Below are 57,671 nucleotides of genomic sequence, written 5' to 3' on the forward strand. Positions count from 1 at the left end.
CAGATGGCACGCGCGCAGGATTATATTATGTGAACCTGTATCAACCTCATACTCGACCAAAATATGAAATGGAAGTACTCAGTGTCCATGAAGCGGTACCAGGCCATCATTTACAAATAGCACTACAAATGGAGTTAGGCGAACTACCTAATTTTCGTCGCTATATGGATTTCACCGTATTTACCGAAGGCTGGGGATTATACAGTGAGCGCTTAGGTTACGACATGGGTTTATATACGGATCCTTACTCTCGATTTGGTCAACTCACCTATGATATGTGGCGAGCAATTCGTTTAGTAGTTGATACTGGCATACATCATAAGGGTTGGACTCGCCAACAAGCAATCGACTACTTCATAGCAAATGCCGCTAAATCAAAAGAAGATATCGTCAATGAGATTGATCGCTATATTTCATGGCCAGGTCAAGCATTAGCGTACAAGGTTGGCCAACTAAAAATATTGGAATTACGTGAACAAGCTGAATCAACCTTAGGTGGTAAGTTTGATATAAGAAGCTTTCATGACATGATTTTAGGTAGTGGTTCAATTCCACTAAACGTACTGGAAGCCAATAGCGATCAATGGCTATTGGAGCAACAAGCGAAATAAGCACACGGCGAATAGTTAATTAGTGGTTTTGTGATGATTTTTTCATAACTCAATAAATAGCCGCACACAAAGTTTGCGGCTATTTATGCGATGAAAGCCGCTTGAACATTAGCTTTTCGCTGCTGCTAATAACTTTGGTAAGAAATTTTCACTTTCTTGGGCTAACTGGCATTGTTCAGCTAAGATATCGTGTAAGTTTTCTTTGCTGGTTAAAGGGTTTGCTAATACCACCCTAAATACAATCACTTTCTCATTATTGTAACGAGCAACACGAATTCTAGTACGTGAAACAAAAGAGCGACCATCTTCACGTTGACGCTTTTGAATAAACTTAGTCAACTTACCTAACAAAATATTCACTTCTGCTTGCTGCTCTTTGGTTGCTCTAGCTAATAATGCTTGCACTGATTTTGGTGCATAGCGATAAGTTAGTAAACAAAGCTCTGGCTTAGTGATTAATTCAAAATCTTCATGTTGCCTGATTATGTCTGCAAAGTACTCAGCTTTTTCAATCGCTTGGTTAATCAACATTTCATAACCTGGACGGCTGATAATATGCAAGCTTGCATAAACCAACATCGCCATCCCCGGACGTGAGCCTTCGAGGGTATGACTACCTAAATCTTTTGAGCCTTTACGTAGTATGTATTCTGCATGATGTTCTATATCAGCTACAGAAGAAGGGTCTTTAAATAAAACCACGCCGGCGCCCATTGGCACATACATTTGCTTATGCGCATCAATAGTTACCGAATCCGCACGTTCAATACCACGGAGTAAGTTTCGGTGCTTATTTGATAGTAAAGTAGCCCCACCCCATGCCGCATCAACATGGAAAAAACACTGATACTGCTGGGCAATATCAGCCATTTTATCAAGCGGATCAACGTTACCTGTTTCGGTTGTACCTGCCACGCCAACAATAGCCAACACTTTAATATTTTCTTTAGCTAACGCTTGGCACTTTTCAGCTAACTTTTGGCAATCAATTTTGTTATCTTCATCCGTTTCAATGGCAATAACACTGTCTTGTCCAATACCTAATACGTCTGCTGATTTCTTTAATGAATAATGACCACGTTCAGAAACAAGGATCGCTAAACCTTGATAACCGTAATGCTGCAAAGCTGCAAACAGGCCAGATCGAGAAATACCTTTAAAGTTACCATCAGCCTTTAATAACTTATTACGCGCAACCCATAGCGCGGTAATATTGGCCACAGTGCCACCAGAGCAAAATGCCCCGAGAGAATGGTTAGCGCTATGCATCCACGACTGATAGAAGTCTTCATTTTGCTGGTACACTAAGTTGTGCATCATACCCAACACTTGTCGCTCTAATGGTGTAAACGCTTTTGAGGTTTCAACTTTAACTAAGTTTTGATTTAAGCCCACCATCAACTTAGATAAAGGTAAAATAAAAGAAGGTAAGGCTGAGGTCATATGACCAATAAAACTTGGGCTAGCGGTATGAACCGATTGGGCGACGAGCTTGTCTAACAAATGACGCATATGCTCAGAAACAAACTCAGGTTGCTCTGGTATGCTTGGCGAAATAAAGTCCTGCTCTATATCCGTTAAAGCATTTTTACTGGCAACAATATGGTTATTAAGAAAGCCGGCAAGGTTTTGCGACATTTCTTGTTCTATTAACCCTAAAGTTGAATCTGGCGCTTCAGCAACAGTGAAAATTCGATGTAAAGATTCATTGGATGCTTGTGCCGTACGTTTACTTTGCTTCATCGTTAGTATAAAAAGCCACTAAGGTAATCATCTAAATGTGGCACTTTAATAAAAAAACACATAAATGTCTTCTACTTTCAAAATAAAGCAGGCTGATAATGATCATAGCCTAAGTAATTAACACTGGGATAGTTAATTAACCAGTGTGCTTGCATACATTAAACCCGCTTGAATAAAGCTAACAAACATAACCATTAACATCAGCATTTTAGTTTTCATTGCTTTCATTATGACTTCCTCAACACAGAATAATGTTAAAGAATAATCAATAGTCATGCCAAACACGTAAGCCGCTGATTTTTAATTAAAAGTACAATTCTTGTTAGCATTCAAAATGGCGAGCATTAGTAAAAATAGCCACATAATGGCTATTTTCAGTAACTCATCGTTCAAGTATGAGTTGCCAACACACTTGGCCACTCGCTTGGTATTTGGCTTCAAATGGCGTTAATGGCTGCTCACTAATCGGCAATGTATTTAATTCACCTGATAAGTGAACTTGCTTAGCCGCTTGTTGAAACTCTTGTAAATACAAGGGCCAATTACTGCGTAAAATGAGCTTATCACCAATACTAGTCATTTGCGGAAATACGGCACTACCATGCCAACGACGCTGCAAATGCTTAGATTTTGGCCAAGGATTGGGATATAAAATAAAATGCTTAGATACAGGCCACGCTGCTATTTTCACTAAGCGATAAAAATCATTCAAGTCAGCACGTACTAAAACAAAGTTTTGTGCTTCATAGCCTTCTTCTTTCGAAAAACCTTCTACATTGCGATTAATACGGTGTGCCGATTTATCAACACCAATCACTAAAGCTTTCGGGTTTTGCGCTGCCAGTATGCGTGTACTTTGCCCTACGCCGCAGCAGGCATCTAAAATAATTTCACCTTGCGGGTTTTTAGCTAAAAATGCTTGTACTTGTGCATTTACCTCATCAAACGCTTGTTTAGTATGCGCTTGATAAGGTTTTTGAAAAGTATGTGATAAATGCTTTTTCACCACTTCATCAAGCTTTTCATGTATACCATCTTGATTAGAAATAATGGCTTTTGAATCGCCAGTTATCGGGTTTTTCATTCATGCCTCTGCATTGAAAAATGATTTATACCTGTATGCGAACAATCTCATCTAATTAATGATAATCGCCATACCATTAACTTCTAAGGCCGATGCCCTTATTAATTAGCGTCATTGCTATCGTAAACAAAGCAAGGATAAACACGCCAATCACGCTAAAAGCTAGGGTAATATTTACATCTGATATGCCTAAAAATCCATACCTAAAGGCATTAACCATATAAACAATCGGATTGACTTGCGAGACGCCTTGCCAAAAATCCGGTAATAAAGTGATGGAATAAAAGACCCCACCAAGGTATGTAAGAGGCGTTAACACAAAAGTAGGTATAATTGAAATATCATCAAAACTACCGGCAAAAATAGCATTAATTAAACCGCCCAAAGCAAAAGTCGCTGACGTTAATGATACCGTTGCAATGATAATCCAAAAATTATGAATTTGAATATCGACAAAGAGTAAAGAAACCAAAGTCACAATCAGGCCTACTAAAATTCCACGTGCCATGCCACCACCGACATAACCCGCAACAATAACCCAGTTAGGCACTGGCGCCACTAACATTTCTTCAATATTGCGTTGCCACTTCGCACTAAAAAAAGAGGAGGCAACATTAGAATAAGAGTTAGTAATCACACTCATCATAATGAGGCCAGGGACAATAAATGACATGTAATCAAAGCCACCCATTTCACCAATACGAGAACCAATAAGCGAGCCAAAGATAATAAAATATAAGCTAATAGTAATAGCAGGTGGCACAAGTGTTTGTACCCAAATACGTAAAAAACGCTGAACTTCTTTCGTTAAAATACTTTTTAGGGCGATAGAGTTATTCATCAGACTCTCCCTGAGCTACAGTTGAATTCGTTGATTTTTTATTAGCAATAAGATTGACGAACAAGGCTTCTAATCGATTACTTTTATTTCGCATACTGAGTACACCGACACCTTGAGTTGAAAGCTGCTCAAAGACTTGGTTAAGGGTTTGTTTTTGATGTAAGTCTACTTCTAAGGTGTGATCATCAATCACTCGGTAGTCTATACCATCAAGAGTAACGGGCTGGTTTTGACAGTCTAAATCAAATACAAAAGTTTCAATGTCTAATTTCGACAATAACGCTTTCATACTGGTATCTTCAACAATTTCGCCACCATCTATAATGGCAATATTTCGACAAAGCATTTCTGCTTCTTCTAAATAATGCGTTGTTAATATGATAGTAATACCTTGGTCATTTAATTCACGTAAGAAATCCCACATGCCGCGACGAACTTCAATATCTACACCAGCGGTAGGTTCATCTAAAATCAGCATTTTAGGCTCATGCATTAATGCTCTAGCAATCATTAAACGGCGTTTCATACCACCTGACAAAGTACGGGCAGCAACATTGCGCTTATCCCATAATTCTAATTGTTTTAAATATTTTTCCGCACGTTCAAAAGCAATTTTGCGAGTAACGCCGTAATAACCCGCTTGATTAACCAAAATATTCATTAATGGTTCAAATTGATTAAAGTTGAACTCTTGTGGCACTAAACCGATAAAAGATTTCGCTTTTTCTAGCTCGGTATCAATATCATGGCCAAACACTTTTACCTGACCTTGAGTTTTATTAACTAAAGAAGTAATCACGCCAATGGTGGTTGATTTACCCGCACCATTAGCACCAAGCAAAGCAAAAAAATCACCTTGTTTGACCGTTAAATTAATGCTTTTAAGCGCTTGAAAGCCACCTTTATAGATTTTAGCTAAATCAGAAATTTCTAATGCATAGGTCATTTGTTTACCTTTACCGGCTAATAAAACAATTTTACTCTTCTGTGCAAGCTACTATTTTTACAGAATAGTATTGTGCTGGGAGGATCGATATGGTGCTGATATTCCAAATTTCAACCCCGAATCCTTCCCTTATTCACTTGAACCTTATTAACTTAAGCCTTATTAACTTGACCTCACTACTATAGTCTGCAGCTGAGTATGTTATAATTTTCCCTATGGTTTACGTTTCCTCTGTTTTAAGACCACCATGGCAAAAAAATCACTCTCTATCCGAGAAAAAACAATCTTTGACGGCTTCTTTACCAAGTACGTTTTAAAATCCTGTTTCACTTTTTGGTTTAAAGTATCAGGATGGAAAGTATGTCAATCTGCACCTGAAGGAGCTGGCGTTACTATTGCAGCGCCACACACATCAAACTGGGATTTTATCTACGCACTGGGTGCGGCTATTTTACAGGACGTAAAAATTTACTTTTCCATTAAAGATAGTCTCTGTAAAACGCCTATATTAGGAAGGCTTTTAATGTGGTTAGGTGCTATGCCCATAGATCGCTCTCCTAATGGTCAAGGTCAGGTAGAGCAAATGAAAGCTTTTATTGAATCGCAAAAAAATAACCGTGTATTTTTCCTATTTACACCAGAAGGTACTCGTGGCGCAGTAAAAAAATGGAAAACAGGCTTTTATCATGTCGCTCAAGGTTGCAATTTACCTATTTTCCTCGCCAAGGTTGATTACTTAAAAAAAGAGTCGGGTGTCTTTCACACCTTTTCCTTAACAGGCGACAAAGAAGAAGATATTCAGGCAATACAAGCCTCGTATAAAAGTATTCATGGTAAGTATCCTAATGACCAATTTCCTCCTTACAGTGGCCAATTACCAGCAATAACCGAGTCTGAAGCCGCCATAATTAGTGCCCTTTATTCTTTAAAAGGGGTTGCCACTAAAATGGAAATAAATGCCAAAGCCAAGTTGAGTGAATTATCAAGCAACATGTTATCCATTTTAATTGACAAGGGCCTAATTGAAAAAGGCGAAAAAGATTTAGTTGAAGAAGGCTCTTTAGAACAGAGCGTTAATTCAGAGCATAACGATATAGCCACTTACCAGCTAACCTTTGCTGGTAAGGGTTACGTACTCCATTTATTACCTACACGTTAATGCTGCGAGTTGAGTTAACACTAAGCTTTAATGTTAGTGTTATGCTCTTTTTTCTTAGCTCATATTTCTTAACTCTTATTTCTTAGCTCTTATTTCTTAGCTCTTATTTCTTAATAAACACCGCACTTGATAATGCTGGTACAGTAAAGCCTTTTGCAGAGGTTTTACTGTGCTTAATACGCTCATCAATACTTTGCTGTTGAATCGGATGTAACTGATATTCACTTGCCTGCTCATCAGCAAAAATTTGCTTTTGATTACTGGTATTAAAAATAACCATAATACTGTTTACATTGTCGTCAATAACTTTACTAGTTACGCTAGCACTGTCATCAATTTTCATGACTAATAACCCTAACGGCTCATTATCTGTATTTAAAAACTGTACCTTATTAATGATATCTTCTGCGGTGGTTAACCTAAACAATGGCGAGCTGCTACGTATTGCCAACATTTCTTCAAATACTTGCGCACTAAAAGCTATATGCTTGGCTTGTACATGATCTCTTCCTTGATGGCCTGATAATACGGTGTTGATTACTGGCCAGTTGTCTTGATCCTTGTCGGCAGGCGGTAAACCAACATTGTAGTAATTATTTTGTTTTGAAAAATCAACGCGGTTAAACCAGTCACCATAATCATAACTGTCTCTAAGGAAAGATTTAGAGCGTAAAAACTCACTGCCCATGTGTAAAAAAGGAATACCTTGAGCAAATAAGGTAAAAGACAAACTTTGCGTGTGCATTCTAACTCTATCTTCGGTCGATAGTTCAAACGGTAAACGGTATTGACTATTATCCCAAAGGGTCTGATTGTCATGCTTAGAGACATAATTTATGGTATCGGCAGGATCTAACGCATAGCCAGTTGGCTGATCACCATACGGGATATCTTTCCCATAAACGGCCTGGCCGTTAGCTTGTTTTAGTGGATAGCTTGATAAATTACCCGCTAAGCCAACACGTAATTGATCCATACGCAGCGCAAACTCGTCTTTTACTGTTTCTTCATTCTGCTTTTCATTGGGAAAAAGCAGTAAGCCATTACCTACCCCTTGCGAGTCTCTGGTATTATTTCCACCACCGCGAACTGCATCACGCAATCTATCACTAAACGTGCCTATTTCACTGCCACCTAAGTTCAACTGGCTAGCTTGTTCAAAGCGACTATTGTTCGCCACTTCGCCAAAATTCCAACCTTCACCATAAAAGTAAGTATCATTATCAACCTGACGCACTGCTTCACGCGCGGTTAGCATAGCGGCTTTAGTTTGATGCCCCATTAAGTCAAATCGAAAGCCATCAATTTTATAATCGCGCGCCCATACTACCAGTGAATCCGTCATGAGTTTAGCCATCATCACCCGCTCAGTTGCCGTGTTACCACAGGTATAGCAAGTTGATTGCTCTACCTCACCTGTCATCACATTTAAGCGGTGATAATAGTTCGGGACAATTTTATCGAGTACTGACTTTTCAGCTAAACCAAATTGATAAGTGTGGTTATAAACAACATCCATAATCACTCGAAAGCCTAAATCATGAATGCTTTGTATCATTTCTCTAAATTCAACAATACGACTTTTACCTTTTGGGTTTAGCGCATAGCTCCCTTCTGGCACAGTGTAATGGAAAGGATCGTAGCCCCAGTTGAAATTATCAAACTGGCGTAATTCACTGACAATCTGTTGGGCTTGTGTGGAGCTAACATCAAAGCTCGCCAGTAATGATTTTAAGCTTTGTTGATTATTATACTCACCTGTACATAAGGTAATAGTTGGCGCATCAGTACACACTTTAACTTTTACTGCGCCAATGGTGTCGTTGATATCAACCGCTTGAGTTACCTCTTCGTTAATGCTGGCTAAATCATAAGTAGGTAATAAATGGATATTATTTAAACCTGCTTTTTTTAAGTTTTTTAAGTGCTGAATACCATGCGAATTCTTTTCACTAAATGCTTGGTATTTACCGCGCACTTCATCACGTGAAATCGCGGTGTCATCAGAGCTAAAATCTCGGATATGTACTTCGTAGAAAATATTATCTTCAACATTTTCAATCGTAGGTACTTGATGCGTTAGCCACTGTGATGGTTGCGTTGAGACATCATTTAAGTCCACCACTTGTGAGTGCTTACTATTAATAGATAAGCTCAATGAATATGGATCAGTGGTTACTAAAGTTTCAACTTGCTTTGACTGTGGGTGATAAACAGTAACTTGATATTGATAAAAGGCATCTTTTAATGACTCATCACCACTGACAGACCAAACACCTGTTGTAGGGTCTTCTTGCATGGCTACACGCGGCGTTTTAGCAGATGTTAAATCATCATTAAAAAGCAATAATTCAACGTTTTGTGCCGTAGGTGCCCATAACTTAAAGTTAACGCCACTGGCTGTGATAGTTGCACCCAAGTCAGTCACGTCATCCGCATCATTCGCGCCTTGTGTATAAAGCGCATCAATCACTTCCCCGGTTTGTACAAAGCTAGTACTTTTCACTTGTCGGTTAGTATCATACGCAACCACTAATAACGGTTGCTTCAACCACGCTTTTACCTGAGACGGTTTTAAAGCTACCTGATATGCTTGAAAATGCGCAAGGTGGGGATATTTTTTGATCAATGCTTGTGGAAAGTCTCGCAAAGATAATTCAATAGAATCAACCTTCCCTGTTGAAGTGCTGTCTGTTGCAGCATTCACTAACTGATACTCTAGGTTTTCTGCTGATTTTGGTAATACTAAAACTTCAGCGGTTAACCAATGAGCTGAACTTAAATTCGTCTGCTGCATTAAATCACTGACAATACTGCCATGAACATTTAGGCTGTTAACGGAAGCTGTTTGTTGACTATCGCCACCACATGCTGTCAAAAATAAAGACAATAAAGCGACGTTAAAACATTGTGATTTTTCAGACTTCTTCATAATATCAATTCTAGTTTATTTTTCTTGCTAATAACTTACTTGTTACCAGTAAATAAAAAAACTAGTTTTACCGCTCTGCATACGTATTCAGCGCATAACAAATAAAAACAAATTAAAAAGAGCGTACTAGTCGCAAAATTTAGTACCTTTATCGTGATGCTATTGCGTATCATTGGTTTAATAGTACACACTGAGCTATCCACACAATTTAGGAGAAATTATGCCTTTTAAAAAATCATTACTATTCGTTGCACTGACAAGTGTTTTAATCACTGCCTGCTCAAACCCCACCTCTACTTCTGTGACAGAAAATAAAACACCCAAAGCGGTAACTACACCTGAGCAAAGTGCTTCTCAACAAGCTAATCAGCTTTTTGATGATATTTTTGATGCTGGCGTTGATCGTAGCCCAATGATGCAAACCTATTTAGGGATTAAAAAGGATTACGATAAGTGGAATGATATTTCTGAGGAAAACAGTGCCAAAGAACTTGCCATCGCTAAAAAAGATTTAGAACGTGTTCAAGCGATAGATCCTGAGCCTTTAGATGCTCAAACTAAGTTAAGTCGTCAGTTATTGATCCAAAAATTAGAGAATGAAATAGCAGATTATCAATGGCGCTATCATACATACCCTGTAAACCAAATGCGTGGGTTACATTCTTCTATTCCTGCCTTTTTAATTAACCAGCATTCTATTGATGATGTTAAACAAGCCCAAGATTATATTTCTCGCTTACAAGGTGTAGACGTTATTATTGGTCAGTTAATTGAGCAATTAAAAATAAGACAAGACAAAGGAATTATTGCTCCTAAATTTGTCTTTGCTCATGTTATTCGTGACTCTGAAAACATATTAAAAGGCGCACCGTTTGATAGTGCTAAAGACAGCACTTTATTAGCTGACTTCAGTAAAAAGGTAAATAAGCTTGCAATAACAGATCAAGAAAAACAAACGCTAATCAAGCAAGCAAAAGAAGCACTACTGAGCAGTGTTAAACCTGCCTACAGCTCATTAATCACCTATATAAAAGAACTTGAGCAAGTGGCTGATACACGTGATGGTGTATGGAAGTTTCCTAACGGAGAAGCCTTTTACAACAATGCCTTAGCACGTACTACCACAACAGACTTAACCGCCGAAGAAATTCATAACATTGGTTTAGCTGAAGTAAAACGCATTCATAATGAAATGCGCGAAATCATGAAGAAGGTAAACTTTGACGGTGACTTAGCGGCATTCTTTGAATTTATGCGCCATGATCAACAGTTTTATTACGGTGATAATGAAGAAGGCAGATCACGCTATTTAACAGAAGCCACCCAGTACATTGATATAATGAAGGAACGCTTAGACGAGCTTTTTATTACCAAACCAAAAGCTGATCTTATTGTTAAACGCGTTGAAGCTTTTAGAGAGCGTTCAGCAGGTAAAGCCTTTTATCAGCAACCAGCACCTGATGGCTCTCGCCCAGGTACCTACTACGCTAACTTATACAAAATGGAAGCCATGCCGACCTATCAAATGGAAGCACTAGCTTACCATGAAGGTGTACCGGGTCATCACATGCAAATTGCGATAAAACAAGAATTAACGGGTATTCCTAAATTCAGACGTTTTGGTAGTTACACGGCGTATGTTGAAGGTTGGGGTTTATATTCTGAATTTATTCCAAAAGAAATCGGCTTTTACCAAGATCCTTATTCTGATTTTGGCCGCTTAGCGATGGAGTTATGGCGAGCTTGTCGCTTAGTGGTTGATACAGGTATCCATGTTAAACAGTGGAGTGTTGAAGACGGTATCAATTTCTACGTTAACAATACACCTAATGCGAAGTCTGATGCGGTTAAAATGGCTGAGCGTCATGTTGTTATGCCTTCTCAAGCAACCGCTTATAAAATTGGTATGATAAAAATTATTGAACTAAGAACAAAGGCGAAACAGGCTCTTGGTGATAAGTTTGATATTCGCCAATTCCATGAAGTAGTGTTAAGCAGTGGTCCTGTACCGCTGAATGTCCTTGAAGACTTAGTGGATGAGTATATCGCAAAACAATAATCAGCGATTAAAAAGAAGCTGTAGACAACAGTAAAGACATTAAAAAAGGCTCAGCGTAAATGTACGCTGAGCCTTTTTATTTTTTAAAACACATTAAGACCTTTATTTGTTGCCTGTTTGTCTATGAAGCTATGTGCCTTTATTCCTGTGCCTAAACTCCTATGTGCCTTTATTCCTATGTGCTAGGGCTGACACTGTTGAATAACTAGCGTCCCTACATTTGCCCCTTGCGCAGGATTAGCTTCATTTAGAGTAAGTAAGAAGCTATAGCTGCCTGCAGCTAATGTTGTTTGGTTATTGTCTGTACCGGCATTGTTATAAGCAACTGGGTAACTCACACCCAACACTAAGTCATCGCCCTTAATACTAGTACTACCATCCGCTTGCGCCCACAATTGCGTAGACCAACTTCCATCACTTGACGCTAATTTAAACTGCATAGCACCATCAAAATCAGCGACTGTTTGATAAACATTATCGCCTTTATAATGCATGCGATAAGCTTCTTCAGCATTCCAGCCTGAATGATCTCCTTTCACATAAAGTTCACCATCGCCAGCAATATCAAACGGTATAGTGTCCACTGAATCAGTTAAAGCAGCACAATCAACAATAGGAGATACACTACTAATAGTCAGTACTGGGGTAACGCCTGAAGCATCAAGTTTAAAATTAAAACTACCGTCTGCAGCAACAGTAAACTCCATACTGTCAGCGGTATCAACAACTGTTATAGAGCCTGAGCCAATAGCGACATCACTAAAACCAAGGTCTACGGCAACTGAATCATCAGAGGTAATGGTAAATGTCTGCACACCAGATGTTAACGAAGTCTCTAGACTATAGATATCATTACCATCATAAACAAACGTATCTTCAGCGCTAAAACCTGAGCTGCCGTTATCATTCATAGAGCCACGAAGATAAATAGTATTATTACCAAAAGGGGCAATATCTGGTGCATCTCGAGTAACACCTGCAGATAAACCAGCTCCCTGACTGCCACCTTGTGGTTTCACAAAAACAGCCGCCGTTAGTGCCGGTACTGTAAATGTGCCTTCACTGGCTGATGCGCTAAAACTTGCCGTTTGCACTGTACTATCTACAGAAGTTTGTTGAACGCTGTGTAATTCAAAACCTGTGGCTGTAGGTACACTATGAGACTGTTCACTGTCTGTGCCATTAATCACCACAACAATAGCATCATTATTTGGATCTATATCCGCTAAACCTGTGCCGTCATCAAGACTCATAACAATCAAGCCTTTCGTTTGATTGGTGCCGGTATTATGAAAACCAACACGATCATAAATAGCTTGAGCGCTAGTTAATCTAAAGAGTTTACTACTGCTACGGATACTAACAAATTCTTGAAAGACATCACCAGCAAACTCAATATCACTGGCTGCAACTTGGGTTTCAACATTGGCAATAATCGCGCTGATATCATCTACCGTTTGTCCGTCATCCACTTCTAATGGTAAACCAACATTCCAGTTGTTAGTTGTTTTAGTGAAGTCGACTAAATTGTACCAATCACCATTGTTATAGCTGTTTTTATCCATAGATTTTGAGCGCAGTAAATCTCCACCAATTTGCAAAAATGGAATACCTTGACTCAAGATAGGCATACTTAAAGCGATATTATGCGCGCGAACTCTGTCATCGGTCGCCATACTTTGGGCTAATCCATATTGCAATTTATCCCACAAGGTAGAGCCATCATGTTTAGACACATAGTTAATAATGTCAGCTGGATCTTTTGCATAGGATGGTTTTGATGAAAAATCTTTGCCTGATTTGATATTACCGCTGGTATCTTGCAGTTGATAATCTTGTAATGTACCTGCTAAACCAAGGCGCATAATATCTTGTTCATTGATACTGGCACCATCATTAAATAGTGACGCGGCGCGAATAATATCACGTGGTCTATCGTTAAAGGTACCTACTTCACTGCTCGCCATTTGATTTTGCGCTGCTTGCTCATAACCTTGATCAGAGCGGCCCCAACCTTCGCCATAAAAGTAAGTGTCGGCATCAACAGCTGCTACCGCAGTACGTGCATTTAAAATAGAGTCTTTTGAGTGGCTACCCATAATATCGAAACGGAAGGCATCAAATTTATACGCTTGCGCCCACAACACTAATGAATCAACCATAAGTTTATCCATCATCTTATGCTCAGTTTCTGTATCTTGACAGCAAGTTTCGTTAAAGACATTCCCTGTGGTTAAGTCACGACGATAATAATAACCCGGTACAACTTTATCTAGTACTGAGTTGTCCCATAAGCCCGCTGAATTAGTATGGTTATAAACAACATCTAACGATGCTCTTAACCCTAAATTATGCAGGGCTTTAATCATTTCTCGCATTTCTAAAATACGGCTGACACCATCAGCATCCGAGGCAAAAGCACCGTCAGGCGCGTTAAAGTGTTTAGGATCGTAACCAAAGTTATAACCATCAATATCACGAATCGATTCTGTTAGCGTTTTCGCTTGCTCGGTACTTGCATCATAACTGGCAAATACTGATTCCAGTGTGTCACTACTGCTTTCCACGCCGCACACAGGTGCATCGGCTTTCAAAGCACAAAGCTCGCCAACGGTATTGGTTAAATTAATTTGTTTACTAAAATCTTCTTCAACACTGGCAATGTCATTAGCGGGCAAAATTTGGAAATGCGTTAAACCCGCAGATACAAGTGCTTTTAAATGATTTACCGGAGCAGAGTTTTCTTCCGTAAAGGCGAGGTATTTACCACGATTTGCAGCACTGGTACTGTCATCTCGGATACTAAAATCACGAATATTACCTTCATAAATAATCGCATCTTCAACATCAGCAATCGTTGGAATGGTATGGGCATCCCAGTCAGTAGGTTTTAAATCATCATCAGCTAAATTCACAAACTGCGAGTACATGCCGTTCGTAGATAGAGATAGTGAATAAGGATCTGTTGACCAAATGGTTTCAAATTGCAAATTTTGATGATGATAAACGGTCAGCTCATAACGATAAAAGAGTCTATCATTAGCTATTGGTGTGCTAAACGACCAAATACCCGTTGCATTGTCTACAACCATGGTTTCAGTACTTTGTAACTCTTTAGCAGCGTTATATATTTTCAATGACACTTGCTGGGCGGTAGGTGCCCACAAACTTGCGGTAATGTCGCTGGCAGAATAACTTAACCCCAGTTCAGCTTCATTGGCATCATCATTACCCGCAGTGTATAAGGCATCGAGTACGCGAGGTGTTTGCACATAAGTGGCTGCAAGCACAGCATCATCACTATCATAAGCAATGGCTAATAATTTCCCTGTTAGCATTTGCTTAGCTTTACTTGCCTCTGCCGCTGACGCTTCGAAGGCTTCAAGGGCATTATATCTAGGCATTCCTAGCGCATTAGCAGTATTGCTTGTTGGTAAAAATTCAATGTAATTGTCACCACTAATACCAGTTTCACCATTGTACTCAAGATCATTAGTTGATGAGCTATAAACACGCACTTTAGCTACACCCGTGACAGCTGTATCCCAAAATACTGTATCTAATGCTGTCCAATGAGCTGCCGTATTTTTTATCAAAGTACCAGCTGGAAATAATGTTGCTTCACTATATATTTCATTAATACCATCAAGTATCCACAGCATTCTATCGCCAGCTAAACTTGCCTGCTGGTCAGCATCATTTGGCGCTTTCTCATTTCCTTTATGTAAAATGTAGTTAACACAATCTGTGTCTAGGTGGTTAGCGTCTAAATTAACTATCCAATAAGCACCATAATTAGGATCATCTCCAGTTTTTGTTTGTGGAGATGTCCACTCAACTGCCGGACCATCATAAGCGCTACAGTTTGTATCAGCCCATAAATGTAAGCCCCAATCAGTATAATTGTTATCAGCGCGGTTATAAAAAATCACTAATTCATTGTCGCCTGCACTAACAATAGGATCAGGTAATGAAGTGTCTTCCTCAATAGTGACAGACAAGTCTTGATTACTGCTTGCCTCAGAATCACTGACTTGCAAATTAGCGGTATAATTACCTGCATCAGTATAAGTGACTGTCATGGAAGTCGTGGTTGAACAGTCGGCAATATCAATATTAGTAACACCATCACCAGGGTTCAATATACATGACAAGTCATCGCCATCAGCATCTGAAACAGTCCAAGCGTAAGCAGCTGAAAGCTCACTGATTTCAACAGTAAATGAGCTAATACTTGGAGCACTATTAGTGTCTGTAACTGGCGGAGTTACTGGTGGTGTTCCGCCGCCATCACCTGAACCACCGCCACCACAAGCAACGACAGAAGTCGATAATGCCGTGCATATTAATAATTTTTTTACGCTGACTGGTAATATCAAAATTTGTTCCTATTTATTATATTTTTTGTAGCATTACCTGATGCTAAAGCTTTGCCTAACTATTGAACAGTGACTACATACGTATTCAATAGCTTGTTTTTTACTGCATACGTATTCAACGCAAAAAATAATCTTTTGTTTTTGTGTTACTGTTTTTCTATAATCTTTGAAAATTCACACTTCAAATGTCATCTCTTTTCTTGGCATAAGCGGTAGTTATATGCCTGATTTAACCTTGCTCACACTATTTATTCCGACATTCTTCTTTGTGAGTATCACGCCTGGAATGTAAACGACTCTTTACATTGCTACATTCTCAACCGTTCTCAAACCATCTAAAATGACTAGTAAACCTCAGTTAGAATAGGCTCTTCAGTAAAAATAAATCCTATTGACATCCTCTAGAGCATTCTTGTATGTTCTTCCTTGTGGTCGGATATTTACTCACCTAGTTATCACTATTATTGAAAATATCACTAGGTGATTATTAAATGTCAGACATAAAAAAGCCCCCGTTCAGCTGTAACTGTTCGGAGGCCACCATCAATAAATAGGACTCTACCAATGGCTAAAACTATTATAAAGACAGATCTGCATTTGCAAAAGGTAAACTTTGAAACACTTACCCGATCATACGGTAAATGACGTCAATAACTAAATGGCTATATGAGTTACTAGTTAAAATTGACCGGCTCACGGTGTCACGTCTTTTTCTTCGATTTCTCCGATTAGATCTTCCTCTGCAAATTTTAGTATCAACCGTTCTAGTTCATCAGTACTTAACTTGCTAACATCGATATCTTTATCGTTACCTTTATCAATTTGATCAATCACAACTTGATTGACTGGTGCACCTAGCCCCCTGTTTAAGATTTCTACAGCACACTCTTTCCTGAGCTTAGGGTGAGCTTCTTCATCATTAAGGGTATCAACCAAGTAATTAAAGGCCTGAAGACTTTGCTCCCTAAGCAATTCAGCTAGGTTTTTCCTGAACTCCCATACTCCAGTATTTGTTGGTACATGTCTGCGAGCATCAAACCCGGCTTTAAATCTAGTCATATTGTCAGAACCTCTCACAAGTGGCCTAGTAAGTATGATTATATAATAACCACAAGTTAAGTAAGGATGATATCTTGATTTTATTATCTGGTGGATAAATGGCGGCCTGATTTACATAATCAATTTTACTTAGACATAATGTTTATTTTCTAGTTTTCTCCATTGAAGTGGTGTAACCCCTTCATGCTTTCTATAAAAGCGAACAAAGGCTTCTGGTGAGTTAAATGCTAAATGACAAGCAATTTCATGAACCTTATATGATGTAGATTGGAGTTGTTGCTTAGCAATACTAATGCGGGTATTAGTAAGTATTTCAGAAAAACAGGTATTTAGTTTTTTAAGTTTAAGCTGAAGGAGTCTGGGGTGGATACCAATTATGGAAGAAACATGGCTAATTGATATGTCTCCTGAATGAATGGTCATCTTTATTACACTTTCTGCTAATGATTTTGTACTCACATTACTTAATATTTCACTGTAGTTCTTAACCATTTCTTGGTTCTTATTTACAGGCATTGATAGTTTTTGAAAAAGGAGTGAAGAGTCAAATTCAATAGCATTGTGGTTTTGGTCGAAAAGTACAGAAAAACCACTGATGGTAAAGTCTTTAGATAACTTATAACTTGCAGAACCTGAAACTAAGAACTTTTTGGGCTTCCAGCTGTCACCAGTCAACTTCGACATAACAGCATCCCACATAATTAATACTACTAACCTATATACAGCATTATCAATATTATTCAGCGTTGGTAATTTTATGTGATATGAGGCTCTTTCACCTTGTTGTACTAGTGCTAACTCTGGACCAGAGCCTTGCTCTTTGAGTAACGTATTAAAAACTAACGTTAGTGTATATAAGTTATCCTGATGGACTAGAGCTAAAACTTTAGAGTCAAATTTATCCCATTCATATAGTTCTACAAACGTTATAAGGAATGAATATGAGCCCACTTCATTACAAGCACTATTGAGTAAAACTATTAAATCAGTTAACGGAAAGTCACGCTCATTAATTTGTGCCTTTTTGGGTTCTACACCATATTTCGCAAGGTGTTCATACGGATTCAGCCCATGCGTTTTAGCTGCCGAAATAAAGGCTGATAGCGTTGGCGTAAGGGTTAAATAAGTCGGCTCCATCACAATACTCTATTTAATATCTCTAGAAGATAATTAATACCATATCTATTCGTGATATATCAATTTTTGTTTGTCTTCAGGTGTATTCTTGTGAATAAGATCAAGTTAAAAATATCAATAGAAGAGAGTAGATTATGAAAAAGTTACTAATTGTACTTATAGCAACCCTGTCATTAACCGCCTGTAACCTCAATGGGGCTACTGCAAATGACCTAAAGCTCGATAAGGAAAGGGTCTTTATTGTCGAGGGGAAAACTAAGCAAGAAATTTTTGATAATGCCGCTGACTATTTCGCCACAAACTGGAATGATTCGAAAGAAGTTTTACAACGTACTGATGAAAAACGCGGTCGTATTATCGCTCGCGGTCACTTTGGATACTACAACGATATGACAGCACGAATTACCGTTAAAGGCACAATCCAAGTTGATGTAAAAGACGGCAAGGCGAGAATACTATTAACGGCGGTAGAAAATACAAACCAACATGGTACGCAATGGGGAATGTATAGTGCGGAGAGTATGCAAGCTAAAAATGACAAGGTTATCAATAAGCTTTTCGATGAGTTCGAATCTGCTTTAAATAAACAAACGTCTAATAACGAAAACTGGTAATAGGAATTTAGATTATGAAGAAATTATTAACAGCTATTTTAATTACAGCAGCATCAATTACTGCTTACGCTAGTAGTGCAACTTGCCCTGCTGATGATAGCGCAGGAGTTTATATTGGTAGCGAGTTCATAGGGACTAAAATGATGAATAAATATGAGTGTGTTTTTAGTGGGCATATTTTCTATGTCCCTCAATAGGTGAAGTTTAATCTTACGGAAATAACATAAACTACACGCAGGAGAACATATTATGAAAAGTATATTCTTATTTATCGCAGTTCTTACTAGTTTTAATGCACTAGCTAATAACGTTATCTATACTTGCGAATTTGATAGAGCGGTATCTATTAAGGGGGTGATTGAGGATCGAGTAACAGTCGTTATCTCCCACGACTATGAAACAAAGAAGAGTTATTTCTTTAGTGCCAGTGGCGCGTCTCCAGCGATATATGTCAATAATACCGAAGGAATATCTTTTATCGAAAAAACTATTTCAGGTAATTTAATTATTACCACAATACAGGCTGGAACGCTTAAAGCTGTACATAGTCGTAATGTTTTGTTTAATGGCAAAACACTACATAAACAACTGTATGGACATTGCGAAACTGAAGTAATTGAGGACTGAATATTGATATAAACTCATCGTAATGAGCGATAATCACAAGGTGAGGATTTACATGTTTCTACCTAAAATTAAAATTGCTAGATACGAGATATTAGAAAGCCTAAACAACTATTTAAGGTAAGTTATTTACCGTAAGTAGTAACTATAAATAGAGGTATTTAAGGTGAACCAGTCTACATTAGATGAACTTAAAATTATGTTAGTAGTTATCGCGGTTACATTATTTATTGTTTGGTGGCCAATTACTGAACTTAATAAATATGACTTACACGGTGAAAAGCTATCAACAGTTGTTACGTTTTATAAAAGCGGAGTGAAAAGCAACCAAACGAGCAATCATTATCGTTTTAAGAGGTGTTTAGTTGAGCTCTCTATTCAGGAGAGAATAGCCAAAAATAATGGTTATACACAAGCTAAGTTTAAATGCGACACGTCATATAATTTTATGAATATTGTTGTTAATTGGGTAACCGAAAAACTATCGAGGGCATGATGAAGAAGTATTTTATTTACACTATTTATGCTGTGATATTTTATATTTTTTATAATTATTTAGGTAATAGCTTTATTTATTATTGTATAGGTGCCTGGTTGTTGTGGGCATATGTTAATCACTTACATGATTACACATCAAAAATCACCGAGCTTGAGAGAAGAGTTATTGAGTTAGAAAAGGAACGTCAGTCATGAAAAAGATCATTAGCTTGTTAGCATTACTAATCAGTTTTAATTCTTTAGCAAACCAAAACATATACATCAATTTTCATGCTAATGACTATAGCCTAAAGGTGTGCGCAAAAGGTGGCGAAGAAACCTGGGAGCAATCATCCCTCAAGATTAATGGAGTAAATGTTAAAACATTTCTTTTTTGTCGACTGGATGAGTCGGGGATATTTTACACTGTCGAAGTAGCAGAAACAGAAAAAGGGAGAGCTTATTTATTAAAGCAATTCCAAAAATCTAGCCCTGTAATTATTGATGGCTTCGCTATATCTACAAAAGGATTCAGTAAAATATGGGATTCATTTGGTGGTGATGCAATTTAAAAGGTTTAACCTTAATTGATTCAATTAATTTTGGGTCATGTACTGAAAAGTAGCGACTATCTAGCCCTGACCTTTCGACTTGTGTAATACGATGCAATACATTAAAATCCACATTATCAAATACTTACTAATTTTTTTGCTTTTGTTTTTCCGCGGACTAAGTTAGTCTATTCTTTCATTTAACCAATGGGTGTCGTCATGAGTTTGTCTGAATATTGTAAAAGTGAAGGGTTTAAAAATATTGTAGAGTTTGGAAAAGCCTGTAATTCGGCAACCAGTACATTACAAGGTTGGTATAAAAGCGATAAGGAAAGAGTAAAGCAATTGGTCTTAGCCCCTAAGCTTATGGAGTCATTAAAAAAGAGAAAATAAACTTCACTGAAGGTTCTTCAAGTAAAAATCGTGAATTAACCAACTAAAAGACTTTTTTATAAAATTAATTAAATTTATTTTCATGGCTTATTTAGGCTAAAATAAGCCCTTAAATCACCTAGTACCATCTAGCTATTTACTCTTATTTTTTTCTCACCGAGATAGTCACTAGTTGCTAAAATACACCTGTTTTCACCGAGACACCCTCCATAAAAACAAAGGCTAATCAGTTGATAGATATAACATTATTATCCATATTCATCCCTACTTTCTTCTTCGTTAGCATTACGCCTGGAATGTGCATGACCTTAGCGATGACCTTAGGTATGTCCGTTGGGATCAGGCGCACCATGTGGATGATGATTGGAGAGCTATTAGGAGTCGCCATAGTCGCAATTGCTGCTGTGGTAGGTGTAGCCTCTATTATGCTTAATTACCCCAATGTTTTTACCTTAGTTAAATATATTGGTGGCGGCTATCTTATTTATATTGGCTATCAACTGTGGATGTCTAAGGGAAAAATGTCGGCTACAACTAACACAGACGTAGATGTTAATAGAGCAACATTATTTAACCAAGGGCTGATAACAGCCGTTTCAAACCCAAAGGGCTGGGGCTTTATGGTGGCGATACTTCCACCTTTTATTGATAGTAGCCAAGCGGTTATGCCTCAGTTATTAGTACTGTTAGTGATTATTCTTGTGACAGAATTCATTTGTATGATGGTATATGCAACGGGCGGAAAAACCCTGAAAGTGTTCTTATCACAAGGCAATAATGTTCGATTCATGAACCGAATATCTGGCTCATTAATGATTGGTGTTGGTATTTGGTTAGCACTGAGTTAAGTGTTAAGCCAAGTGAAATAAATGATTGAGCTATTAAATACAATGTCAGATAACTAAAAACGGGAGCTATAAATAGCTCCCGTTTTATTTAATAAGCCACCACCAAATAGTGGCTTACTTTATTTTACTTAGCCGATTCACTTAACCAGCTGACAAGGTTATTTAAGTGTTACTGTCATGGTTTTATTAACATCATCAAAGGTGAAAATGTAAGTTCCAGCGGCTTCATCAATTTCCAGGTTAGCACCGCCAAAGCTTAATGGCATTGCAACACCTAAAACAATATCAACGTTACCAGGGTCTGCAGCACCAAAGTCATAACCAAAAGTACCACCCCAGCCTTCATCAGCCACTTTAAATTCGTTCGGGCCACCAGCATAATTCACTTCAATTGAATAGCTATGTGAAGCTTCTGCTGGATTTCCATCATCTGATGGCATAAACATTAATTGATTACCATCATCCGCGCCCCAACCTGAGCCTGTCACACCACCACGTAAATATATTGGTGCTTCAGAAACTTTAAGAACTTCATCGCCATTATCATCAAAAGAGACTTCAAATAGGTATGACGTTGCCTTAGCAACATTTATTCCCATATTGCCACCGACATTGGTGATAGTTTCTGCATCATCATCAGTTGAAAGTATGACTTGATCAAAACCAAAGTTGAAATCTGACCAATTTGCATCAGCAAATTTAAACTGATGTTCACCACCCGCTTCTAAGCCATAAATCACACTGTATGAGCGACTATCTGCATCCCAGCTCATTTGGTCTTCAGCAGGAGTACCCCAACCATTAATTGAACCACGAATAAAGACTGGTGTAGTTCCCCAAGGTAATGCTGGTTTCACTTCAATAGTAGGCGCTTCTGGGTCAGATAAGTCTAGAATGAAGTCATATTCTGCAGCCTCAGAAGTAAAGCTTAAGGCACCACCATCTGCTTCGAGTGCAAGTGGAGTGTTAACTTCAACAACATTATCCATATCAATAGCCCCTAAAGCAAAATCAGAGCTTGAATCTTCAATAGTGAAAGTATGTGTTTCCGCCGCTAATGTAAGCCTTGCAGTGTATTGCCCGCTACTTGCATAACCAAGAGCAACAGATTCACCACCAATCACTAACTCTGGGAAAGCATCTACAGGAACCTCATTAATCGTTAATTCAACGGCCGCAGGGTCGGCAGCGTTCACCAAGAATTGATAAATGGTATCTTTTGCCAATTCAACTTTCATGTTTTGACCAACACCAGCACCTACTGTCATTAAGATAGTCGCGTCTACTGCAGATTGATCGCCACCTTTAATGCTGCCAAATGTTGCTGGTTCAGACCAACCTTCATCCGCCACTTTAAAGTCGTGATTATCAATACAATCTTCTTCTTCAGTAATTTCACATTCGCTGGTATAGGTATAGTTAAGTCTAAACTGTCCATCAGCAACATAAGCAAATTTAGCATCTTCAGTGGCGCCCCAACCGTTAAAACCACCTTTTATATAAAGGTCAGTGGTTTCTGGTTCAAATATTGTCACACATTTTGAAGCAACATCAATGGCACCAACGCCAACAGCAACAGAGCCATCAGGACACATTAACGCCTGACCAATACACTGTTCACCTGACTCATCCGCTTCTAAACTCCAGCCACAAGACTTCAAACCAGATGAAGCTTCAGCACCAAAGAATGGATGTTGGTTAATAATAAGTAAACCGTCTAACGCATTCGCAGGGAAGTTATCGTCGGCATAAGAGTTTTTATCAACATTGTGCAACGTCACATCACCTGATGGGCCGATAGGCATAATTAAATCGGTATCAGAAATCTTTTTACCTGTGGCGGTATCGTTAAAAATGATATTGGCACAAGTACTTGGCGATTCAACTAAGTTCAATATCCAGAACACACCATAGTTATCATCAATACCGGCTTGATCAGCACCACTTATTCCCCACTGTGGCGCAATGCTGTCTTCAGCATAAGCAGTACAGTCATCATTGTTCCAAGTGTGAACCACTACATTTTCATATAATGCCGCATTATCTGCACCTTCAACATGATCTTCATGGCGATAATAAGCCACCGCTTCACCAGCTGCCGCTACATAATCAGGAGCTGGCGCATCTTCAATTGGATTTTGCTCAGGAATAATACAATCATAAGTCCCTGATTCATCAATCGCTTTATAATTAGGACATGATAGTGGCGGTGTATAACAAATTTCATCGCCATCCATTTCAGGTGTTGTAGCATTTACAGCACGATTTAGGCGTTGAGATGGACCTAAATAGTTTGCCGGAGGAATTTCATCAAACCAAGCATCAAACCAAGCATCAAAATCATCACCACGGATTACGTCTTGACCTTGTTCTATTTGAAAAGCACGGGCTTCTTCTTTAGCAATAACTTGGCGTTCTTGCTCTTCAAGTGTTAATCCAAGAATGCTATAAAGATCTAGATCTTCATATTTGAAACTCGCTTCCCATTCTGCTTCATCCCAATCGTCACCGGCTTCAACTTCGGCTTGCGCTTTAGCTTCGGCTTTACCCGCATCAAGGGCGGCTTGCTCTTCATCTGAAATAGGGTAGAAATCAGCACTGGCTATTTGCACAACATCAGGGCTTTTACACCAAAGACCTACTTCTTTAAAAACATCGGTTATTTCTGGTTGTGGTTGATCACTTCCACAGCCACTTATGGCTGTAGTTATAGCAATCGCACTACCAAGCATAATAGGCTTGAATTTGTATTTCATGAGTTTATAACTCCATTAACTATATTGTTGTAGTTTATGTGTATATTTTTATTGTTATGCTCATACTTTGCTGAATAAGTAGTGCGTAACTATGATTACTTTAATTCCGACGTTAAAGTTTTTTGAGTAACCTCTTAAAACTACACAAACATGCTTATCTTGTACATAACCCAAATCTGTTCAGAGGCTATGAATACGTATGCATTGCAAGATATTCAGATGCATACGTATGCATAGAACAATTGCTTGTTTTTTGACTAACTTATTTTTACACTCGAAGAGCTGAAGAAAATCGATATATTAAAAATTCAATTAAAACAATAGTGTATATAAAGCTATATTCCGAAAAAAACCAAGGTAACAAAAAATTGCTGAAATGCCGAATACAACAACAAGGCACTAAAGCATAAACATAAAGCATAATTACAACTTGCCTTAAGGAATACACATGAAAACATTTAAGCCCAGTGCACTGTCTGTTGCACTCATGTTAGGGGGACTGCAACTAGCAGCTATACCTAATTATGTACTAGCAGCTGAAGAAGCAACTGAAACCGAAACACAACAAGCAGCCGATGACGTTGAAGTCATTGAGGTAACAGGTTTTAGAGGGAGTGTCATAAAATCACTCAACACCAAACGTTTTTCAGATACCGTTGTTGACGCTATCTCAGCAGACGATATTGGTGGTTTACCCGATGTATCTATTGCTGACTCATTAACACGCTTACCGGGTGTAACTTCTGTACGTATTGACGGCCAATCAAGTGAGCTAAACGTTCGTGGTTTATCTGGTGGCTTTGTATTTTCGACCTTAAATGGTCGTGAAATGGTTTCAACCAGTGGTGGTCGTTCAATCCAATTTGATATCTTCCCTTCTGAGTTGATTTCTCAAGCCCAAGTTTACAAATCACAAAAAGCCTCATTAATTGAAGGTGGTGTTGCGGCAACCATTAACTTAGAAACAGCCAATGCATTAGACAATGAAGATGAACATTCTGTGCGCGCTTCATTGCATGGCAACTACAACGAAGCTGCTGCAGATAATAAAGACTCAGAAACCTTTGGCCGTCGTTTAACGTTAGCCTATCAAGGTAAATTTTTAGATGAAACGCTAGGTTTCTCAATTGGCTGGGCTAATATGTTCCAACCAACGGTTTCAAGCCGTTTTGTTAATTATCAATTTGACGAACAAGACTTATCAGCCACCTATGATGGTGCGCCTGAAAGTATTTTAGTCTCTTCTGGTTTTGAAATTAACGAACGTGGCGGTGAAGATGAGCGTAACGCTTATACCATGGCAATTAATTATGAGCCAAGGGATGATCTTCGTTTCCAATTTGATGCTTTTCACTCTAAATTTGATTCAAATAAATGGGATCGTGGTTTACGTATTTCAGGCTTAAACAACCTTGCTACTGTAGGTTCAACCTTATTAATCGATAACCCTTTATATGCTGATGGCGCTTTAGTGGGTGGTACAATTTATCGAGATCCAACCGGAACGGCAATTGCACCACCGTATAAAGGCTCTTCGCGCGATGTGAATATTCAAACACAAGCCGATGATAATACCACTAACAGTAAATCTTCTGCTTTTGGTTTAAAAGGTGAATGGGATATTAATGATGACTTAAGCATGACGGTTGATATTTCCCATTCAGAAGGCGATGAAAATTACAAAGATCAGGTTATGCGTATGGCCTACTTTGTTGACTCAAGTGCCGACACGCCAGTAATTGATGACAACATTATCTTTAGTTATCAATTGAATGGTTTAAACAACCCTTATTTAGAGTTTAATCAAGATTTCACTGATACTGCCCATGTAATGGTCACCAGTGCTGAGTCTTACCCACATATTGAGTCTAACTCGTCTGATGCCCTACGCGTTGATTTTGCTTACCAACTAGAAAGCGAAATATTTAGCTCATTTGAATTTGGTGCACGCGCTTCAAAACGTGATTATGAGTTAGGTCGTGGTCGTTTCTTATATGGTACTACCGATGGCAACATGCGTAACGGTCAATACATTACCTATGCTGGCGTTGATGACGATGGCAACCCGATAGAAGTAGAGCGTTTTCAACCCTTTATGTTAGACACTAGCAACTCAACGGTAACCACTATTGGTGGTGAGTTGTCAGGTATGCCAAGTTTCTTAGCGGTTGATAATGATGCTATTTTAAATGCATGGATTCCAGGTGTTGATCGTACCCCAGTGCGTACTTGGGAACATAGCTGGACAATGACGCAGTCAAATATAGTTGAAGAAGATGTTCTTGCTGCCTATTTACAACTTAACATTGATACTGAATTATTCGGTGTACCACTAACAGGTAACGTGGGTGTTCGTTATGTAGATTCAGAACAAAGCAGTACAGGTTTAGTCAATGTTGGCGCCAATAATGGTGACCCTATTGAAGATGATGTTGGCGGTGTTAACAGTGACTGGGAACGCAAAACAATTAGCGAAAGCTATAGCGACTTCTTACCGTCATTTAACTTAAATTTCCAAGTGACTGATAATGACCAATTACGTTTTGCGTATGCAAAAGTTATGTCGCGCCCTGAAATGCCAACAATGGCTAACAGTGGTAACTGGCGTTTTGATGTAAATAGAGATGGCGACGGTCGCAATTATATTGGTTTAGACAGTTCTACCAGTCCTAAACTACGTCCGTTCTATGCAAACCAATTTGATTTGTCATTTGAACATTACTTCACTGATACTGATGGTGCATTCGTTGTCGCACTTTGGTACAAAGACATTGAAAATATCGTCTCTGATAGCGTAGATAAAAACTACGATTTTGAAGCCAATGGCTTTGAATTACCTTCAATTCCTGATGATAAAGTTGAAGACGAAAATGGTAACGTATTGGTTTGGGAAAACGGTGATTATTCTCATGCTGAAAACAATGGTGATGCTGGCTACATGCGTGGTGTTGAAATTGGCTATACACAAACCTTTAGTTTCTTACCTGGCTATTTAGCAGGTTTAGGGGCGAACGTTAACTTCTCATATACTGAAAGTGAAATTGAAGTTGAATCTTCAGTTCCCGGTGAAGAAGGTCAACTTAGCCCAATTGAAGGTTTATCGCCACGCGTGCTTAGTGCTACGTTATTCTACGATTGGGATGATAAGTTCTCAGCACGAGTAAGTGGTCGCTACCGTTCACCTTACTTAAGTGAGCAAATTGCAATTGGTAGTGCTCAATCAGCCTACTTCCAAGAAGAGACTATCATCTCTGCACAAATGTCGTATAACTTCACAGAAAACCTACAAGGGGTTATTTCTGCGGATAATATTACTGATGAGCCGAATATGTCTTATTTTGGTCACACAACTAGAACAGGTACTATTCAGTACTTTGGGCGCACAATTTACTTTGGTGTAAACTACACCATGTAATACATCGCTTAAATAGTATTAAAGAGCAATACTTAGGTATTGCTCTTTTTGTTTTAGGAGGAAGATTTTACTGTGACTCAACATAAAAAATGTCATCAAATAGTGATCCTCGGCGGCGGTACTGCCGGCTGGATGACCGCTAATTTAATGGCGACACATTGGCAAGATCAAATAAGTAACCACGAACTAGCCATTACCTTAATTGAGTCGCCTGACATTGGCGTTATCGGTGTTGGTGAAGGCTCAACGCCACAATTAAAAACCTTTTTTGATAAAATAGGTGTGCAAGAGCATGAATGGATGCCAGCGTGTAATGCTACCTACAAAAATGGCATTTTGTTTGAAAACTGGTCACAAAGAGCAGGATTTACCCGTTATTTTCATCCCTTTACTTCTGTGATTGACGCCCATACTGCTCCAGCCTTTGTGCATAATACTCAGTTTAGGCGTCAGGGTTACGATGTTGACTGTCATGTAGACAGGTACTTTTTATCCGCCACCTTAGCAAAACAACAAAAAGCGCCTATTGGTAATGAGAACTTCCCTTTTGATATCGGCTATGGCTATCATTTTGATGCCGTACTATTAGGCAAGTTTCTAAGCAAGATTGCCGTCAAAAAAGGCGTAAAACATACGTTAGCTAAGGTTGCAGATGTAGTGCTAACAGATACTGGTGACATCAAACAACTCGTGTTAGCAGATAGCAAAGTGGTGCCAGCTGATTTATTTGTCGATTGTTCAGGCTTTGCCAGCATATTGCTTCAAAAAGCGTTACAAGTTCCTTTTATCAGCTTTAAAGAAAATTTATTTAATGACAGTGCCGTTACTATTGCAACACCACGTATTAAAAATGAAAAACTCAATTCGCAAACCATTTCAACAGCCATGAAATATGGCTGGGCATGGGATATTCCCTTAACCAATCGTAGTGGTAATGGCTATGTATATAGCGCAGATTTTTGTACTCCAGAGCAAGCAGAAGCTGAGTTACGCGACAAGCTTGGCTTAACAGACAAGCGTATTGAAGCTAACCATTTAAAGATGAAGGTTGGGCGTGTTGAAAAACATTGGCACCGTAATTGTGTTGCTATTGGTTTATCACAAGGATTTATTGAGCCGTTAGAAGCCACCGCTTTACATTTTGTCCAAGAATCTATTGAAGGTTTTATCGATGCTTATCACATCGATACGAGGTCAACCAATACCGATGAGCACTCGTTACAGCAAAAACATTTTAATGAAAAAATAAATGCTCGCTTTGAAGGTATTCGCGATTACATAGTCGCCCATTATCGTTTTAGTGATAGAAGCGACACAGATTACTGGCGTAAAAATAGTGAAAATACCCATATTTCCAATAACCTAAAAAAAATTGTTCAACATTGGTTAAAGGGTGATGATTTAAACAAAGCTTTGATCCAGACAGATATCGTAAGCTTTTACCCGCCAGTATCATGGCATGCCATTCTAGCCGGCTATGGTATTTTCCCAGAAATTAACCATAATTTACCCAATAACGCACAAGCAGATAAGTATGATTTAGCTCATATAGATCAATTTATCGCCAGAAGTGCAACGAATTTTAACGATCATCAACGTTTTTTATACCAACAGAATTAATGCTTTGTAAGTTAAATTTTTAAGGCATAATGAATAAAAGCGATCATAATAGTAAGCAAGTTACTGTTGGATATTTGCTTACTAATAAAGAGATAAACCATGCAACACATTAACCTCGCAACATCGACATTATCATCTTCAAGACTTATTTACGGCTGTATGCGCATTGCTGGTGATAACTCAACACAAGATAAGACCAAAGGAAAACATGCCATTCAAACGGCAATTGATGCAGGTTACAATCACTTTGATCATGCAGATATCTATGGCGGTGGCGAGTGTGAAAGCCTTTTCGGTAGCTTATTAGCAGAAAAACCCAGTCTGCGTGATGACATGATTATTACCTCAAAGGCAGGCATTCGCGTAGGCAATACTCCCAATATCGGCGATCCAAAATGCTATGATTTTTCTCATACTTATCTCACTGGGCAGGTTGTAAATTCACTCAAACGACTAAACACCGACTATTTGGATCTGTTCTTATTACATAGACCTGATTATTTATTTAACGCGCATCAAGTTGCCAATACGTTAAAATACTTAAAGGTAAGTGGCAAAGTGAAGCATTTTGGCGTCAGTAATTTTAGTCCCAGCCAATTCGATTTATTACAATCGGCATTCGATGAACCCTTACTGGTTAACCAAATAGAAATTAATATTCATAACATCAGTAGTTTTACTGACGGCACGTTAGATCAGTGTCAGCAGTATGGTACAACTCCCATCGCATGGTGTCCGCTTGGTGGTGTGGTTTATCCAGCGTGGGGTAATACTTTTTCACCGGAAGACGAATTGCGTATAAGCAATGAAGTCAACTTACAAGCACAAAGGTATAACTGTAAGCCTTGGCAACTAATCTTAGCTTGGCTTTTAAAGCACCCCGCCAATATTTGCCCGATTATCGGCTCAACAACCCCTGAGCGAATTATTGCAGCAAAAGAGTCACTCACCTTAGCTTACAGTCATCAAGATTGGTATCGCTTACTTGAAGCTCGAAATGGTCAACCAATACCATAAACCCAAATTAATAAGAAGTATCTAACACTTCATAAAAGTGCTACCCCCCTTATTTTACATGGTATTTACCCGTATTGCGTTGAAAACTTGATCAGTATCAACAAAAACGCAAACAAGAATTGTTTTCATTTATAATCAAATATATATTTGCGCTACTTACCTAGCAAAGAGCAAATTATGAAAACTTTATCTCCCCTTTACCTCGCTATTATTGCGAGTTTATCCATAGCAACTCCTTTGTCCACTTACGCAGAAGAAGCAGCCGAAGATTCAAAAGACATTGAAGTTATTGAAGTAAGAAGCTTTAGACAAAAACTTGATCAGGCGGGTCGTTTAAAAGATGTGATTCAGCAAACAGAAATTCTTGATGCGCTGACCATTGAAAATAAAAATGCATTAAGTCTAACTGCCGCTATCAACAACGAACCTGGTGTTAATGTTTCCAATGAATGCTCTATGTGTGGTGTAAAACGTATCATGTTAAACGGTATGAAAGGTGAGCACACAACCATCTTAGTTGACGGTTTGCCTACCCACACGCTAATTTCTGGTTTTTATGCTGTAGATGCTATTGCCACGACAGGCGTTGACAGAATTGAAGTAGCTCGAGGTGCCGGTGCTTCATTGATCGCCCCAGAAGCCATTGGCGGCACAGTAAATATCATCACCAAAGAAGCGTATGAAAATACAGTCGCTTTTGATTATGCCAAAGGCTCACATGACTTTACCGCTATGAAAGGTTTAGCAACCGGTGTTTCTGACGATGGTAAGACAGGTATCACCTTAATTAGCCAATACGACAAACAAGATCAAGAAGATCATGATGACAACGGGGTTAGTGAAGCACCTTTTATTGAAAACCTATCCTTAACTGCATTTATTAGCCAAGATCTTTCTGATACCAGTAATGTTCAAGTACGTATTTCAAAAATTCAATCGGAAATTTTTGGTGGTCCAATTTTAGGTGATGCTGTAAATTCAGTCGGTGCCGTTATTGCAGGCTATGATCAAGAAGCATCAGATCAACTTTTCGTGGATGATGATGTACGCAACGATTATATCGGTAAGCCATGGGAAACCGCTGAATGGATTGACACTGCTCGTGATGAAGCTTTTGTTAAGTATTTAACTGAGCTTAGCAATTATACGGTTGCAGAGTTTGCCATAAGCTATGCAAACCATATTCAAGATTCTTTTTATGAAGGTATCGATTACCAAGCTGATGACACCATGTGGTACGCACGTGCCAAGTTTGACATGGAATTATCAGACGAACATTTCATCACCTTTGGGGTTGATACTCGCCGTGAAGCAATGCGCTCCTCCACTGACGCATTAGAAGCTGTTGAAGCATATCAAAGCGATGCCTTTGATTACGATACCACAGGTGTTTTCTTTCAAGATACTTGGATTCCAATTGATGAGCTTGAAGTAGCTTTTGCCGTACGTATCGATCAAGTCACCGCCGACTTTATTGACCCTGAAAAAGTAGGCACCGAAATCGACGAAACTTTTGTAGCTCCTCGCTTAGATGTTCGTTATTTTCATACCGATGAGTTAACCTCTCGTTTTTCAACAGGGCGCGGCTATCGTGCACCTTTGTCATTCTTTGAAACAGATCACGGTATATTAGACGCTGAGCTAGGTTATCAAATTGATATTGATTCACTTGAAGAGTCTATTTCTGCAAGCTACTCATTGAGTTATGACAATGAAGTCTTAGCCGTAACGGCATCAATAGCGCATTCAACGGTGGACAATTTAGCCAGTTTAGAAGAAACCGATGAAGGTGTTCCGCTATTAACGCAGTTAGATGATAGCGCAGCAGTAACCACGTTTGATATTACCGCCGGATACAATATCACTGAAAACATTACCGTCAACATTGGTGTAGAAAGGTTTGATTACGATGACAACTTCAAGTCTTCATATGCTATTGCTCCTGTAGAAGAAAGAGCCAGTTTCGAACTTCAATATGAAAAAGACAACCTTAAAGTATTTTGGTCAACCGTGTGGTTTGGCGAAAAAGATCTCGCTGAATATGGTTATGAGGGTTACAACAAACTCAATGATCCAAGCTCAGTTAAAACACTTGTTGGTCCGGCTTTTTCAAGCTCAGACTTGAAAGTGCAATATCAACTTACTGAGCAAACTAAGTTGTATGCTGGCGTATCAAATATATTTGAAGAAACACAAATAGACAGTGGTGACACGCCTTTGTTCTACGATGCTAGCGGTGGCTATGATGTAGCTTACATTTATGGTGCCTTACATGGTCGAGAGCTATACGCGGGCATTGAAATCAAGCTGTAGCTTCTTCATATGACAACAAGTAACTTAATCAAACAACTAACCATAGCTCTGACATTAGTCAGTGCCATGGTTGGTGCTAACCCTATAAAAGCATCCCCTTTCACGCTGAAGCCGCTTCATCATGCTCAAGAAAATAAAGAAGTAGCAGCAAATAACCTCGCCACTATTACCATGCTTTTTCAACCTAATTGCAGCTGGTGTAAAAAGCAAGGTGAAACACTGGCCGACGCATTCAAGCAGTGTCAAAACTCCGTAAATATCGCCTTAGTCGGTGTACAAGGTAATACTAGAGAATTACGAAAGGCCTTTAAAAATTATCATCAAGCTATTCCCGCCTTTGTTGCCAATCGCAAGTTTTTACGAGCAATCGGTGGCTATCAAGCATCACCCACTACGCTTATTTATGATAACAAGGGACAACTAGTCACTAAAAAGCGTGGTTTCATTCCTCGTGAAAAGCTAAGTGAGGCGCTAACTATTCTTTCCGGCGGAAATTGTAAGATTTAACACTTCAATCCTCATTAAATTACGTTAATATTAGGCTATTAATATTCAAAGTAATTTACCCGGATAAGGACTATTTGTGCTTTTTACTCAATCTGCAAACGCCACTGAGCAATCTACAACCTCAACAACCTCACTTGCACCAACGGATCTCCTCAAAGAGGAGATAGACCAAGTCGCTAATGTATATAATATTATTATTGAGTTTTTCACCAATTACAGTTTTCAACTGATTGGCGCCTTAATCATTTTTATTATTGGTTACATGGTCGCAGGCAAGATATCAACTTGGGTGCTTAAACTATGTCAGCGACACCAATTAGATATTACTCTCAGTCAATTCTTAGCCAATACCACAAAAATGCTGATTGTGATCATGATAACCATAGTATCACTTGGCAAATTAGGTATTAGTGTTACGCCATTTATTGCTGCGATTGGTGCCGTTTCATTAGGTGCAGGTTTAGCATTACAAGGTTTACTTGCCAACTATGCTGCCGGTTTTAATATCATCATTATCAGACCTTTTGTTGTCGGTGATACTATTACAGTACACGGCGTTACAGGCGTGGTAGAAGAAGTGTTACTTGCTTATACTTTGTTAAAAAATGAAGACGATGTCATTATTACCGTACCCAACAAACATATTGTTGGCGAAATACTCCATAACTCGAAAAACGACTCTTTATTAGAGCTTAAAGTCGGCATTTCATATAACCACAACCCGCTAGATGTGGTGAAGTTACTTGAAAAAACAATAGAATCATTAGACATTATTGGTGACAACAATAAGCTACAAGTGGGTATTGATGAATTCTCAGATAGTGCGATTACCTTAGCAGTACGCCTTTGGACTCCAACGGTGAATCTCTATGAAGCGAAATATAAAGGTTATGCTGCTATTTATTCCGCACTGGATGAAGCCAATATTCATATTCCATTCCCACAACGGGATATTCATATTCATCAAGCAAGTGAATAATACGAGTTAACCTGAACTCGCATTAAGCGATATTTAGCAAATAGAAAAACCATCAAAATAGTATATTGAATCACTATTTTGATGGTTTTTCTTATTTTAAGGCTAATTTCTCGTCAATAGTGAGTTAATGCAAGAAAATTTAACGCAGAGGTCTAGAGAATTAGCTGCTAGAGAAACATTTGTAACGCCAAGCTCAGGTTATTTATCGTTATTTTTATTAAACAAAGCTACGATTTAACACTCTTCCCCCTAAAACTGCATTACCTTCAGCGTAATAAACAATTAGTTTGAGGTTTATTACGCAAAATCAACACTTCTCTTCTAAACTTTTATTACATAAATTTCTTATGTGACTTACATACTGGAACCAAAAAACAATTGGTTAACCAATTAAAAAGTTCCACTAACAAACGGAGGGTCTATGATAGGTAACAAATCAGTTTGACATAGTTTTTCAATCCCGTTATATGAAAAAATCTATTTAAAACATGAAACAATTTTTCTTAAAAAAACATTTAGTAATGGTGAAAAAACAACCACTCACGAAGCAATCTAAAGAATTGTTAAATAAAGATAAAATATAAAATTTTCAACCGTGCAAAAAACAGTACTATAGCCAATTATAGTTTTCAGGAATGTCCGGTAAAACAATTTGGTAATAACAAACGGTTGACAATCATTATTTTATTGGTTAGCTTTTAGTCAGTATAAAAAAAGGCTAAAGCCTCCATTACGATAAAAAAGATAATAATCACTTGGGAGAACAAAATGAAACTAAATAAAATTAGTCAAGCACTGAATAATTATAAAAAAGTGTCATTGACGAAATCAATTTTCACAACAGCTATGCTATCTATGCTATCTACTGCAGCAATTGCAGAAGAATCAGCTACAGATCAAGCTAAAGCGGAAAAAGATGTTGAAGTTATCGAAGTTACTGGTATCCGAAGCGCACTTACTAGTGCGATTTTAGAAAAGCGTGATGCTAACAACCTAGTTGAAGTTATCATTGCTGATGATATCGGTAAATTACCTGATCAAAACTTAGCGGAAGTACTTGAAAATGTAACTGGTGTTCAAATCACTAGGGAAGCAGGTGTTGGTACAGGTGTTCAAATTCGTGGTACTGACTCTAACCGTGTTCAAGTAAATGGTGTTTCTACTGTCGGTTCTGGTAACGATCGTACAGGTATGAGCTTTGAAGATATTGATGCATCAATCATTTCTGCAGTTGAAGTAATTAAATCACCTGAAGCAAAAACTACTGAAGGTTCAGTAGGTGGTACTATTAACCTAAGAACAATTCGTCCACTAGCATTAGGTGAGACTTTAGCTTCAGTACGTGTTCAAGCAGAAGACAGTAGCTTATCTTCAGATGGCCCAACACCAAGACTTTCTGGTACTTATGGTGACAATTGGGATACTGATTCAGGTAAATTCGGTGTTGTAATTAGTGCTAGTTATACACGCTCTGATAACAGTGAATTCCGTCCTCGTCTTGACCGTGACAATCTTACTACGTGTCCAGATAGTACAACTTGTCCAGATGGCGCAACTCATTTCATGGGTGTTCAATTTTTGAACCAGGTTCAAGTTAACCAAGAATATGAAACAACTAACATCGCGAGTAGCTTTGAATATGCACCGAATGACGATGTTAAATTCTATTTGGATGCTATTTTAAATGACCAAGAACGTAGACAAGAAAGTTCTAGAGTACAGTTTTCAAATGTAAGTCGAGTAAATGGACGAGGCGCGTCTGACGCACTTTGGGCTGATTTCACTGGCTTTGAAACTGTTCATCTTGGTAACCTACCAGGACGTAATGGTAATCAAGATCTTGGCAATATTCTAGTAGCTAATCAAGGTACGTTTACTCCACAACAACTAGATGATGCTGTTAGCGATCGTGGTGCTCCATTTATGCGTACCTCTATGGATTCTGGTTCTCGATTAACAGACACTCACTTATTTAGATTTGGTTCTGAATTTACCTTAACTGACAACCTTATGGGTTCAGCAGAAGTATCAACAACAGAGTCTAAAACGGTTGAACCTAACCTTTCACTAACGCTTAACTTTATCAACCCGAACTCAGATAGATTTGGTGATCGTGATGAAAATGGTATACCAGTAGCATTTGACTTCACTGACGGTATTGCGTTTGGTATCAATTTTGATGACCCATATGCACCAACGCCAGAAATGTTATTAGATCCAGCAAACTATGTAATGGATAACGGTGGTACTTATAGTGCTAACGAAAGAGAAAATAAAGAAGATACGTTCCGTGCTGACTTTACTTATTTCGTTGACTCTATTGACTCAATTACTTCAGTAGATTTTGGTTACCGCTATAATAAGCGTACAAGTATGAGAGATAACATCAGCGCTAGTGCTGGTGGTACAAGTAGCTACGCAAACAGCTTAAATGGTATGTACGTTGCTGATATCTTAACGGAAATCCCTGATAACTTTGGCGCTGGTACTGGTAGCTCATTATTTGTTAATGGTGTATTACACTTTGACCCAGCAAAAGCAGTTAATGCAGAATCATTTGTAGATACAGTAAATGCTGGTATAGCTGAGTCTGGTGTTAGCCAACCTCCTATGAGTACTGAACTAGAGAGTGATGAGTCTGCTTACTTTGATATCGAAGAAACGTCTCATGCGCTTTATGCTCAATTAAATTTTGAAGTGGGAATGTTCCGCGGTAATGCTGGTTTACGTTATGTAGAAACAGACTTTGAATCAAACAGCTCTTCTAGAGTATTCGACCCAACTGATGGTACTCCGTCTACTGTGCAAGTAAATGGAAAAAGTTCAAATAGCTATGTATTACCACGCATAAGTGTTGTAGCAGATGTAACTGATGACGTTCTTGTTCGTGCAAGTTATTCACATGATATTAATCGTCCTGATTTCGAGCATATGACAGCAGCACGTACTTTACCAAACCGAGGCGGTGTAAATGATGTTTCTCGTGTAGGTAATGCTGATTTAGAGCCAGAAGAAATAGAATCATTTGATATTTCTGTTGAATGGTATTTTGCTGAAGCAAGTATTCTTAGTGCTGGTTTTTTCCATAAAAAACGTTCTAACCTATTTGGTGAAGTAATTGAGCAACCAGGTGCTATCAATGAAGATGGTGATCGTGAGCAACAAGATATGTGGGGTAATACTACCAGTGCGCATGACGGTTCTCCATGTGCGTTAGGTGGTGTATTCAGTGATGATACTGATGCAGGTATCTTTGGTTCAGGTCGTGGTGTTTGTGTTGGTGATGCTACCCGTTTCAATGCTGAAGGCGAAACTACGCAATCAGGTTTTGAATTTGCAGTTCAATATTCTCTTGCTGAATTTGAAGAAAGCCTTGGTTGGGCATCTGGCTTTGGTGTAATTGCCAACTATACGATTCAAGACGCTGATGTAAATACTGGATTCATTGATATTGGTGAAACTCGTGCACAAGCGATTTATGCGGCACAAGGTTATGATTCAGTGACTAACCCTGTTAGTCGTGAAGCGGCTAGTTTGTTGAACCTTTCTGAAGATGCATACAACTTCACAGTGTTCTACGAGAAGTATGGTGTTACAGCGAGAGCTCGTTATACATGGCGTAGTGCTTACCAAACTGATAATTTACCAGGTACTAGTAACGAATTCGACCCAATGGGTACGAGAGCGGTTGTTGAAGCTAGAGGCCAGTTAAATGCAAGCGTTAGCTACGATATAACTGATAACTTTGTAGTTAGTGTTGATGCAGTAAACCTTACTGAGTCTGATCAAGATATTTCTTGTATCGCTGAAGGCGGAGTATTGTGTTACAAAGGTATTACTGACCGTCGCATTATTGCAGGACTTAACTACCGTTTCTAAAATATCTAACGAAGAAATGCCATCAACGATGGCATAATTCCTAAGATATGGATGAAATAAAAAAATAAAAAGAGCCTATTAGTAGGCTCTTTTTTTAATAAATGCTAGAAAGTTTAAGTCGTATATGAATTGGTATATAGTTAATTTTGTTTGAATTCCCCCCTTATAAGACAGTTCGTTTTAGGAGAAAGCTATGTCATCAATGAAAGGAAAAGTAGCCATTGTTTCTGGTGGTGCACGAGATATAGGTAGAGCCTGTGCTATAGATTTGGCAAAGCAAGGGGTCAATATTGTTTTAACCTATCATGCCAGTAGCGAATCAGCCTTATCAGTGGTAAAAGACATTGAAGCTTTAGGCTGCAATGCCATCGCACTACAAGCCGATCTAACCCAAGAAAAAGATGTCAACAACGTAATTCAAACAAGCCTTAAAACCTATAAACATATTGATATTCTTGTACATGTTTCTGGTGGCTTAGTTAATCGCTTTAAAATTGCTGAAATGTCTACTGCACACTGGGATAGTGTCATGGACGTTAACTTAAAATCTCTTTTTATGATGTGCCGAGCCTGCATTCCTCACATGAAAGCTGGCAGTAGCATAGTCACTTTTGCTTCACAAGCTGCTCGAGATGGTGGTGGAAATGGTGCTGTAGCTTATGCTTCTTCAAAAGGTGCAATAATGAGTTTCACACGAGGTTTAGCTAAAGAGTTAGGTCCGGATATTCGCGTTAATAGTGTTTGTCCCGGTATGATAGCAACAAAATTTCACGATACCTTTACTCAAGATAATGTCCGCGAATTTATTTCTGGCATAACCGTAGCAAAGCGTGAAGGAGAATCTGAGGAAGTAGCCAAATTAGTCACTTTCCTTGCTAGTGATAATGCTTCTTACATGACAGGTAACTGTGTTGATATTAATGGCGGTCTACTATTTTCATAATAAGCGTTATGTAAATATTGCTAAATAAAAGTTTAATCTTTCTGGGTAACATGCTGAATATATTGTTAGTATTTATTCGAATTTTAAAACTACTATAAGACAATTAATAGTCTCATAAGTAACATTACCTATGAGCATTTACGTAAGCAACTTACGTAAAATAATGCCAAAGCGTTCGCTTTCAAATGTAATAACAGTTAACAAGAATTAACCTGTAACTTCTTTTTACATCAGTAAAATAGCGTTAAATTACTGAGATGATTATAAACATTAACGGCGGCTTATCATTGAATAAGCTTATAAAAATTAATAACAAGAATTGTAAAACTAAGAAATAACCAAAGCCTGATAAACTCAGTTAGTTATATAGCTTTGGTAATAACAAATTGTTAAAAAGAAGTTTTTCTTTTAAATAATTAAATAGATGCACGAACGAGCAGTTAGGAATTAGTGCATATGAGTTTTCTTTTATCTAATAAAAGAATAAAGATCTGGAGATTATAAAAAATGTTGAAAAGTATTAAGGTTCACTTATACCCTGTAGTGCTATTGTTTGCTCTTTTCTCGTGTGTGCAAGTGAGTAATGCGCAACTAGTAAACAATATTGAAGAGTTTAATAAAGCGGTAAAAAACGTTAAAGCTGGCGATAAAATCATTCTAGCTAATGGTCAATGGAAAGACGTTGAGCTTGTGTTTAAAGGTAAGGGTTTGCCAGATAAACTTATCGAGTTAACTGCTCAAACACCAGGTAAAGTAATCATTACAGGTCAGTCAAATTTAAGCTTTTCGGGTGAATACTTACTAATTTCAGATTTAGTATTTAAAAATGGCTCTACTCCCACTGGCGAAGTTATCTCATTTAGAACTTCAAACACAGAGCTTGCTAATCACTCTCGAGTAACTAATACAGTGATTGATAATTTTAGCACTACAGATCGCCCTATGTCGGATTTATGGGTAGCCATGTATGGTAAAAATAACCGCTTTGATCACAACTCGTTAGTCAATAAAAGAAACCGTGGTGTTACGCTTGCTGTTAGATTAAATTCTGAAGCGAGCCGCAAGAACAACCATATTATTGAATACAATTACTTTGGCCCTAGGCAAATCCTTGGTGCCAATGGTGGTGAAACACTGCGAATAGGTACAAGCCACTTCTCACGTGAATACTCAAACACCATAGCGAGATACAACTATTTTGATCGCACTAACGGTGAACATGAAATCATATCAAACAAATCAAGTGGTAATTCATTAATTAACAATGTATTTTTTGAGACTCAAGGCACGCTTACCATGCGTCATGGCCACTTCACCAAAGTTGAAGGTAACTATTTCTTAGGTAACCGCAAGCCTAACACTGGTGGTATTCGTATTATTAATGAAAGCCAAAGTGTCAGTAATAACTATATGTATGGCTTAACTGGTCAACGTTTACGTGGCGCTTTAGTGATTATGAATGGTGTACCTAATTCACCACCAAATCGTTACGATCCGGTTATCGATTCAGCTATGAATAATAACATTGTTATCGACAGTGATTATATTGAACTCGGGGCTGGTGCCGATGAAGAGCGCTCAGCTCCACCAACCACTTCAGAATTTAAAGGTAATATTATTTTAGGCAAATCTAATCTATCGCCATTTACCTTATATGACGATATGTCTGGTATTAATTTTAAAGGTAACTTCTTAAATGAAGAAGCAAGTACTCCCATTAAAAGTGGATTTACTAGTACGCCTTACCAAGTTTCCGTTAATAAACACGGATTAAAATCTCCTTCGCAAGCGCTTTTAGATAAAATAGGTTTTGGGGAAGTAAAATTACCCGTTACAAAAGAAGAGACAGGCGCTAAATTCTATACGAAAAAAGAAACAGCGATTGCTTTTGATAGCGGTAAAACAATTGCAGTACCTAGCGGCACCAATACTATCCTAAATGCATTAGCTGCAAGTAAACCAGGCGACACTTTGGTACTTGAAAACGGTGGTCATTATTTACTAACAAAGTTTGCTGAAATACATCACCCTATTACCATTATGGCTAAATCAGGTAAAAAGCCTATTATTCGCTCGCAAAAGCCAAACTTTATCAACATTGAAAATGGCGGTGCTTTATCGCTAGAAAACCTTTGGTTTGATGGCGCAGAATCTCCAGACTATAAAGGCAATAACGTCATCAGTACGAGCAGTAACTCAATGAACATTAATTACAATTTATCTGTTCGCAATATCAAAGTGACTGATTTAAACGTTAATGGCTACTTCTATTTCTTTAAAGCTAACGCTGGTACTTTTGCTGACACTATTGAAATTTTAGATTCAGAATTTATTAATATTACTGGTGCAGTTTTACAGCTAAACCGAGAAATTGATGACCTTGGTGTATACAGTGTAGAAAACTTAGTAATCTCTGGAAACACCTTCACTGACATCAAAGAAGAAGTCGCAGCAGTCTACCGTGGCGGTCGAGATGAGAGTACTTTTGGCCCTATTGTCACTGTCAGTAACAATACCCTATCTAATGTTGGTAAAGGGTCAACACATAGATCCGGCTCGTCAATGTATTTCCATGGCGTTCAACGTTTGAATATTTCAAATACTCGTTGGAACGAAAGTGCTCCGTTAGAACTATTCCTTACCAATGGCGGCCCTATTACTGTCATCGACAATATCGTATTTAAAGGTACTGATAAAATCCGTGCAAATAGCGATGATTACAAAGCTTCAAATATTAGCTATAAAAAGTAAGTTTCCATATTTACGCTAAAAGCTCAGCCATACTGTACAATCACCCTAGCGGTGATTGTACAGTATTCTTCTAACGACTCTCTTTTTAGGGATAGTTTTAATCGTCAATAAAAAAACTTATGACAAAAAATTCAGTGGGTTATTTACTTAATTTTGTTTTAGGTTTAGCGTTCCTATTCTCTATCAACATTTCGTATAATGGTGTTCTAGTATTAATTGAGTAACAGGGGAGTAATATGGTTATTGTAGTGGGTGGCGTTTCAGGTACAGGAAAATCAACCATAGCGAAGTTATTAGCAAACAGGTTATCGTTACCTTTTTTTGATGCTGACGATTTTCATCCGGAATCAAATGTGCAGAAAATGCAAAATGGCATAGCGTTAAATGATGATGACCGCCAACCTTGGCTTCAAACGCTTTCAAAAGAATTAAGCCAATACGAAAATAATGGCGGTGCTGTACTTGCTTGCTCAGCATTAAAAGAAGCATACAGAGAAGTTTTAGGTTTACACTGTCAAAAGCAACTAAACTGGGTAATGCTTCATGGTTCAAGAGAGCTATTAACGCAACGATTAGCCTCACGACAAGGGCACTTTTTTGATGCTAAGTTACTCGACTCTCAACTAGATACTCTGCAATTGCCTAACTATGGTTGCCTCGTCAATGTCGCAAATTCACCTGATGAAATAGTCAATATCATTTTAGATCAATTGAATTACAACTAGGCAAATAATGACATAAAATAACTTCAACTGTATTACCAATAATTATAGTTTAGCCAAGGCTTATTCCATAATTATTGGTAAAACCAGCACAAGAAAAACACCGCTAAAAAACATTACAAATTATTTCCCCATAATAAAAAACAATTACACAATATAAATAAATCATTAAAATACAAACAATTACATGATTCCATCACGTTTAGACTTAGGAAACAAGTTTGTAACAATGATTATTGCCAATTAGATTAATCTTGAATGCAAATCTTTCTTACCAATAACCATTAATTGGTTGACACTCAAAGAGGTTTTGGTTAGTATTTTAATATTCCTGATTGTTTTAGGTATTTATTCAATCAGTTTATAAAACGAGATAGTAGTAAGTTTGTTTGGATTACGACCATATTTACCACTATTTCGTTTGAAAATTTATTTATGTGTTCATACTTTCAGTAGTCATGTGAAGCAGAGATAGTTTTCAAATTTAAAGAACATACATAATATTTTTAGGAGTTATACATGACTAAACCTACAATTGGCTTTATCGGCCTAGGCCTTATGGGCGGTAACATGGTTGAAAATCTACAAACACGTGGTTTTCAAGTAAATGTAATGGATCTTAACAAAGATGCTGTTGCAAAAGTACTTGCTCGTGGCAATGCTACAGAAGTTACTACAGGTAAAGAATTAGCAGAAAAAAGTGATATTGTAATGCTTGCACTTACTACATCAAAAGTAGTTGAGTTAGTAGTTTATGCCGAAGACGGTATCTTAGCTGGTATGACTGAAGGCAAAACATTAATTGATTTTGGTACTTCTATTCCTGATTCAACTCGCAAAATTGGTGCTGCTCTTGCTGAAAAAGGCTGTGGCATGATCGACGCACCATTAGGCCGTACACCTGCACACGCTAAAGATGGTTTATTAAACATTATGGCAGCTGGTGATATCGATACATTTAATAAAGTAAAACCTGTATTAGACGAGCAAGGTGAAAATGTATTCCATTTAGGTGCTTTAGGTGCAGGTCACACAACCAAATTGATTAATAACTTCATCGGTATGACTACAGTTACCGCTATGTCTCAAGCATTTGCTGTAGCAGAAGCAGCTGGTGTTGATGGCCAACAGTTATTTGACATCATGTCAGCAGGCCCATCTAATTCGCCATTCATGCAATTTACTAAGTTCTACGCAGTAGATGGTGAAGAGAAATTAGGTTTCTCTGTTGCTAATGCAAACAAAGATTTAGGTTATTTTAACCAAATGGTTGCTGATTTAGGCGGCGAATCTTTAATTGCTCAAGGTACTTCAGCAAACTTACAAGCTGCAGTTGATGCAGGTTTAGGTCAAAATGATGTTCCTGTAGTTTTTGATTACTTCAAAACTAAATTTTCGAAGTAGTTAAAATTTGAGCCTACTACGGTGTTTATGCATCGATTGATACAATGCTGTAGTAACGCTTAACACTGTAATTGAGTTTCCACCCACTCAAGTACAAGTGTAGTTTGTTTTATTGAATATGTAGGTTTACACCCTATTTGGCTTCTCATTTGAGAAGCCTTTTTTATGGCTTATTTATAATAAACTCGACGAGCAATATTCGATAAAAAGCTAGTACCTACTCCGCGCATAACTCCTTAACGGCTTTTACTTCGTGCTAACAATAATTATTTTAAAGCCCTGCTTTTAAATATTATTAAATGTTGCTAGCCCATTAGCTTTTTCTACGCTTTTGAAAATTTTAAGCTTGCATCGGTTTATTTCCCACAAAAAACAAAACTAACAAAGCAACTTCGACTTACTTCACTTCACCTTTAATAATGCAACGAATAGAGCCTATTAGTGCTTAAATTGAGTTTAATTTGAATTATTAATACTACTCTCTACATACTACTGGTTTTGTTAACTACAGGAACATTAGAACTCATACCTTTAGTCAGCCTTTGATGAAAGAATTAGTACTGAATGATTTTATCAATACTATGTATAGTAATGTCGTTAAGTTATAAAGAATGGAGTTAAGTGTCTACTAACTAAATTCGCTATCCGCAGGTTAACTTAGCGAATCAAATCTAGGTTTCAACATAGAAGCTTTTCTTATATAAAGCTAACGGAAGCTGTTTTTCAAATTATCAAGTCTTGGCTAAATTTACTTTAAATGTTCTTTTTATTCACACAACGATACTAAAGCAAAAATAATAACCAAAAAAAATGCCGCTATTAATAAGCGGCATTTTTAAATCATGTTTAAAACATTAATCTACAACTTCAAGATGATTAGTCTTCTTTTACTGTTGCTTCAGCAGAACTAGAGTAAGTCACACTTAGATCGTCATCCACAGCATAAGATTCAAAGTCTTCAGACAGCACTGTCGAACCTGTTCCATCAGCAATCACGATATCATCAGCAAGTAATTCTTTAGCTGACTCTTTCGAAGAGCTACCAATACGTACTTGATACGTTTCTGTCGCTGTCCCTGTATTAATTGCAACATAAGGGCCGTAGAAGGTTGTACCACCATCAATTGACACAGAATAACCTGTAGCAGTCCATTCAAGTACTACATTAATATCAGTGTCATCTGAGAAAGTTAAACCATCAATGATTTGCTGAGACTTTGCTGCATCACGGTATTTAACTGTACCATCATTAGTAAAGATAATTTCACCCGTTAGGTTGCTAGAAGAAGCAGAGCCACCGTAAACACTAATATAAGCGGTATTATCTTCAGAAACATCTGGTGTAGCCGTGAAGCCAGCAATGGCTTGTAACTTAATGGTTGTAGAAATAGAGCCTTCAGCAAGTGCTGCCGTTGTTAAACGTAATTCAGCATCAGCCGTTAATGATGTATCCGCCATTCTAGCAACTTTATCCGCACCACCAGCCGATAAGGTCTTAACAGTGGCTTCAGCAGAGCTTGAATAAGTTGTACTTAAATCATCACCTTCAGCATAAGTCTCGAAGTCCTCAGCTAGAATTTCCGTATCATTTGCATCAGCAATCACGATATCATCAGCAAGTAACTCTTTAGCTGACTCTTTCGAAGAGCTACCAATACGAACTTGATACGTTTCTGTCGCTGTCCCTGTATTAATTGCAACATACGGACCGTAGAAGGTTGTACCGCCATCAATTGACACAGAGTAACCTGTAGCCGTCCACTCAATAACTACATCAATATCAGTATCATCAAAATAAGTTAAGCCATCAATAGTTTGTTGACTTTTTGCTGCATCACGATATTTAACAACACCGTCTTTAGCAAAGATTATTTCACCTGTTAGGTTACTTGAAGAGGCAGAGCCACCATAAATACTGATATAAGCGGTATTGTCTTCACTAACATCTGGTGTAGCCGTGAAGCCAGCAATGGCTTGTAACTTAATGGTTGTAGAAATAGAGCCTTCAGCAAGTGCCGCAGTTGTTAAACGTAACTCAGCATCAGCCGTTAATGATGTATCAGCCATTCTGGCAACATTATCTACACTAGATCCCGCTAGGGTCTTAACAGTAGCTTCAGCAGAGCTTGAATAAGTTGTACTTAAATCTTCACCTTCAGCATAAGTTTCAAAGTCCTCAGATAACACAGCCATATCTGATTCATCAGCAATGACGATTTCATCAGCAAGTAATTCTTTTGCAGACTCTTTCGAAGAACTACCAATACGTACTTGATAAGTTTCTGTCGCTGTCCCTGTATTAATTGCAACATAAGGGCCGTAGAAGGTTGTACCACCATCAATTGACACAGAATAACCTGTAGCCGTCCACTCAATAACTACATCAATATCGGTATCATCAAAATAAGTTAAGCCATCAATAGTTTGTTGACTTTTTGCTGCATCACGATATTTAACAACACCGTCTTTAGCAAAGATTATTTCACCTGTTAAGTTACTTGAAGAGGCAGAACCACCGTAAATACTGATGTAAGCGGTATTGTCTTCACTAACATCTGGTGTAGCAGTGAAGCCAGAGATTGCTTGTAACTTGATGGTTGTTGAAATAGAGCCTTCAGCAAGTGGATCCGTGGTTAAACGTAATTCAGCATCAGCTGTTAATGATGTATCCGCCATTCTGGCAACATTGTTATCTCCAGTAGCAACAACAACTGTACCTGTAATTGTGATTGCTAGTTCAGCGGTAGTACCATCAAAAGATTCAATAGTAAATGTATCGATTTCACTCTCACCAACAACAAGTGCAGCAATTGTTGGATCAGTGGTATCAAGAGTATAGGTCCATGAACCATCATCTAATATTTCTAATGTACCGTATGTACCCATTAAGGTTGTCTGAACAATAAAAGCTTCGCCATCATCAGGGTCAAGAACACTAACTGCACCAGTTGTAGTTGTCTCATCACCTGCAATTCTACCAGTTAAACCAAAGAATACTGCTGGCGTAGGTTCTACTGTGCCATCACCTGCATCAAATACAGTAACTTCTGAGTAAATAGCTAAGCCATACTTACTACCTGCACCATCTAAAGTATCACCTATATCATAACCTTCAAAGTCCTCTGAAAATACACTTGTAGTGCCGGCTGTATCAGAAAACACTTCAATGTTATCAACATAGAAAGAACCAAAAGGAATAGTTCTATCATTATCACCGAATCTAAATTGGATAGCTCTCACACCATCTGCGAACCACTGGTCTAAACTTGTAAAATCAGAGTCAACAACAGCAGCTGTAGAGAAAGCACCACCGCCAATTACTTCACCATCAATACTAATGGTAACTTGTTCTGTTGCATCTAGGTCCCATACAATTTCGACATTATAAAATTGTTCTTCTACAAATGGAGCAGTAATTATATCTCCAGGATATGCATCACTGTCAGTATTTCGAACAAAGAAACGTGGCTCTACCGGAGCTTCATCGATAGTCTGGTTACCTTGAATACGTAAATCTACTAACGATTCACTAGAACTACCCGATGAACCATAAAGGGTAATATAAGCATCTTTAACATTTCCATCACTACCAAGAGCAACCTCTTTAGCGAAAGATGCAGTCAGTTTACCTTGACGAAGGTTATCAACGCTAAATCTAATTTCACCCGTATCGCCGCCTGTATCTGATATTTTTACAACCTGAGTAAGGGCAGCAACACGAACATCAATTTCAGCAGTGGTACCATCAATAGAAGCGATCGTAATTGAATCATTTACAGAATCACCTAATTCAAGGTTGGCCACAGTATCGTTTTCAGTGTTAACAGTATATGACCAGCTACCGTTGGCGCTGATGCTAAATGTACCATAATTAAGTGCTACATCTGTTTGCTCAACAATAGCGTCTTCTTCAAAGTTTGGATCAATAATAGTTACTAAACCAGTTAATGGATCCGTAGCTGTATTTTGAACAGTACCGCCAAAATCACCTTCGATAATTGCCGCAACAGGGTCATTGTTATAACCCACAGCAGATCCAATCACGTCAAGTAACGATTCATCAACAGAACTAGCAACTTGTGAAGTAGTTTGTAAATTAGTTTGTGCTGTCTCAAATGTAGCTAAAGATTCTTCTGAAAAAGAACCATCAGCGAGATCAGTAGCGAGTTCTTCAAGAACAGTAGCTAAATCTGCATCTGCGTTGTCAGCATCGAATTGTGATATTAGTGCAAGTACAGAACCATATCTATCAGCTTCTTCAGCACCTTCTGCACCAAGTTCATCAGTACCAACTACAGTTGGAAGTACTTCTGTTACATCAAAACGAATACCAAAACGAGCATTAATGATTTCAGCTTCATCAGCAAATTGGTTTAAATCACTGCCAGCGTTTTGAACAGCCATTTCAGTTAAAGGAGAAACAGCATAAGTAGGTGGTGGTAGTATGGTTTCCACACCATCAGTAGTCTCAACTATATTTTCAACTACACTCACTACAGAGCGTAATTGAGGAGCATCTAAGGTTAAGCCTGTTGATTCATCAGTATAAGTACCGCCGGTACAGGTAATTAAACCTGCACCATCGAAATGTACGTCGGTAAATGTAACGCCACCTGATGCGTCAGAGATTGCAGTCGCTTGCGCAGGAAGTACAGCAGCGCCACTGTCATCTACTTTAAATATTTCACAACTTGCACCATCAACAGGACCTTTAATAATGCTAGCAGTAACATTTAACGTTGGGTTGATAACCGGTGTAGATGCACCAACCCCTTCTGTAAAGCCTGCTTCATCAGTATATCTAGCAGAAACAGAAATTACTGAGCCTTCATCAGCTTCGGTAATCGTGATGGATGTACCTGTAGCACCTGTTGACCATACATAAGTAAGTGTGTCAGCTATAATTCCGTCAGCATCAGTAGCTGTTGCTGTAAGAGAAGCGCCAGCGATAAATTCGCTACCGGTTATTTCTATGCTACCGCGAGTATTACCATCTAGTTCAGCACCGTCATCACCGCCACAACCTACTAGGCCTGTCGCAATGATGAGGGGTATAAGTGATTTATTATTCATTTTTTTACTCCTGAAAGATTTCTTTCTTCAAAATTAACTTGTTTTATTTAAGTACTAGACTTGGCTAGTACTTAAAGCTGACACCTAAGAATAGGCGAGGACCGTAGTCACTGACTTGTCCCAAGTTACCTTTGACATAGAAGTCATCAGAACGAGGTTCGCTGAACAAGTTAATTGCTGAAAATTTAACACGAACGTGTTTGTTGATTTTATATGAAGCACGAGCTTCCCAAACTTCAGCTTCATCAACGAAACGCAGTCTGGTGCCGTTAGAAGTGTATGGTTGGAAGTATTCGCTACGATACTTATAGATTAGCGCGGTATCAAAGTCGCCAATTTGGTAGTAAACCTGTCCATTAAATACATGCTCAGAAAATCCAGGTACTGAGGCAGGAGGAACAATACCTGCTGTAAGCTGTGTGGTTACACCATCTAAATCAGTAGTAAAGGTATTACCGTAATTACTATCTTCAAACTCATAGGTAGTATCTGCATAGTTATAACCAAACTTCACACCAATGCCAGAATCCCAACGATACGAAAATGACGCTTCTATACCATAAAGGTCACTATTCTCATCTGTAGTTACTGAATTAGTAATAGGTAATTCAACCTCCACACCGTCAACGATAAACGTCTCTAAAAATGTTTGCTGTTGGAAACCGCCATTAAATTGCTTGTAGTAAACACCTAAGGCTACAATAGAATCTTCTGTCGGGTACCATTCTGCAGCAAGATCATAGTTCCATGACATTAGTGGTTGCAGATCAGGGTTACCAGAGCCATTAACACCCACTAACAAGTCTTCAACTGATTGAGGGTCATCAGAGTCATCGGTTACGAATGTGCGGCTATAACCCATATCAGATGGATCGGCACGTGACATACCTCGATAAATACCAGCTCTTAGAAGAATATCTTCATTATAATCAACTACTAAGTTAAAGCTTGGTAGTACTTCAGTGTAATCACCGCCACCTTCAATCCCTTCAATATTACCGTTTGGTACTAGAGAGACCACACCTGTGTTCGGATCAGTGACAACATCAAAACCTTCTCTAAAGCCAAGAGATGTAACGTCAGTATTTACAACACGTACACCAAAGTTACCACGAATAAATTTACCAAACATTTCAGTGTCGTAATTAATCATTGCGTAAGCAGAGGTTGTTTTTTCTGTTACGTCAATAGTACCCGAATTCTCATATATAACTTCTGGGTATCCGAATTCGCCTCCTACAGAACCTACTAATGCTTGAGCAAAACATTCGTTATTGTATGTTGCCCAAGAAGCGCCTGTACCGCTTTCTATAACATTACCTGAACTGTCAACATTGGTGATAATATTACCGTCAGAAACATTGTCTAAAAAATCAGTTTCAGGGAAGGCTATTTGACAGCCTTGAAGTACGTCGATGGCTGATATCGCTGATTCATCTAATTCATACGTATCTCTTGAGCCATTACCGTTAGTTCCACCATATTGAACATACGTCAGCTCAGAAACTCGAACACCAGCTTCAACGCTACTAAAAACTTCACTGTCTAGATTATAATGAACATCAACTCTTGCACCCACAACCTCGTTGTCACGTACATTTTCTCTGTCTAGGCGGCTACGAAGATCGCTAGTAAAGTTTGATATATCAGTCACATCAAAATCTGTTAGTGTGAAATGAGGAATATGTTCACCTAAACTCCAAGCAAATGAGTTACCAGTCGTACTAGTTCTTGCTCGGTTTGTTATTTGTAGCTCTTCACGGCTTGTTTTAGAGTAGCCAAGGTCAACATTGATCTTTAGATCATCAGAGAAATTGTGTTCGATGTTTAATCCGTATCCACGATAATTTTCTTCACGTGAATACTGCTCACCCGAAGATTCGATACGGTCTTGACCTTCCCAATGTAGAATACCACCAACATTGTTTGTGATCAGGTTTTCGCCCGTTACGCCCGGTGTAACACGCTTTTGTAAAAAAAGTAAATCATGACGTGCTTCAGCTTGAGTACGATCTGATATTTGAGCGTCTAAATTGATATCCCATTTATCTGAAGGGCTGTATTGTAGAGCAACGAATAAAGCATCTCTTTCATCAGAGGTTTCATTTTGACGAAAGCTTCGGCTTGAGCCAGTAAATGCGTAATCTTTACCATGATCTACTGCAAGATTTGTGTCTGGATCAATATCATTATTATAACCTTGGTTACTAAAGCTACCATCCACGCTATCTTCACAGTCGCCCGCTGAACTACGGAAAAAACCAGTATTAGTATCAGTAGGATCATTCAAACATGCCCATAAAGATGAGCCAGTTGGGCTTGAGCTTCGATACTCAGCTTCTGGCTGACTAATATCTTGACGTTGAACACCCACACTCAAACCAATTGCTTGACCGTTTTCAAATTCAAATTGGTCAACATAACTTAGTGTCCCACGGTAGCCAAAATCACCTTGAAGTGAATTGTCAACGTTTGCTTGCTCAGGGTTGTAGTTACCTTTTATTTCTGCTTGAAAACGTTGCTTACCAAAATCTAAAGGTTTAAGTGTCTCTAGGCTAATAACACCCGCAACACCACCTTCAATCATAGAAGCATCTTGTGTTTTATAAATAGCTACTTTCTTCATTAATTCTGATGGGAACTGAGAAAAGTTAACTGAACGGTCACCACTACCATTGGTCGCTTCACGACCATTAATATGAGTTGCATTTAAGAACGGGCCTAAACCACGAATACTTATTTCAGTAGCACCACCATTTTCACGGTGAGATGATGCACCCGTTAATGTTTCTAGCGCTTCACCAATTGAAAGTGCAGGTAAATCACCAATATCTGAAGCAGATAAACCGTCAACAACCGTAGTAGATTCACGCTTTATTGCAATTTGGTCTTGTATTGTTCTACGTGTACCAACTACTTGAACAACTTCAATATCATCGGCTTTTTCCAGGCTTTCACTTTGGGCTTCTTGTGCTGTTGCCGAAAATGCAAAAGAGCTAGTTACCGAAGTAATAGCGGCAAATTTCACCCATTTTGCTATAGGTGAAAGCCTAAACTTTCCTATTTTATGGATGGGCTTTGTTTTTTTACTCAATTTCATGGACATACCGTGTTTCTCCGCTTTATTTCATTTCTTTGTATTATTCTAAGCATGTTACTGCCATTTATTTTTTATTCTTGTGTTAGAGGGATAGCAATTTCACATATAAAATCCAACCAAATTACAGCCAATTTATTCACATCGGAATTTTTATATAATGAGTATAATATAACCACCGCAACATCGAGCTGTCAACCAAAACAAAAAAGAAGTATTACCAATAAGTAAATATTGGTTACAACTTCGGTATAGCAAAAAGCGACATATTGGCAAACCATCTTTACATATAGCCAACAAAAATATAATTAACAACACCTTACAGAGACTCAAATTATTAATATTGAATAAATCTTATATTCATGATCAATAATGATGTAATGGAATTTCATCCCAGAGCTAAAACGCAGTTTACAAACTACACCATGATTCTTATTGTTTGTGTTTTCTATTATAGTTGCTTTCGGTTAGTTGCTTTCGGTAACTCTTCAACAAGTTCACCATTCACTTTAATTAAGTAGAGAAATCTTCGCTTCTTAGGTATTAGGTTAATGCGCTGAATATTAATAATGGTATAGGCGAATGATTACACGTAGACAAAATAATCATTGGGTAGAAGGTAGTGACTATTTTTGTTTAACAAAACAGTCACTATGAATAAAAACTTGCTGTAATTAATATTGTTATTATATGAAACGACTCAAGCAAGTTACTTGTCAGTAATTTTGATTTAATTTAATTAATAGCCAGTATGACTATTTTCTATTTTATAGAAGGTCGCTTGAACATAATCTTTTGCATTACCAGTATTATTCTGGTTATAAACACCTGCTTTAAAATACATGTATTGGCCACCAAGATCATAACCACTATCAGTCATATCAATAACTTCAATTATGTCGTCATGGTTTTCTCTTGATAAAGTAAAGGTTAATTGATTTCCAGTGACTGAAATTTCATAACCAAAACGTTCATTCAACTCAATACCATTCTCAGGATTACTGGCACTTTGAGATCGCGTACCTATCAATTCAAAATAGATATCATCCCCACCTAAAATTTCATGAGCCAAATAAATAGAACCTTTCTCATTTTCAGGTAGCTTACGATAATAAACACGTATTGGCTCATCATCATTTGCATGTATTTGACCAATAATAACCCGCCCTACTTGTGAGCGGTCTCCTGTTGTCGTGACATGATTTACAGCCAATTCAGCTTGTAAAACCCCATCAACTCCACCGGCCGCATTTTGCTCTGACAATGGTGCACTTGAAAAAACCCAATTATTGCCATTGATACCTTGAGTACTAAAACTAGTATTTCCTCTTCTTAACATCTCTCTTAATTCTGTACGTGTATAACTGGTATTTGTTGACGTTTTTGTCCCTTCAATTGGCGACCTAAATACCAACCCACCATCAACATCTAAGAAGAAAAATTCATGATTAAAGTATCCATCTTCAAGCTCATCCTCTTTGATACTTACTGCTTTTGACGCTAAGCGTTCATCAACAGGAATACTTAAATACCAATCAATCAACTCAATTGATGAGGCTACATCTGAAAGGCAACCAAACGCTTCCACTTCCACAATATGGTTACTTCCATCTACTGTATTGCCTAAGGCAATAATTTTGATGTACTTAGCTGTATGCTCTGAAAGGTTAATAAACTCACTACGTGTTGATAGTGAATCACTCATTTGAGTACTTGTCACTGACACCCAAGTTTCTTTATCTTTAGACACTTCAACATCATAACTATAACTACGGCTATCTTCATTTAGCCATGTTATAGCAAGCCCTTTAACTAAAGATGGTTCGCTAAGCTCTAACTCTAGAGACTGGTCAACATTTAATGTTGACCACCGAGAATCGGCGATAAAATTTTTATCAATAACATTGCTTGCATCAAAACCTGTTAATGAATCGCTAGCTTGTGCGTCTGTAAAGCTCAATTGTGAGAGCCCTGTACATAAAATATCTTCTATTACTGTTTCTTCCTCTTCTATGACAGTATCTTCTTCCTCTTTTATTGGAAGTTGTACTTCTGGACTCGATGATGAGCCACAACCAAATAACAGTAAAAAAACGCAAATATAAATACAAAAGAATTTTAAAGACACTCTACACCTCAAACTAATGGTAACCAATCAATATTACCAATTTAAAGGAAATTGTAAACCAAAAGGGAAGTTTATATATAAAGATAAATATAAAGAAATAAAGGAAACATTAGTAAGCTCTAAAGCCATTTTAAGCTAAAGAGTAATGATAACAATCAGATGCGATAGTTAGTAATGAAATATAGGGTTAACATAAATTGGACTAATAATTACAAAACCATTTGTCCAAAAAGAATAGAGTAGATTAATTAATCTGATCTGGGTTTAAGAAATAATCAACCAATTAATAGCGATGTAAAAATGAATATATTAACGCTCTAGCTTGACAGTTTTACTTAATTCAAGGCAAATTTCGAATTAATAGCTAGCCTATTGCAAGTAAATTTAACGCTGAAGTAAGGAAATAAACTGCTAGAGAAATATTTATTAAGCAAAGCTCAGGCTAATTACTACTAACAGGGTTAGGAATAGAATAAAGCCCTCGCTTTTCACTATTCTTACGTTGTATTTCTTCTAACGCTCTAGACTCAACTGCATCAAACAATGCATTAATTAAACGGTTAAAATGGCTATGCATCGCACTTCGTGCCTGTGTTGCATCACCGGACTTTAAAGCCTGATAAATTGCTTTATGCTCTGCTAAAGTTTTAGAGTTATCTTTACTACAAACACTAGCGTAGTCATTAATTATTTCAGGTGTTGAAGAGCGAAGTTTCCATAGGTTAGTTGCCGATAAAATCATGGCATTATTACGAGTAGATTCAGCAATAATCTTATGGAACTCTTTGTCTGCAGCTTCTACATAGTGACCATCTTCCATATCAACTAAGGTTTGATGTAGACGTTCTAATTCCTCTTCTGTAATGGTTGTTGCTGCTATTGCTGCAACCTCACCTTCAATTAAAGCTCTTGCTTGTGTAACCTCAAAAGCATTTACTTTTTCTTCAGAGCTCAGTTGGTTAACCGATTTAAGCACATAGACACCTGAGCCAGTTTTAACTTCAACTTTCCTTCGAACTTCTAAAGCTATAATGGCTTCTCGAACAGTAGGTCTACTAATATCGAACGTTTCAGCTAATTCTCTTTCAGGAGGTAAACGGCTACCAGGAGGGTAAGCCCCAGAATTAATGGACGCTTCAATTTTCTCTACAATGCTCCAAAACAACCTTCGGTTGCCCATACTAGATCCTTACCAATATATTCAATATATTAAAATGAAAAAACTACAAAAAAAATTACAACGCGTAATCATATACACTTATTTTGCTTAAGGCAAAAATAATAAACAACGTCATTGTTTATTATTTTTTTTATTTTATCAAGTAAAATAACAACAATAACTTATTACCAATTAGTGTCTTTGAATTTTTATTGGTAATATAATTTGGTTGACAAACGATTAGTATGTTGGTTAAATCAAATTCAATAGGATAAAGATAACTTGTCACTCCTGTTTCAAACACGCAGTAAAATATTACAAGTACTCAGGAACAATAAAATGAAACTCAAAAAATACAGACTAATAGGGCAATTACAGTATCTGATAACTCAGACTCAGGTCGTAAGTTCTTCTTAGACGTAAAGCTTCATTTTAATTTAAGTAGTTAGTAGGGTTCTTTATTACAGGAGTAGATTGAACCCTACACCTTATCACCTTATTTAAAGAGTAAAATATGCATCTAATCCAAAAGCTCCCACTGAAATTCCCCCTAGCTTTATCATTGGTATTTTCAATGATATCTATAACTGTATCAGCTAAGGAGTGGCTAGTTGCTAACCAACAAGAATATAAAGCTATACAAGAAAGATTACAGCCTGGCGATAAGCTAGTTTTAAGTAATGGTACTTGGACCGACTTTGAAATTCTATTTAAAGCAAAAGGTACACAAGATAAACCAATTCACTTAACCGCAGAAACGAAAGGTAAAGTTATATTATCTGGTCAATCTAACTTACGATTAGCTGGTGAGCATTTAATCGTATCAGGATTAGTCTTTAAAAATGGTTACACACCAACCAATGAAGTTATTGCCTTTCGACGCAATAAAGAAGATTTAGCATACCACTCACGTGTTACTGAAGTAGTTATCGAAGATTACAGTAATCCAGATAGATTCGAGTCAGATTCTTGGGTTGGCATATACGGTAAACATAACCGCTTTGATCACAACTCTTTAGTAGGTAAAAGAAACAAAGGCGTAACACTTGCGGTTCGATTAAATACAAAAGAGAGCCAAGAAAACCATCACCGCATTGACCATAATTACTTTGGTCCTCGCCCTGCTCTCGGCTCTAATGGTGGTGAAACATTACGCATTGGCACTAGTCATTACTCATTAACAAATTCTTTCACTGTCGTAGAAAACAATTACTTTGACCGCTGTGACGGGGAAGTAGAAATCATTTCAATCAAATCAGGTCAAAATAAAATTTTAAACAACACCTTCTTTGAATCTAAAGGTACATTAACCATGCGTCATGGTAATGGTAACTTGATAGAAGGTAATGTTTTTAAAGGGAATGGTGTTGATCATACTGGTGGTATCCGTATTATCAACCGTGATCAAATCATTAAAAATAATTATTTAGAAGGCTTAACAGGCTATCGCTTTGGCAGTGGCTTCACTGTTATGAATGGTGTGCCTAATTCACCTATTAATCGTTATCATCAAGTGGTCAATGCGCAAGTAGAGCATAATAGCTTCATCAATGTTGATCATATTCAGTTAGCCGCAGGTAGCGACCAAGAACGTTCAGCAACCCCTAAAAACTCAACCTTTAGTAAAAACTTATTTGTGAACGAAAATAAGCAATCACCTTTCACTGCGTTTGATGACATTAGCGGTATCAGCTTTAAGAGCAATATATCTAATCCAGTAAAAAATAATATCATTAAAAAAGGTATTGAATCTCAGTCCGTAACCTTGGTACGTGCAGACAACGGCTTAATGTACCCTAAGTCACAAAAAATCGGCGCAGCTAAATCACTTTCCCCTACAAACAAAGCAAAAACAGGCCCTAGCTGGTATGTTAAACCTCAATTTGTAACTCCATTTGATTCAGGTAAAACCATCAAGGTTAATCCGGGTGAAAATACACTTTTTGATGCAGTAAAAGCTGCAAGCGATGGTGATATCCTAGTGTTAAAAGCTGGTCAATATAACGTAAGTAAAATTATCACTTTTAATAAAACCATAACGATTAAAGCAGCAAAAGCTAAAACCGCGCAAGTTAGCTTTGAACGCTCAACATTGTTTGAAATTAACAATGGTGGTAGTTTAAAAGTTGATGGTCTTATTATCTCAGGTGAAAATAGCCCCGATTCTTCAGGAAATACGCTAATCAGAACGGCAAAATGGGGCATGTTGACAAACTATCGTTTAGCCGTCAGCAATAGTATTATAAAAGACTTAAACAAGAATCACTCTTTCCACTTCTTTGATTCAGGTAGTAGAGCATTTGCAGATAGCATTGATATTTACCATAACCAATTTATCAATGTTACCGGTGATTTATTCAAGCTCAACAAAGAGCTTGATGATTTAGGGATTTACAATGCTGAATACCTCAATATAGAAAACAATACTTTTGAGAAGATTGATGGTGCTTT

General features: G+C 37.9%; 34 protein-coding genes (2 of these 34 only partly in view). 21 read left to right on the forward strand and 13 right to left on the reverse strand.

The features are described 5' to 3' along the window. On the forward strand, positions 1 to 611 hold the final stretch of the coding sequence (locus AC27GZ_RS13125) for a DUF885 domain-containing protein (RefSeq protein WP_487095661.1). 1,207 nt of this gene lie to the left of the window's left edge; only the last 611 of its 1,818 coding nucleotides appear in the window; its start codon lies beyond the left edge, outside the window; the stop codon is at positions 609 to 611. 108 nt (positions 612 to 719) lie between these two features. Here AC27GZ_RS13125 and panP read toward each other — a convergent pair whose 3' ends face one another. From panP to AC27GZ_RS13145, 4 genes are all read right to left on the reverse strand, one after another. Continuing rightward, the gene (gene panP, locus AC27GZ_RS13130) at positions 720 to 2,354 is read right to left on the reverse strand and encodes a pyridoxal-dependent aspartate 1-decarboxylase PanP (RefSeq protein ID WP_487095663.1); all 1,635 of its coding nucleotides are present in this window, start codon (positions 2,352 to 2,354) and stop codon (positions 720 to 722) included. A gap of 382 nt (positions 2,355 to 2,736) precedes the next feature. Further along, positions 2,737 to 3,438 carry a tRNA (guanine(46)-N(7))-methyltransferase TrmB gene (gene trmB / locus AC27GZ_RS13135; protein ID WP_487095665.1) on the reverse strand — a complete coding sequence of 234 codons (702 nt, stop codon included), beginning with the start codon at positions 3,436 to 3,438 and terminating at the stop codon, positions 2,737 to 2,739. A 76-nt stretch (positions 3,439 to 3,514) separates the two neighbouring features. Then, entirely contained in the window at positions 3,515 to 4,279 is a 765-nt protein-coding gene (locus AC27GZ_RS13140) for an ABC transporter permease (RefSeq protein WP_487095666.1), read from the reverse strand. Continuing rightward, positions 4,272 to 5,225, reverse strand: a complete 954-nt coding sequence (locus AC27GZ_RS13145) for an ABC transporter ATP-binding protein (RefSeq protein WP_487095667.1) — start codon at positions 5,223 to 5,225, stop codon at positions 4,272 to 4,274. Before AC27GZ_RS13145 ends, AC27GZ_RS13140 begins: the two co-directional genes overlap by 8 nt. 247 nt (positions 5,226 to 5,472) lie before the next feature. On the opposite strand from AC27GZ_RS13145, the gene AC27GZ_RS13150 reads away from it, so the two are divergent. Next, entirely contained in the window at positions 5,473 to 6,384 is a 912-nt protein-coding gene (locus tag AC27GZ_RS13150) for a 1-acyl-sn-glycerol-3-phosphate acyltransferase (protein ID WP_487095668.1), read from the forward strand. A 103-nt stretch (positions 6,385 to 6,487) separates the two neighbouring features. Here AC27GZ_RS13150 and pulA read toward each other — a convergent pair whose 3' ends face one another. Next, positions 6,488 to 9,316, reverse strand: a complete 2,829-nt coding sequence (gene pulA / locus AC27GZ_RS13155; RefSeq protein ID WP_487095670.1) for a pullulanase-type alpha-1,6-glucosidase — start codon at positions 9,314 to 9,316, stop codon at positions 6,488 to 6,490. A gap of 220 nt (positions 9,317 to 9,536) precedes the next feature. On the opposite strand from pulA, the gene AC27GZ_RS13160 reads away from it, so the two are divergent. Continuing rightward, a complete protein-coding gene (locus tag AC27GZ_RS13160; RefSeq protein WP_487095671.1) occupies positions 9,537 to 11,375 on the forward strand; it encodes a DUF885 domain-containing protein in 1,839 nt (612 codons plus the stop codon). A gap of 182 nt (positions 11,376 to 11,557) precedes the next feature. On the opposite strand, the gene AC27GZ_RS13165 is transcribed toward AC27GZ_RS13160, so the two are convergent. From AC27GZ_RS13165 to AC27GZ_RS13175, 3 genes are all read right to left on the reverse strand, one after another. Then, positions 11,558 to 15,754 (reverse strand): alpha-1,6-glucosidase domain-containing protein, encoded by a 4,197-nt coding sequence (locus tag AC27GZ_RS13165; RefSeq protein ID WP_487095672.1) that lies wholly within the window; start codon positions 15,752 to 15,754, stop codon positions 11,558 to 11,560. 693 nt (positions 15,755 to 16,447) lie between these two features. Continuing rightward, on the reverse strand, positions 16,448 to 16,813 hold the full coding sequence (locus AC27GZ_RS13170) for a hypothetical protein (protein WP_487095673.1): 366 nt from the start codon (positions 16,811 to 16,813) through the stop codon (positions 16,448 to 16,450). A 129-nt stretch (positions 16,814 to 16,942) separates the two neighbouring features. After that, positions 16,943 to 17,950 (reverse strand): helix-turn-helix transcriptional regulator, encoded by a 1,008-nt coding sequence (locus tag AC27GZ_RS13175; RefSeq protein ID WP_487095852.1) that lies wholly within the window; start codon positions 17,948 to 17,950, stop codon positions 16,943 to 16,945. A gap of 134 nt (positions 17,951 to 18,084) precedes the next feature. Between AC27GZ_RS13175 and AC27GZ_RS13180 the strand changes: the two genes are divergently transcribed. From AC27GZ_RS13180 to AC27GZ_RS13205, 6 genes are all read left to right on the forward strand, one after another. After that, positions 18,085 to 18,564: a DUF4468 domain-containing protein gene (locus tag AC27GZ_RS13180; protein WP_487095674.1), complete on the forward strand. Its 480-nt coding sequence runs from the start codon at positions 18,085 to 18,087 to the stop codon at positions 18,562 to 18,564. Between the two features lie 14 nt (positions 18,565 to 18,578). Beyond that, positions 18,579 to 18,761 carry a hypothetical protein gene (locus tag AC27GZ_RS13185; protein ID WP_487095676.1) on the forward strand — a complete coding sequence of 61 codons (183 nt, stop codon included), beginning with the start codon at positions 18,579 to 18,581 and terminating at the stop codon, positions 18,759 to 18,761. Between the two features lie 52 nt (positions 18,762 to 18,813). Beyond that, positions 18,814 to 19,191, forward strand: a complete 378-nt coding sequence (locus tag AC27GZ_RS13190) for a hypothetical protein (RefSeq protein WP_487095678.1) — start codon at positions 18,814 to 18,816, stop codon at positions 19,189 to 19,191. Between the two features lie 686 nt (positions 19,192 to 19,877). Further along, entirely contained in the window at positions 19,878 to 20,237 is a 360-nt protein-coding gene (locus tag AC27GZ_RS13195) for a hypothetical protein (RefSeq protein ID WP_487095680.1), read from the forward strand. A gap of 198 nt (positions 20,238 to 20,435) precedes the next feature. Next, complete coding sequence (locus AC27GZ_RS13200) at positions 20,436 to 20,609, forward strand: hypothetical protein (protein WP_487095682.1); 174 nt, start codon at positions 20,436 to 20,438, stop codon at positions 20,607 to 20,609. 230 nt (positions 20,610 to 20,839) lie between these two features. Continuing rightward, positions 20,840 to 21,457 carry a LysE family translocator gene (locus AC27GZ_RS13205; RefSeq protein ID WP_487095683.1) on the forward strand — a complete coding sequence of 206 codons (618 nt, stop codon included), beginning with the start codon at positions 20,840 to 20,842 and terminating at the stop codon, positions 21,455 to 21,457. A 158-nt stretch (positions 21,458 to 21,615) separates the two neighbouring features. Here the strand turns inward: AC27GZ_RS13205 and AC27GZ_RS13210 are convergent, their stop codons facing one another. Further along, positions 21,616 to 24,213, reverse strand: a complete 2,598-nt coding sequence (locus tag AC27GZ_RS13210) for a hypothetical protein (RefSeq protein ID WP_487095685.1) — start codon at positions 24,211 to 24,213, stop codon at positions 21,616 to 21,618. Between the two features lie 448 nt (positions 24,214 to 24,661). Here AC27GZ_RS13210 and AC27GZ_RS13215 point away from each other — a divergent pair, with 448 nt between their 5' ends. From AC27GZ_RS13215 to AC27GZ_RS13265, 11 genes are all read left to right on the forward strand, one after another. Continuing rightward, on the forward strand, positions 24,662 to 27,628 hold the full coding sequence (locus AC27GZ_RS13215; protein ID WP_487095686.1) for a TonB-dependent receptor: 2,967 nt from the start codon (positions 24,662 to 24,664) through the stop codon (positions 27,626 to 27,628). Positions 27,629 to 27,700: 72 nt separating this feature from the next. Beyond that, complete coding sequence (locus AC27GZ_RS13220; RefSeq protein ID WP_487095688.1) at positions 27,701 to 29,248, forward strand: tryptophan halogenase family protein; 1,548 nt, start codon at positions 27,701 to 27,703, stop codon at positions 29,246 to 29,248. A 99-nt stretch (positions 29,249 to 29,347) separates the two neighbouring features. Beyond that, the gene (locus AC27GZ_RS13225; RefSeq protein WP_487095689.1) at positions 29,348 to 30,265 is read left to right on the forward strand and encodes an aldo/keto reductase; all 918 of its coding nucleotides are present in this window, start codon (positions 29,348 to 29,350) and stop codon (positions 30,263 to 30,265) included. 177 nt (positions 30,266 to 30,442) lie between these two features. Continuing rightward, the gene (locus tag AC27GZ_RS13230; RefSeq protein WP_487095690.1) at positions 30,443 to 32,578 is read left to right on the forward strand and encodes a TonB-dependent receptor plug domain-containing protein; all 2,136 of its coding nucleotides are present in this window, start codon (positions 30,443 to 30,445) and stop codon (positions 32,576 to 32,578) included. A 9-nt stretch (positions 32,579 to 32,587) separates the two neighbouring features. Continuing rightward, entirely contained in the window at positions 32,588 to 33,085 is a 498-nt protein-coding gene (locus AC27GZ_RS13235) for a TlpA family protein disulfide reductase (protein WP_487095691.1), read from the forward strand. 76 nt (positions 33,086 to 33,161) lie between these two features. Continuing rightward, positions 33,162 to 34,064 (forward strand): mechanosensitive ion channel family protein, encoded by a 903-nt coding sequence (locus tag AC27GZ_RS13240; RefSeq protein WP_487095693.1) that lies wholly within the window; start codon positions 33,162 to 33,164, stop codon positions 34,062 to 34,064. Positions 34,065 to 34,910: 846 nt separating this feature from the next. Beyond that, entirely contained in the window at positions 34,911 to 37,943 is a 3,033-nt protein-coding gene (locus AC27GZ_RS13245; protein ID WP_487095854.1) for a TonB-dependent receptor, read from the forward strand. 193 nt (positions 37,944 to 38,136) lie between these two features. Further along, the gene (locus tag AC27GZ_RS13250; protein ID WP_487095694.1) at positions 38,137 to 38,886 is read left to right on the forward strand and encodes an SDR family NAD(P)-dependent oxidoreductase; all 750 of its coding nucleotides are present in this window, start codon (positions 38,137 to 38,139) and stop codon (positions 38,884 to 38,886) included. 507 nt (positions 38,887 to 39,393) lie between these two features. Continuing rightward, positions 39,394 to 41,637 carry a polysaccharide lyase 6 family protein gene (locus AC27GZ_RS13255; protein ID WP_487095695.1) on the forward strand — a complete coding sequence of 748 codons (2,244 nt, stop codon included), beginning with the start codon at positions 39,394 to 39,396 and terminating at the stop codon, positions 41,635 to 41,637. Between the two features lie 236 nt (positions 41,638 to 41,873). After that, a complete protein-coding gene (locus AC27GZ_RS13260) occupies positions 41,874 to 42,362 on the forward strand; it encodes a gluconokinase (RefSeq protein ID WP_487095696.1) in 489 nt (162 codons plus the stop codon). A gap of 516 nt (positions 42,363 to 42,878) precedes the next feature. Next, positions 42,879 to 43,763 (forward strand): NAD(P)-dependent oxidoreductase, encoded by an 885-nt coding sequence (locus tag AC27GZ_RS13265; RefSeq protein WP_487095698.1) that lies wholly within the window; start codon positions 42,879 to 42,881, stop codon positions 43,761 to 43,763. A gap of 876 nt (positions 43,764 to 44,639) precedes the next feature. On the opposite strand, the gene AC27GZ_RS13270 is transcribed toward AC27GZ_RS13265, so the two are convergent. From AC27GZ_RS13270 to AC27GZ_RS13285, 4 genes are all read right to left on the reverse strand, one after another. After that, positions 44,640 to 48,836, reverse strand: coding sequence for a VCBS domain-containing protein (locus AC27GZ_RS13270; RefSeq protein WP_487095699.1), 4,197 nt, complete (start codon positions 48,834 to 48,836; stop codon positions 44,640 to 44,642). Positions 48,837 to 48,900: 64 nt separating this feature from the next. After that, a complete protein-coding gene (locus tag AC27GZ_RS13275) occupies positions 48,901 to 51,936 on the reverse strand; it encodes a TonB-dependent receptor (protein ID WP_487095700.1) in 3,036 nt (1,011 codons plus the stop codon). Positions 51,937 to 52,672: 736 nt separating this feature from the next. Next, positions 52,673 to 54,061 carry a polysaccharide lyase family 7 protein gene (locus AC27GZ_RS13280; protein WP_487095701.1) on the reverse strand — a complete coding sequence of 463 codons (1,389 nt, stop codon included), beginning with the start codon at positions 54,059 to 54,061 and terminating at the stop codon, positions 52,673 to 52,675. Between the two features lie 442 nt (positions 54,062 to 54,503). After that, entirely contained in the window at positions 54,504 to 55,241 is a 738-nt protein-coding gene (locus AC27GZ_RS13285; protein WP_487095702.1) for a FadR/GntR family transcriptional regulator, read from the reverse strand. 553 nt (positions 55,242 to 55,794) lie between these two features. Here AC27GZ_RS13285 and AC27GZ_RS13290 point away from each other — a divergent pair. Next, positions 55,795 to 57,671: the 5' portion of a chondroitinase-B domain-containing protein gene (locus AC27GZ_RS13290; RefSeq protein ID WP_487095703.1), read on the forward strand. 319 nt of this gene lie beyond the right edge of the window; only the first 1,877 of its 2,196 coding nucleotides appear in the window; its start codon is at positions 55,795 to 55,797; its stop codon lies beyond the right edge, outside the window.

It is taken from the genome of Colwellia sp. SU-HH00943 (genome assembly GCF_057546125.1).

What these genes read in the sequence shown, in the direction of transcription:
- panP (WP_487095663.1), bottom strand. Translation starts at nt 2,354, where the DNA reads ATGAAGCAAAGTAAACGTACGGCACAAGCATCCAATGAATCTTTACAT.
- trmB (WP_487095665.1), bottom strand. Translation starts at nt 3,438, where the DNA reads ATGAAAAACCCGATAACTGGCGATTCAAAAGCCATTATTTCTAATCAA.
- AC27GZ_RS13140 (WP_487095666.1), bottom strand. Translation starts at nt 4,279, where the DNA reads ATGAATAACTCTATCGCCCTAAAAAGTATTTTAACGAAAGAAGTTCAG.
- AC27GZ_RS13145 (WP_487095667.1), bottom strand. Translation starts at nt 5,225, where the DNA reads ATGACCTATGCATTAGAAATTTCTGATTTAGCTAAAATCTATAAAGGT.
- AC27GZ_RS13150 (WP_487095668.1), top strand. Translation starts at nt 5,473, where the DNA reads ATGGCAAAAAAATCACTCTCTATCCGAGAAAAAACAATCTTTGACGGC.
- pulA (WP_487095670.1), bottom strand. Translation starts at nt 9,316, where the DNA reads ATGAAGAAGTCTGAAAAATCACAATGTTTTAACGTCGCTTTATTGTCT.
- AC27GZ_RS13160 (WP_487095671.1), top strand. Translation starts at nt 9,537, where the DNA reads ATGCCTTTTAAAAAATCATTACTATTCGTTGCACTGACAAGTGTTTTA.
- AC27GZ_RS13170 (WP_487095673.1), bottom strand. Translation starts at nt 16,813, where the DNA reads ATGACTAGATTTAAAGCCGGGTTTGATGCTCGCAGACATGTACCAACA.
- AC27GZ_RS13175 (WP_487095852.1), bottom strand. Translation starts at nt 17,950, where the DNA reads ATGGAGCCGACTTATTTAACCCTTACGCCAACGCTATCAGCCTTTATT.
- AC27GZ_RS13180 (WP_487095674.1), top strand. Translation starts at nt 18,085, where the DNA reads ATGAAAAAGTTACTAATTGTACTTATAGCAACCCTGTCATTAACCGCC.
- AC27GZ_RS13185 (WP_487095676.1), top strand. Translation starts at nt 18,579, where the DNA reads ATGAAGAAATTATTAACAGCTATTTTAATTACAGCAGCATCAATTACT.
- AC27GZ_RS13190 (WP_487095678.1), top strand. Translation starts at nt 18,814, where the DNA reads ATGAAAAGTATATTCTTATTTATCGCAGTTCTTACTAGTTTTAATGCA.
- AC27GZ_RS13195 (WP_487095680.1), top strand. Translation starts at nt 19,878, where the DNA reads ATGAAAAAGATCATTAGCTTGTTAGCATTACTAATCAGTTTTAATTCT.
- AC27GZ_RS13200 (WP_487095682.1), top strand. Translation starts at nt 20,436, where the DNA reads ATGAGTTTGTCTGAATATTGTAAAAGTGAAGGGTTTAAAAATATTGTA.
- AC27GZ_RS13210 (WP_487095685.1), bottom strand. Translation starts at nt 24,213, where the DNA reads ATGAAATACAAATTCAAGCCTATTATGCTTGGTAGTGCGATTGCTATA.
- AC27GZ_RS13215 (WP_487095686.1), top strand. Translation starts at nt 24,662, where the DNA reads ATGAAAACATTTAAGCCCAGTGCACTGTCTGTTGCACTCATGTTAGGG.
- AC27GZ_RS13225 (WP_487095689.1), top strand. Translation starts at nt 29,348, where the DNA reads ATGCAACACATTAACCTCGCAACATCGACATTATCATCTTCAAGACTT.
- AC27GZ_RS13230 (WP_487095690.1), top strand. Translation starts at nt 30,443, where the DNA reads ATGAAAACTTTATCTCCCCTTTACCTCGCTATTATTGCGAGTTTATCC.
- AC27GZ_RS13235 (WP_487095691.1), top strand. Translation starts at nt 32,588, where the DNA reads ATGACAACAAGTAACTTAATCAAACAACTAACCATAGCTCTGACATTA.
- AC27GZ_RS13245 (WP_487095854.1), top strand. Translation starts at nt 34,911, where the DNA reads ATGCTATCTATGCTATCTACTGCAGCAATTGCAGAAGAATCAGCTACA.
- AC27GZ_RS13250 (WP_487095694.1), top strand. Translation starts at nt 38,137, where the DNA reads ATGTCATCAATGAAAGGAAAAGTAGCCATTGTTTCTGGTGGTGCACGA.
- AC27GZ_RS13255 (WP_487095695.1), top strand. Translation starts at nt 39,394, where the DNA reads ATGTTGAAAAGTATTAAGGTTCACTTATACCCTGTAGTGCTATTGTTT.
- AC27GZ_RS13260 (WP_487095696.1), top strand. Translation starts at nt 41,874, where the DNA reads ATGGTTATTGTAGTGGGTGGCGTTTCAGGTACAGGAAAATCAACCATA.
- AC27GZ_RS13265 (WP_487095698.1), top strand. Translation starts at nt 42,879, where the DNA reads ATGACTAAACCTACAATTGGCTTTATCGGCCTAGGCCTTATGGGCGGT.
- AC27GZ_RS13270 (WP_487095699.1), bottom strand. Translation starts at nt 48,836, where the DNA reads ATGAATAATAAATCACTTATACCCCTCATCATTGCGACAGGCCTAGTA.
- AC27GZ_RS13275 (WP_487095700.1), bottom strand. Translation starts at nt 51,936, where the DNA reads ATGAAATTGAGTAAAAAAACAAAGCCCATCCATAAAATAGGAAAGTTT.
- AC27GZ_RS13285 (WP_487095702.1), bottom strand. Translation starts at nt 55,241, where the DNA reads ATGGGCAACCGAAGGTTGTTTTGGAGCATTGTAGAGAAAATTGAAGCG.